We start from the raw sequence: 43,441 nt of genomic DNA on the forward strand, positions 1-43,441 counted from the left end.
CGGCAGGGCTGGCTGTGAGGCTGCGCGGCTGAGCGTGAGCTTCTGCAACAAAGATCTGCGAGATGGAGGGCTAGGTTGGCACGTATCGGACTACGAAACATAAGCGTACTGGCAGGAGCTGCAATGCTGTGCGCCTGCAGCACGCTCACGCGCGAACCCGCTGCCGAGCCGCCGATCTCGCGGGCGACTGTGGCTGACATCGATTCGAGCACGATCCGCTATCTGCCGTTCGAGGATGTCTCGGGTTTCCAACGGGACATTGCCGAGGCTTTCCGCACGGAAACGGAAGACAGCTACCACGTGGGCCCCAGTGGCGAGCGCATCTACAACTATCTCGCCGTGTCGGGCGGCGGTTCGGACGGAGCCTTCGGCGCTGGTCTGCTGAACGGCTGGACAGAAGCAGGCGGCCGTCCGAAGTTCAAGATCGTGACCGGTGTCAGCACCGGATCCCTGATCGCTCCCTTTGCCTTCCTCGGGCCAGATTATGACGACGAGCTGAAGGCGGCATACACCACGATCGATGCGAGCAGGATCTTCATTGCGCGTGGCCTGCTGCCGCTGCTCTGGTCGGAAGCCGTGGCTTCTACGGAACCGCTCCAGGACCTGATCGGCACATACGTCGACGAAAAGCTCCTGGATGCTATCGCAGCCGAACACGCGAAGGGTCGTCGGCTCTATGTCGCCTCCACCAACCTTGACGCGGAGCAGCCCGTCATATGGGACATGGGCGCCATCGCGGCCAGTGGCAAACCTGATCGTTTGGCGCTGTTCCGCCAGGCGCTCCTGGCTTCCGCATCGATCCCTTCGATCTTTCCTCCGGTACTGATCGATGTATCGGCCGACGGCAAGAAGCATCAGGAGATGCATGTCGATGGCGGCGTCTTCTTCCAGGCCTTTTTCATCGGCGCCGCGACCGACCTGCCGGCGAACATTCGCGCCGCTCATCCGGAGTTCCAGGGCAAAGTCCAGCAGAACCTCTATGTCATCCGGAACGGCTGGCTGACCCCCAGCTTCGAGCCGGTGGACCGCGCGCTCACCAGCATAACCATGCGGGCGATCCACTCGATGCTCAAGGTGTCCGGCATCAACGACCTCTGGCGTCTCTACCTCGGCGCAAAGGACGATGAGGTTGCCTTTCACTACGTAGCCATACCGGCCGCCTATGTGCCATCGACGACCGACCAATTCAACCAGGCTGAGATGAACCGGGAGTTCGATTTCGGACGCCAAATGGCGCTCGACGGGATCGAGTGGCAAGTGACGCCGCCGGGCTACACGGCGCCTCAAAGCCAGATCACGCAGCAATAAGCGCAGGTTCGACAGGAGCAGATCGATGAGGCTGCTGAAAGGGCAAGAGCTGCGTGAGCCTGCACGAGAAGGCATGGTATTTGTGCGCGGTGGAACCTTCTTGATGGGTTCAGATCGACACTACCCAGAAGAAGGGCCAGTGCATCGCGTCCATGTGGACGGCTTTCTTATCGACGAGACGCCCGTCACGAATGCACAGTTCTCGGAGTTCGTTTCGGCCACCGGGTATCGCACATTCGCGGAATCTCCGCCCAATCCAAGAGACTATCCAGGCATTCTGCCGGAGATGGTGTATGCGGGGTCACTGGTATTCCAGTCGCCGGATGGAAGTGTCGATCTTACCGACTGGGCTCAATGGTGGACATTTCTGAAGGGCGCGTGCTGGCGTCATCCATACGGTCCGAACAGCGACATCCATGGGTTGGACGAGCATCCCGTCGTACATGTTTGCTACCATGACGCGCTCGCCTATGCCCGGTGGAGCGGCAAGGATCTTCCGACAGAAGCAGAATGGGAGTTCGCAGCTAGAGGCGGACTCGATGAAGCAGAGTTTGCCTGGGGCTCGGATTTTACGCCGGCGGGCCGCCACATGGCCAACACCTGGCAGGGGAGCTTTCCGACGGTGAACGAGGCGCGAGACGGGTACGTACGCACCTCATCCGTCAAGGTCTTTCCACCGAACGGATACGCCATCTACGACATGATCGGGAACGTCTGGGAATGGACGTCCGACTGGTTCGCTCCGCGGCACGAGGCGAACGCACAGAAAGCCTGCTGTATCCCGAAAAACCCTCACGGCGGTCGCGAAACCGACAGCTATGACCCGTGCCAGCCCGAGATCAGGATTCCACGCAAGGTCTTAAAAGGCGGCTCGCACCTCTGCGCGCCCAACTACTGCCGCCGCTACCGTCCCGCAGCGAGGCACGCGGAGCCCGTGGATACCTCGACGTGTCATGTAGGATTCAGATGTGTTGTAAGGCCAGGAGGATCAGATGAAGTCGCTTAGGCATTTGAGGGCACGCTGGTTGGGAGCGAGCACGATGGTCCTGCTGTTGTGTGCTCCCGCAATCGCCCAAGAATCGCTGCCTTTTCCGCCGAAGTCCTCGGGGAGCAAGGCTGGTCCGACGATCGCAGAGTCGACCTATAATCCGTTGCCGGCGCAGTCGCACCTGCCGGCCGATGCCCCGAACATTCTCGTCATCATGCTCGACGATGTTGGTCCGGCGCTGCCGGACACTTTTGGCGGCGTGATCGAAACACCCACGTTGAGCCGTCTTGCGGAGGAAGGAGTCTCCTACAATCGCTTCCACAATGCCGCTATGTGCTCCCCCACGCGGGCGGCTTTGCTCACGGGGCGTAATCATCACCGCGTCGGGAACGGCCAGATCGCGGAACTTGCAAACGATTGGGACGGGTATACCGGCCGTATTCCGCGCACATCTGCGACCGTCGCAAAGGTTCTTGGCTATTACGGCTACGCGACCGCGGCATTCGGGAAATGGCACAACACCCCAGCGAATGAAACGACGGCTATCGGCCCCTACACCGACTGGCCGGCGGGGGAAGGAATCGGCTTCGACTACTTCTATGGCTTTCTTGCCGGTGAATCGTCGCAGTGGGAGCCGGCCGTCGTCGAGAACACGGTCCGCCTCGACCCTTCCCACGGAAGAGAAGGCTACCATTTTACCGAGGACATGACAGACAAGGCCGTCGCTTGGATGAAGCAGGTTCGCGCACTGACGCCGGATCGGCCATTCTTCATGTATTGGGCTCCCGGCGCATCCCATGGTCCGCATCACATCTTCAAGGAGTGGGCCGACAAGTACAAAGGCAAGTTCGATGATGGCTGGGATTCCATGCGCGAACGCATCTTCGCCCATCAGAAGGAACTCGGATGGATCCCGGAGAACACAGAACTGACGCCCCGTCCGGATACCCTGGCGGCATGGCAGGACATTCCGGAGGACGAGAAGCCGTTACAGCGGCGCCTCATGGAAGTGTTCGCAGGCTACACCGAACACGCGGATACGCAAGCAGGTCGTCTGCTGGACGCCCTTGATGAGCTTGGCATGCGCGACAATACGCTCATCTTCTATGTCTGGGGCGATAACGGATCCAGCGCGGAAGGCCAGAATGGCACGATCAGCGAGCTTCTGGCACAGAACGGCATCCGTACGGAGATCAAGGACCATATCCGTGCGATGAATGAGCTGGGAGGTCTGGACGTACTCGGCTCACCGAAAGCCGACAATATGTACCATGCCGGTTGGGCTTGGGCCGGTTCGACACCACATCGGTCCACAAAGCTGGTCGCAGCGCATTTCGGCGGGACGCGCACACCGCTCGTGGTCTCCTGGCCCAGCAAGATCAAGCCCGACACGACGCCGCGTTCCCAGTTTCATCATGTCAACGACATCGTGCCGACGATCTACGACGTCCTGGATATCCAGCCGCCAAAGCTCGTCGACGGCATAACCCAGGATCCTCTTGATGGCGTTAGCATGACCTACACCTTCGACTCCGCCCGCGCGCCGGGGCAGAAGACGGAGCAGTATTTCGAGATCATGGGTAGCCGCGCCCACTACAAGGATGAATGGATAGCGTCGGTATTTGGCCCCCGGATACCGTGGAAGGCAGGCCTCGATCCGGCGATCTTCAAATGGTCGCCGAACAATGACGTTTGGGAGCTGCACGATCTCAGCAAGGACTATTCTCAAGCCACCGACGTCGCGGTCGATCACCCTGATAAAGTTGAGGAGCTCAGGAAAGCCTTCGGCGTCAGCGCGGAAGCGAACAAGGTGTACCCTGTCGGTGGCGGGCTGTGGTCTGCCGTCCTCCATCCGGAGGATGCGCCATCGAATCCGGCGACAGAGTTCGAGTTCACGCAAGAGGTCGTCGGCGTTCCGGAGTTCACCGCGCCAAAAGTCGGAGCGCGGAGCAATCTGGTTACCATCGAGGCGGAACTGAAGTCGGACTCGGAAGGTGTGCTTTACGCCCTGGGCGCCTTTTCGGGAGGTGTCGCCTTGTGGGTGGATAAGGGTAGGCTGACCTACGAGTACAATCTGTTTGAGGTCGAACGGACGCGTCTTGAATCATCCGACCCGTTGCCCAGCGGCAAGGTCAAGATAGAGGTCGAGACACGCAAGGCCAACAACGATCACGCGGCGCCGCTTGACGTCGTCGTCCGCGTTGATGGCAAGGAAGTGGCGAAAGGTCGCGTGCCACGCTCGGCTCCGCTCACCTTTACCGCCAATGACGCTTTCGATGTGGGCAGAGACAGCTACTCGCCAGTCTCGCTCGCATATTTCGACCGAAAGCCGTTTGCGTTCAATGGCGAGATTCAACGCCTGAAAGTCCAGTATTTGAAGTGAGCGGCAGAAGCGGTGATCGCTATGCGTGGCCGATCCCACGCCGGCTCAGCACTACCAGGCGATCTTATTCCGGGAGGAATTGTATGATGTCGAAGACTTTTGGGCGGACGGCGCTTGCGGCAGTTGCCGTTGCGATCCTGTCCTTAGGCCTGATGCCGGGCATTGCCGCGGCAGAGGGCACGGTCATTTCGTTGCCAAGCGCAGATCAGGAGGAAATCGAAAAGCTCCTTGGCAAGGGCGTTGTCGGCGACGCGCAGCCGGCCATGCCGCTAGGCTCGCCTGAGAGCTATCTGCTGCCCAAGGGCTCTTCGATGAGCTACCAGGTCATCGAGAAGGACAAGAAGAGGGCGGAAGCCCATAAGCTGGAGGACACCACTGACGCATCTTTGGCGCCGGGCTGGCACTATTCGGTGGAGAAGGCGGGCGCTGCCTTCTTCCAGAAGTCGTCCGACGGCAGCCTGCATACGGTGGCCGAGCAGGATCTCGGCAATAAGGTGCTATCTCGCTTCGTGCCTGGCGAGCCGATGATCGTCCAGGGTCTAAAGCCTGGAGAGAGCCGCACGTCAACCCTGCAGGTCTCGGTCTACGATTTGTCCGATCTCAAAAAGGTGACGCATTCGGGATCGCTCGATGTGACCTACACATATATCGGCGCCTATCGCCGTGACCGTTCCAGCGGGCACCTACGACGCCGTGCTCATCCGCTGGACCTATGACGGTAAGATCGGCCCGGCGAGCATCAAGGATTCGCAATACCGGTTTCTTGCCCCGAACGCCGGCATGGTCGCCATGGCACAGATCCGCAGCATCTCCGCCATGCTGATCTATAACGACCACACGAAGCACGGAAAGGTCCTGCAACAGATCCACTGACATCGTTCGCAACGAGATTGCGCAGGGGTCGGAGTGCGAGGGAACATGATCATGGATGGCCGGCATTCCGCTGAGGCCAGCCAAGAAAAACCTTCCTGATTCCTGCGCCGAGATGCGTATCGAGCTCGACGACAGCTGCGTAGAGCACCAATGCGATCAGCAGCCAGATCTGAAGGACCCAGAAATGAGGCCAGGACACCTCTTCCAGGAAATGCTGCAGCGCCGCCGTCATGCCACCGTGCTTGGTCGCGAGCGGCATGAGCTCCTCGACTAGGCGGAACACGAGGCAGAGCAGCGCGTAAAGCGCGGCCTTCCACAAGACGCTGATCAGGAGCGGCTTGCTTTCGAGGCGGCCGACCCAGGGCAGCTTGTCCGCGATCAGAATCGCCTTCGCGACGATCAGTGCTCCGATGGTGGCCACCGACGCCGTCGCGACGGTGATGCCATAGGATTCCAGCATCAGGGCCTTCGTGAATGCGGCGAGGTGGAAGAGCAGCAGGAAGAAGGTGGTCGGCGCCAGCGCCTCCTTGAGTTCTTTGCCAATGAACCGGAAGACCTTCCGCATTGCCACAGCTCCCCCGTTTTGAAGCGCTTCGCCGCTTCGGCGAGAGCAAGCTTGGGACAACGGCATGCGGCATTCAATCCGCTTCTTCCGGCATGGCCGGGACGCCGATTGCCATACCACGTGTGGCCCTCTCGATAGATCTGGAAGAACTGGAGTCCCATCATCCGATCTCGATGGCCGCGTGAACATCAGTCGCCACGTATGTCGGCGCGCGGACAGCAATGAACAGATTGCTCCTGATAGTCTGGCTCGCCACGAGCGCGCTCCTGCTGCTCCTCGCCGTCGCGCTCGCCTACATGAGCCTGATGATGGGGGCGGCGCATTGGGATTGGTGGCTTTCGTTCGGCCTCGGCGCTGGTCTGCTCGCGATTGCCATCGGCTGCCTCTGGATGTGCCGGCGGGCTTGGCGGCTGCTCAAGACGCCGTGAAAGCTCCCATCGGCCGTTTGGCTTAGACTGCTTGGCCTGCGGCACCGCAACCGGCGTTCCACTGCAGATCGTAAAGGTCGATTAACGCAGCCTCAGCTATGGTCACGTGATGGACTCGCAATGGCGCATCGCGCGTGACACGTTTTTCGCCTTCAACCCGGACCGTGAGCTCAGTGACGTGCTCGCACGCGTCCGCTCGCCGAAGGTCGCGCAGGTGCTGCGGTACTGGAATCGTCTGCGCCAGGGCAGGCGTTTCCCGGAGCGCCCCGATATCGATCCGGCCGCGATCAAGGCGGCATTGACGCATGTAATGATCACCGGCATCGAGTATCGGCCGTTCCGGGTGCTCTATCGCCTGGTGGGCACCGAGATCGTGCATTGGGCGCGCGTCGACTTCACCAATCGGTACGCTGACGAGCTGATCTTCGATGACGAGGGCCGCGACTGGACGGACTACTACCGCGCCGTAATCGACGCGCGCAAACCGGCCTACGGGCTGACGGACTGGGTCGATGGGGACCGGACGCCGTTGTGGGCGGAATGCATCATTTGTCCGCTTTCGGAAGATGGCGAGGTGATCGATCGCTGCCTGGCGGTTGAGGATTACGAGCCGATGAGCGCCGCCGAGATCGAGACCTTGCCGCCGGTCGGCGAGCGGCGGGCGCAGCCGCTCAAGAAGGCGTCCGAATAGCGTTCACCGCTTCTGCCGCACTACCCAACCCACGATCATCGCGAAAATGGGGGCGGCAAAGCCGACGGCGTAGAGCAATGCAGCGCCGAGGTCCGGTCTTTCGGCTGCCTGCGGTGGTCCCGCATAGACGCCTGCGGCAATGGCCGCGATCAGGCCGACAATACCGAGCAGCAACAGGATGTTTCCGCTCCAGCGCCAGCGCCGGACAACGTCCTGATGCCCCGGCTCCGCACTGATCAAATCCTCCTCCGCGGCACGGCGGGTGGCATGGCGCAGAGACCACAGGCCGGTCACCAGCACCAGCGCGATGCCGATCACGACAACGGGGAGCGCGCTGACCATGGTCGGCATGCTCACGTTCTTGGTCCGCACAAACTCGCTGAGGATCGGCAGCATGCCGGTATCGTAGGCGGCGTGGAATCCCACTGCGACCAGGTAGCCGATGATCAAGACGTGCCAGTCCCGCCAGCCGCGCGCGGCGAAACGCATGAGAAACAGGCCGAAGATCATCGCGAGCAGGCTATGCGTGAAGGTCGCCAGGAAGCCGCGGCCGAACGCCATGAGCATGGCATGCTGGCCGAAGGCGGTCGCGTAGCCTTGGTTCTCGACGATCGCGAACCCGACCGCGACGAACAATGAGGTCTGGAACGCCTGCGCCGGCGTCACACGCCGCCAGAACGGCAACAGCGCGAGAATCGTGGCCAGCGACTTCGCCGCTTCCTCCGGCAAGCCGATGCGCCAGATGGCGAAGGGCAAAGCCGCGGCGACGGTCGTCAAGCGGTCGAAGCTCGCGAGGCCGGCCCCGACGAAGCGATGCAGGATCAAGGCCAGCAGGAACGTGCATATGATGCTGGTCAACAGCGAAGTCCCGACCAGCCTCCACGGTGCCGGCCGCGGGAAGAGATACTGGAACAACAGAATGAAAAGCGCGGCGCAGAACAGGACCGCCACGAGAGCAGGGATGGGGGCCAGGATCATGCGTGCGCGCGGTCCATCGATCGAGTCAGAGCCAGAGCATCGGTCATGCGCGGAGCGCGTCTGCGATGGCGGCGAATGCTGCCAGCAGCAGGTGGTCCGTCGCCTCGTCGAGCGGCAAAGGCTGCGAGGAGAGCTTGGCGATCACCATTTCCGCCACGGGATCAATGTAGATCCATTGGCCATGAATCCCGACAGCGCAATGGGCGCCGCTGGGGTTGCCGATCATGTACCACTGCGTGCGATAGCGGCCTTGGGGCAGGAACCTCGCCGCCGTTTCCGTCGCGAGCCAGGCGCCCTGATCGCCGTTCTGCAGGATATCCTCGATCCACCGGCGCGGCACGATCTGCTGATCGCCGACCCGGCCGAAATTCCGCACCATCTCGCCAAAGCGCGCGAGGTCGCGCAATGCCACGCAGATACCACCGGCCGAGCGTGCGGCGCCCAGCCGGTCGACGGTCACGTGCGCATCGGCCTCGGTGCCGAGCCGGCTCCAGAGCAGCTCGGTCAAAAGCCGCGCATAGGGCAGGCCGCCGGCGCGCTCCAGGATCCAACCCAGCAGGTCGGAATTCGGCGATACATAGTGGAACTTGGCGCCGTGGGGATTGGCGTCGCGCCGCAACGTGACCAGAAAGGTGCGCAGATCCATGGCCAGCGCCGGGTTGTCCAGAGGGTTCCAGCCGGTCGCCGCGCGATAGCGCGCGAAGTCGCCGGTCAGATCGAGATAGTCCTCCGCGAATGCGATGCCGACGGTCATGTCGAGCACATGGCGCACTGTGCAATCGCCGTAAGCAGACCCGAGCGCTTCCGGGATGTAGCGCGCGGCCGGCGCATCGGGGTCGAGCTGCCCGCGTTCCACCAGGATGCCGGCAAGAATGCCGGTGATGGACTTGCTGACCGAGAAGACGATATGCGGATCGCTTGGCGTAAGGCCGTTGCCGTACCACTCGAAAGCGATGCGGCCCTTGTGCAGGACGAGGAAGCCATCGGTTGCAGTCTCCGGTAGCAGGCTTGCAGTCGTCCGCTGCGCACCGTCCGGTCCCGTGAACGCGAGCGCACCGATGTCGCGTGGGGCCTTCGGTAGAACGGAGACGCGCGCCGGGTCGTGTGCGATGCGCATGACCGGGAGGACCTCCGGCACATGATGGAAGGCCCACCTGTTCCATGGCGCCTGACGCCAGTTGGCAAGCGTGACGCCCGCGCCTTGTGTGCTGTCGTTCAAGATCTCTGCACTCCCAGTCTTTCCCGCTTCACCCCGACGCCGACATAGTGATGCAACAGCCGCGGATCGTCGCGCAGAACATCCGGTGCCACGCTCTCGCAGCTGCGTCCATTCTCGATGAACAGGATGCGGTCGGCGACAGTCAGCGCCGCTTCCACGCGCTGCTCCACCAGGATAGTTGCGACGCCTTCTGCCTTCAGCCGTCTGACGGTGTTGAGGATGGTGGTGATCGCGCTCGGCATCAAACCCTCGGTCGGCTCGTCCAGTAGCAGCGCCTTGGGCTCCAGGCAAAGCGCACGCGCGGTTGCCAGCATCTGTTGCTCGCCGCCGCTTAGGGTACCAGCGCGCTGGCGCATGCGCTCGCGGAGCACCGGAAACAAGATCAGCACGCGCTCCAACGTGGCGGCGCCACGATCACGCGCCATCAGGCCGATCTGGAGGTTCTCCTCGACCGTCAGCTCGGAGAACAAGCGCCGCCCTTGCGGGCAATACCCGATGCCTTGCCTCGGCACGGCGTGGGCGGGTAGGGCTGAGAGTTCGGCGTCGTCCAGCGTCAGGCGCCCGGATCGGGCCCGCACCAAGCCCATGATCGCCTTGAGCAGCGTGGTCTTGCCAGCGCCGTTGCGGCCGAGCAGGCACAGAACTTCGCCCCCCTTTAGCTCCAATGCGAAGTCGCGCAGCACCTGCACATTGCCATAGAAGCAGTTGAGCCCTTCGACCCGCAGCATCACGCCCCCAGATAGGCTTGCTGAACGGCCGCATTGGCGGTGATCTCGGCCGGCGTGCCTTCCGCCAGGATCGCGCCATTGCTCATGACCGTGATGCGCTCGGCCAGCTCCATCACGACATCCATGTTGTGCTCGATGAGGAGAATGGTCGCATCCGCCGCGATCTCGCGCACCAGGCTGCAGAAATCGGTGATCTCCGCCTCGGACAAGCCCTGGGTCGGCTCGTCCAGCACCAGCAGCTTGGGCTTCAGCGCCAGGCTCATCGCGACCTCCAGCAGGCGCTGGTGGCCATACGGCAGGTTGGCGGCCGGTGTGTCGCTGCGCTCGTGCAGATGCACGCGCGCGAGCGCATCCGTGACGGATGACGCGAGTGCTGACGAATCGACGGTATGCCACGGCGCCTTGCCTAGGGTTAACGCACGCTGGGCCGCCAGGGCCACATTCTCGAAGCAGGAGAGATTACGGAATACGCTGGTGATCTGGAAGGTGTAGACGATGCCGCGCGCGACCCGCTCCCATGGCGGCAGATGCGTGATCTCTGTGCCGTCGAACAGGATCGTGCCATCGCTCGGGGCCAGGCGGCCGCAGATCATGCTGACGAGCGTGGTCTTGCCAGCGCCATTGGGCCCGATGACGGCGCGGATTTCGCCCGCTTCTAGCCGGAAGTCGACTGTGTCGACCGCCGTTAATCCGCCGAAGCGCCGGCTCAATGCCTTGGTCTCGAGGAAACTCATGGCAGCCATCTCAGGCGCTTCTCGCGCAGGGTGCCGAGAATGCCCTTTGGGAAGAACAGGGTCAGCAGCACGAGCGCGGCGCCCACCACGATGCGATAGCTCTGGGTCACCTCGCTGGTCCATTCGACCAGGTAGAACATCAGCAAGGCCCCGATGATGGGACCAAGCACGGTTCCTGCGCCGCCCAGCAGCACCCACAGCAGGGCGAAGATCGAATACTCGATGGAGGCGAAGGTTGCGCCGACATAGCCGAACATCAGTGCGTAGGAGGCTCCCGCCGCACCCGACAGCAGGCCGGAGAGGGCGAGCGCCAGCAGCTTGTAGCGGAAGGTGTGGTAACCCAGCATCTTCACCCGCTCCTCGTTCTCACGGATCGCGACCAGGACGCGGCCGACGCGCGAGCGGATCAGGATGTAGCAGAGCACGAGTGCGCCGGTGAACAAGGCGAGCGCGAGATTATAGCGGAAGGTTGGGTTGGTCAGGCTGAGACCGCCGATCTGGCGAGCGGCACCGCTCAGCACGAGGCCTTCATCGCCACGCGTCACCTGGTTGAAATAGAGAATGAGCAGGAAGCAGGCCTGCGCGAACATCATGGTCACGATCATGAAGGACACACCCGTGGTGCGCAGGGCGACCAGCCCGACGGCGGTCGCGAAGGCAAGGGCGGCTGCGGCACCCAGAATGAAGGCGCTGATCGGATCGATATTGAAGTAATGCACCGTAAGTCCGGCGGCATAGAGGCCGGCAGCGAAGAACATCGCGTGGCCAAGGCTGAGCAGACCAGTATAGCCGATCAGGATGTTGTAGCCGATGCCATAGGTGGCCAGCACCATGATGCTGGTGAAGTTGGTGTGATGATAGGGCGGCAGCACGAATTGCAGCAGGAAGAGCAGTGCGAGCGCGCCGCCATGGAATGCGAGCGAGCGATGACGGTCCATCAGCGCGCCTTTCCGCCGAACAGGCCTTCCGGCCGGAAGATCAACACAAGGGCGACCAGCAAGGTCGCCAGGATCTTCGACAGATTGGGCGAGAAAAATACCGAGATCACGCCGTCGCTGATGCCGATCACGAACGCGGCGATGATGGCGCCGCGCAGGCTGCCCAGCCCGCCGATGATGACGACGATGAAGGAGAGCAGCAGCGGATCAAGGCCCATCAGGTAATAGGCCTGCTTGATCGGCACGATCAGCACGCCAGCGATGGCGGCGAGCATGGCACCGAGCGCGAACACGGCCGCATAGACCCGGTCGACAGGAATACCGAAGGCCTGTGCCGTCTCGCTGTCGAACTGGGTTGCGCGCATCACGAGACCGAGCTTGGTCTTGGCGATGCCGTACCAGGTCGCCAGCAGCAGCAATGCAGCAATGCCGGCGACCACCAGCTTGTAGCCGGAATAGCCGAACCAGGGGAGCTGGACGCGGAAGTTGATCGGCGCCTCGACCGAGCGTGCATCGGGTCCGTAGAAGATGAGCACGAGCTGCTGGATGATGTAGAGCAGGCCGATGGTCGCGACGATGGTTGCCTCGGGCTGATAATTGAATCGTCGCAGGATCGCACGGTCGATCACCAGCGCCGCACCGCCGACGACGATCGGGCTCGCGATGACTGCGACCAGGAAGCCAAGCGCCGGATTGCCGACCAGGTGCGCGAAGGCCCAGGCGAACACCGCTCCCAGCATGAAGAACTCGCCGTGCGCCACGTTCACGATGCGCATGACGCCGAACACCAGTGTCAGGCCCAACGCCGTCAACGCCAGCACGAACGCGGCCACGGTGCCTTCCATCAGGGCGAGGAGGAGGTGAGGGCCGAGGCTCATAGAATTCGCATCGATGGAGTTAGCATCACACTCTCCCTCCCCCAAGCTGGGGGAGGGTCGGGGCGGGGGTTAGTCTATCGTGCGAAGATTGAGTCGAGCTGAAGCGCCGGCGCCCCCACCCTAACCCTCCCCCGGCTCGGGGGAGGGAATTCCACCGCGAATCCAGCATTGCGCTCTTACAGCGCCATCTTCGTGTAGTCGGTCTCGGGCTCGTAGGTGCCGTCGGCGATCTCGGTCTTGTGCACCACCTCCAGCTTGCCGCCCGCGACCTTCGAGATGAACTGGTGGCCGAAGCACTGATGGATCTGGCCGACGAAGGTCTTGTCGCCCTGCGGGTGCTCGTTGCCTTCCTTCCAGCCTTTCATGGCCTCGGTCGCCTCAACCAGCTTCTTCTTGTCGGCGGCGGTGGCGGATTGATAGCCGCTCGCCTCGACCGCTTCCTTGATGATGTAGAGCGTCTCCCAGCAGCCGAACATGTGGGAGTAGGTGGCGACATCCTTTGAATCCTCAAGGCTCGCGCCGTTGTTGTCGACGCCGACGGCGGCGCGATAGAACTTGTCCGCCTCGCTCTGGTTGGCCTGGGCATAGCGCGGGTAGGCCTCCCAGAAATAGGTGCCGTCGAGGAACTCGAGGCCCGGACTCGCGATATCGACCGCTTCGAGCGAGTCGATGAAGCCGAAGATCTGTGGCCGGTTGGAACCGTAGAACTCGCCCATCTCCTTGACGAAGGTCAGCACGCCGGGTCCTACCATGACGTGGTAGAGCACTTCGGTATCGCTCGGAATCTGCGGGAAATACTTGGTGTAGGAGGTTTCCGTCGCCGGGATCGGCAGGAGCTTCAGAACCTGGCCGCCCTGCTTCTCGATCGCCGCGCTGAAATAGTCGCGATGGTCATAGCCGAAGGCATAGTCCGGGAAGATCATCGTGATCTTCTTGCCGAGATTGCCGGCAATCCACGGGGCCATGGAGCTGACCTGCGCCTTTACGTCGGTAATGCCGGGCTGGAACGTGTAGCGATTGAGTGCGCCGGAAGCGACGTGATGGCCCTCGCTCACCACATAGTACGGCATCTTGAGCTCGCCGGCCCGCGGCGCCGAGCCCATCACCACGTGCGAGAACAACGTGCCGAACGTGATGTCGACCTTGTGCTGGGAGGCGAACTTCTCGACCACTTCCGAGCCGCGCTTGGGATCCGTGCCGTCATCCTCGGTGATCAGCTGGATCGGTCGCCCTGCAATGCCGCCCGCATCGTTGATGAGCTTCACCGCGGCGTTGGTGGTGCGCTCATACCAGCGGCCGTAGGCGGCGCCGATACCGGTCCGATGCGCCTGGAATCCGATCTTAAGGGGCTCGGCTGCGCTGACCTGGATATAGCGCACGAAGCCTGGTGCAAGGCCAAGTGCGGCGCTGCCACCCGCCACCGCGCCAAGGCCTTTCAGAGCGGCGCGGCGCGAGATCAAGCTCTTCTGATTATTGGATTTTGGAGTCTTGGAACGAGTCATCGCAAACCTCCCCCAGTTAAGTGGAATCCCTGTTTAGGCGGTGCCGCGCCAGCCGGCGACTTCTAGATCGTTCGTATACGAACTTTATCACGGGGCGGCCAAAACTCAACCGGCTGCCGGCGTCGAGAGCAGCCACAAGCCGAACAACGTGTAGGCTACCATCAGTACGGCCAGCGGCGCTTGGCTCAGCAGTGTCGTCATGCGGTCGGCTCCCGCTCGCAACGTCACGAGATGCGCGACCAGCACGGCGATGATGTGACCGATCACGATGCCGGCCGCCTGCAGGTTCCAGATCAGCGTGACGCCGGCGCGGTGCGACAGGAATGAGGTCGTGATGCGGTGCATCCGCTCTTCCGAATTGAACCAGCCAAGTGCAAACGGATCGGTCAGCGCGATCGCGGCGTATTGGCCGTTCACCAGGAATGCAGTCAGGTAATGCGCGAACTGGTAGCCGACAGAGATCGGCAGGATTGAAGCGGCGAGGGCGCCGGCCCTCGGCCAGAACGGATCGCGGCTACCCGCGAGCGCACGTCCGATCCAGATGCACGCGAGGAACGCCGCGCCGAGCACGCCCCAGAGGGCGACAAGACCGATGCTGTTGACACTCATCACGGCGCTGCGGCCCGGGAACTCCAGCGGATTGATACCATTGAGGCCGAGCCACCAGAAGGTCTTGCTGAGCCCATCGAACGACACCGCCGCGAGGGTGAGGAGCACGAACAGGACGCCGCTCGGTGGCAGGGGCGCGAGGTCGACAAGCGCGCGTCCGGGAATAAGCAACTTGAACTGTCGTAGCGCGGTTGCGGCAGGCTCGGATTGCAGCGGCGCAATGCGTGCGATCAGGGAAAAGAACACCGAGAAAGTCTCGGCCCGGCTCAGCCACGCCTCCTCGCCGAACAGCGCCATGCCGATCCACGTGGCGATGGTGTAGAGGATGATCGCTTGCGCCAGGACAGCGGGATCATTCGGGGCGAGATGGACCAGCTCGAACCAGGCAAACGCGAGCAACCCGATGATTGCCGGCCAATAGCCGAGGTGATAGGGCAGCGGCGCCTTTCGCAGTCCGAGCAGTCGGAATGGCCCGGCCCACGGATTGAGATAGCGCCAGAGGTTACCGAACAGGGCATGGGCGATCGTCAGGCCGATCCACCAGATCGTCCACACCGTGAGCGGCAACGGGTTGTCCAGCGGATCCCGGCTGCCGACATAGCCGGCGGTCAGCAGCACCACGAGAATGGCGAAGGACGCGAGACTAGCGCCGGTTTCATTCGGGACACGGAGGCGCCCCAATGTCCATCGCGCATCCGACCAACGCTTCAGCCGCTCGGCCGGCAGGGCAAGCAGGATCATGAAAGAGCCCGCCACAGCCAGCGCACCGCCGAGCAGGTAATAACCCGTCGGCAACAGCAGGATGAAAGCACGCTCGGTCGTGTGGGCGAAGGCTGGAGTTGTCGAGGCGGCGACGAAACCGAGCGCGCAGGGGGCGCTCCATCTCGCGCTCCCCCGAGCGTCGCCCCTCATAAAGATCTACCGCCCGCCCGACACGTTGAACAAGGTCGCCGTCACATAGCTTGCCTTGTCCGACAGCAACCACAGCACCGCCTCCGCCACTTCTGCGGCGGAGCCGCCGCGGCCTATGGGGATGTTGGCAGCGAGCTTCGTGATGCGGTTCTCGATGCCGGTGTCGTCCTGCATGTCGGTGTCGATGAGGCCGGGCCGCAAGCCGTTCACGCGGATGCCGTCGCCCGCAACCTCCTTCCCAAGGCCCGTGGTCAACACGTCGATTCCACCCTTGGCCGCGGCATAGGGCACGAAGCCGCCGATGCCGTGGAGCTCCGATGCCATGGAGGAGATGGTGACGATCGCGCCTCCTTTGCCGCCGCGCGACTTGCCCATGCGCCGCACCGCTTCCCGCAAGCAGACGAGATGCGCGGCCAGGTCCACCTCGATGACGCGCTTGATCTCCTCGACGGCAATGTCGGCGAGTGGCGAGGCCTTGTGAATGATACCAGCATTGCTGACGAAGGCATCGATGTAGCCGAGCTCCCTCGCCGCCTGGTCGAACAGCGAGGCGACCTGAGCTGGGTCGGCCACTTCCGACTTGATCGCGACCGCTTTGCGGCCAAGACCGTGGATTTCCGCGAGGACTGTCTTGGCGGCATCGGCCCGGCCGGCATAGCTGAAAGCCACCTCATAGCCTTCACGGGCGGCCAGCCGGCACACCGCCGCGCCGATGCCGCGCGATCCGCCGGTCACCAGAAGGGTCTTGGCCATGTCGTCCTCGTCCTTTCCCGATTGTGCCGACCACGGCTAACATTGCCCCGGCCTTCCGGCAAGCTTCTACCAGGATCAGGAAACGCGCATGTCTCTCCCGCCCTATGCCACCATCGTCCAGGACCTGCCGTCGACCGTGCCATTCGTCGGCCCCGAGGCGCAGGAGCGCAAACGTGGTCGCTTGTTCCGCGCGCGCATCGGCGCCAACGAAAGCGTGTTTGGCCCGTCGCCCCATGCGATCGAGGCCATGCGCCAAGAGGCGGCCGAAGCCTGGAAATATTGCGACCCGGAGAACCACGACCTGAAGCACGCGCTTGCCGTGAAGCATGGCGTGAAGCCGGAGAACATCGTGGTGGGCGAGGGGATCGACGGACTGTTCGGCTATGTCGTGCGCCTGTTCGTGGACCCGGGCGTGACCGTCGCCACCTCGCTCGGCGCCTATCCCACCTTCAACTTCCACGTCGCCGGGTATGGCGGTCGGCTGGTGACGACGCCTTATGTGAACGACCGCGAAGATCCGGACTCATTGCTGGCGCTGGCGACCAGGGAGCAAGCGCGCTTGGTGTTCCTCGCCAATCCGGACAATCCCATGGGCTCCTGGTGGGATGGCGCGACCGTGCAGGCGATGATCAAGCGGCTACCCGCAGACTGCCTGCTCTGCCTGGACGAGGCCTATTGCGAGTTTGCGCCGGACGGCACCACGCCGCTGATCGATGTCTCGAACCCGCAAGTGATCCGTTTCCGCACCTTTTCGAAAGCGTATGGCATGGCCGGGGCGCGCATCGGCTACGCGATCGGCGAGGAGAGCGTGATCAAGAGCTTCGACAAAATCCGCAACCACTTCGGTGTCAACCGCGTCGCCCAAGCGGGCGCGCTGGCCGCGCTCGCCGACGACGCTCACCTCAAATGGGTGCTGGAGCAGGTCGCAGCGTCACGTGACCGCATCGCCGCGATCGCCCGCGCCAGCGGCCTGACATCGCTGCCCTCCGCCACCAACTTTGTGACCATGGATTGCGGCCGCGACGGTGCCCATGCCCGCCGCATCCTGGCGGAGCTTATCAACCGGGATGTCTTCGTCCGCATGCCCGGAGTCCCGCCGCTCGACCGCTGCATCCGGGTGAGCGCCGGCACAAAGGCCGATGTGGAGGTGTTCGAAGAGATGCTGCCCGAAGCCCTGAAGGCGGCTCAGTAGAGCATGGCGAGGAACGGTCGGCCGGAGAGCGCTTCCACAAAGGTATAGCCGGTCCAGCCAACGAACAGTCCTGCGAAGCCGAGCACGGCGCGTCCGGCAAGATGCGGCTCCAGCAGTCGGCTGACGACGAAGCCGAAGGCTGGAATGAAATGCATCGCGTGCGTCGCGAAGAAATGCGCCACGCGCAGGTCGCCGCCGTCACGCGCCCAGCCCATCAAGGCCAAGCCTTCCGCGTCCGACTGATTGCCCCCGACGAAATGGCTGTCGGTGGTCGACATGTAGCCCGCGAATGCGACGGTCAGGATGAAGGTCGCGATGAGCCCAATGCCCACCGACAGCCGGAAAGCTGGATCAAGCCGACTTGCCCGGTCGCGCAGGATGATGATTCCGTAGACCAGCGTGGCCGAGGTCAGCAGGACTGCGAGTGCGCCCATAAGGCCATAGATGCCGATCATGGCCGACGAGCTGTCGTTAAAATGGGAGGCGACGCCGAAGGCCGCCGCGCCGGCGATCCAGATCATCTCGAGCGTGATGGCCAGGACGACGATGCCGGAGAACACGCGATGCCACCACGCGTCTGCGACGGCGCGCGGCAGCCAACCGGCGAACCAGGCGAGAGTCGCAAGATAGGCCGTCAGCGCGAGTTCGAACTTCAACGGCTTCATCCAGACGTTGATGCCCAGGAACGTGCGCTGCTCGATCGCCATCGCGAACAGGGTCGGAGCCATCAGGATGAGCAGGCACAAAGCCGCTCCGGCGAAGAGGGGATGGCGCGAAGAGAATTCCGCTATTAGTGGCCGTGCGCCATGTTGCGGCTGCGCAAAAAGAATATCCGTGGTCATTGTGATGCTCCGTGGATCACGTGCGCGTTGGACCGTATCATCCTCCGTGCCGCACGCAGGCCGGTGAAGGCCAGATAGCCCGCTGGTCCGAACAGGAACGTCAAGGCGAGGCAGGGAATGGCGAGCAGGAATGGAATGCGCTCCGCCCTGGCGGTCCGCACCTCCCAAGCACCGATCAGAAGATCGAAAGCGAGATAGTGTATCCACCCGGCCAGCACGATCTCCCGCTGGGTGAAGAGGAGCATGACGCTCGGCAGACTATCGAAGCCGCCCTCGGCGCCGGACCAGTGGGCCAGGATCAGGCCGGTATAGGCGATCGCCAGCAGCACGGGCACGACCAGCGTCGAGATGCGATCCGCCAGTTTCGGAATGAAAGGCGATGCCAGCAGCACCAGCCAGCCGGCCAGGGCGATCATGTTGCAGATCCGGAATATGACTTCGGGGCTCATGGCGGGCCGCTCAATCTTGACAGTGGCTAGATTATTCTTCGTCAGGATCTAGGCAGTGTCAAGATGAAATTTGACACTGTCTAGATTGCGCGATAGATCAACTGCATGACAGTCCATCGACCGAGTCGGCCGGTGCGCCGCGTGGGCTCCTACCATCACGGCGACCTCCGTGCCGTGCTACTGCAGGCAGGCGAGGCGGAGCTGGCCGCCCGCGGCATCGAAGGGTTCTCGCTGAGAGGCGTAGCGAAGCGGGCGGGCGTCAGCCATGCCGCGCCCGCGCATCATTTCCGTGACGTGAACGGGTTACTGACCGCCCTTGCGGCGGTGGGGTTCCGGCGCTTCGTCCAGAGCCAGGAAGCGCGACAGAAAAGGGCTGAAACGGATGCGCTATCCCAGCTGGTCGCGGCGGGCCTGGGTTACATTGATTTTGCCATGGCAAATCCAGCTTTGTTCCGCCTCATGTTCTCGTCGGATCGGCCGGATCGGGAATCGGAAGAGTTGCACGCGGCTGCCGCAGCCGCTCATCGCAAGCTGATCGAGGACGTTGCACGATTGCACGAGGCGCACTCCAGCCGGTCCGAGCCCGATCAGGCCGAGGTCATGCGGACCTGGGCCATCGCACACGGCTTCGCGGATCTCATGAATTCCAAGCGCCTCAAGCCGCTGCTGGCCATGCGCAAGGCGGATCGTGACGCCATGCTCGCCGACATGCTGCGGCGGAGCTTGGACTGAAGCTACGCCGGCAACAGCACCGCTGAATCCGGCTCCCAGCTCAGCCACACCGGCTTCCCGACGAGGTCACTGCCATCGAGACGGCGCTCGCCGTTCTGCAGGGCGACGGCCAGCGGCTTCTCGCACCCCTCGACGTCCACATAGAAATGGCTGCGGTCCCCGAAATAGGCGACGGCGCCCACTTTCCCGGCGAGCGAATTGACGCTCAAGCCCGGCCGCTCCCACGACATCTGCAGCTTCTCAGGCCGGATCGCGATCAGGACGGGTGTGCCCGGACGCGGTGCGCTACCATCTGTGCGCGCTTCGAAGGCGCCGTGTGTGCCCGCCGCAACGTTCGCCCGCCCGTGCGAGACCTCGCCGATAGTGCCGGGCAGGATGTTCATGGTTCCAATGAATTCCGCGACCTCCCTGCAGTTCGGCGCCTCGTAGAGTCGGGTCGAATGATCGATCTGCAGCACCTTGCCGCGCGACATGACGGCGATGCGGTCGGAGAGCGTCAGCGCCTCCTCCTGGTCGTGCGTGACGAATACGAACGTGATGCCCACGGTGCGCTGGATCTGCCGCAGCTCGATCTGCATCTCCTCGCGCAGCTTCTTGTCGAGCGCGCCCAGCGGCTCATCCAGCAACAGCACCTTGGGCTGGCAGACGAGGGCGCGGGCGAGGGCGACCCGCTGCCGCTGGCCGCCCGAAAGCTGGTCCGACCGGCGCTCGCCATAGCCCGGCATTTTGATGAGTTCCAGAGCCTGTTCGACGATGCGCGCCGTCTCCGCCTTGCCGAGCCTCCGTTTGCGCAGCCCATAGGCGATGTTCTCGCGGACGTTCAAGTGCGGGAAGATGGCGTAGCTCTGGAATACCATGTTGGTCGGCCGCGCATGCGGCGGCACGGTCGACATCGGCTGGCCGTCGATCGTCACTTCGCCTGACGTCGGCAGCTCGAAGCCGGCGAGAATGCGCAGCAACGTAGTCTTGCCGCAGCCCGACGGACCGAGCAGAGAAAAGAACTCGCCGCGCTTGATGTTGAAGGAGGTATCATCAACCGCTTTCACCGGTCCGAAGTGCTTGGAGACGCTCTGGATCGAGATAATGTTGTCGCCTTGCGTCATGGGTCAGAATGCTCCGGGCTTGTTGCTCTGCACGCCAAAACGGCGCAGCCATTCCGACACCAGCACGATCACGACCGACACCGCGAGAATGGAGCTGCCGAGCGCCAAAGTGGGTGGCAGGCGCTGCGGAAAGCGCAACTGGCTGTAGAGGAACACCGGAAGAGTCTGGTCGGTGCCGCTCAGGAAGAACGCCATCACGAACTCGTCGAATGAGATGGTGAAGCACATCAGCAGGCTGGCGATGATCCCAGGCAAGGCGATCGGGAAGGTCACGCGCCAGAAGGTCATCCAGGCGTTCTCGCCCAGGTCGTTCGATGCTTCCTCCAGGCCCTTGTCGAAACCCTCCAGCCGGGACATCAGCACCAGCATCGAGAATGGCACGCACACCAGCACGTGACCGGCTGCCACCGTCCACAGGGTCAATGGAATGTCGAACACCTGGCGCAGGATGACGAGCAGCGCGATCGCCAGGATCAGGCTCGGTACCACGAGCGGCAGCATGATGGTTCCCATCACCGGGCTCTTGCCAGGCATTGCATACCGTGTCGCACCCATGGCGGCGAGCAGTCCAAGCGCAGTGCTGACGATGGATACGCCGATGCCGACCATGAGGCTGTTCTTGAGCGCATTGATGAGCGATGCGTCGGCGGCCATGCCGCGATAGCCATTCAGAGTGAAGCCCTTCATCGGGAAAGTGGCCACGGTGCTGTCGTTGAAGGAGAACAGCGGGATGAGCAGCACCGGCACGTAGAGGAAAAGGACGAAGAAGATGGCATAGGCCGTCGCTGGATCGATCCTGAGGCGCACCATCAAGCGATGCTCCGCTGCATCTTGCGATAGCCGACGGCCCATAGGAACAGGCAAACGATCAACGTGACGGACAGCATCATCACGAGCGACAAGGCCGAGCCGAGCGGAATCTCGTTCATCTTCCCGAACAGGGACTGGATGGAGTTGCCGATCATGATGCCGGTGGGGCCGCCGACCAGCGTCGGCGTCACGTAATCGCCGACAGTCGGGATAAAGACCAGGAGCGAGGACGCGATCACGCCTGGTGCCGACAAGGGCAAGGTGACGCGGAAGAATCGCGTGATGGCGCGATCGCCCAGGTCGCTCGCCGCCTCCAGCAGCGATCGATCGATCTTCTCCAGCGAGACATAGATCGGCAGGATCGCGAAGGCGACCCACGCGTGTGCCAGCGTGATCACCACCGCGATCGGATTGTAGAGCAGGAACTCCAGGGGCTGGTCGATCAGGCCCAGCTTCATCAGGCCAGAATTGATGACGCCCCCGAATCCCAGCATCAGCTTCCAGGCGAAGACCCGCAACAGATAGCTGGTCCAGAACGGCAAGGTGATTGCCATCAGCCAGATCATCTTGTGCTGCTTGACCCGGAAGGCCAGGAAATAGGCCATCGGATAGGCAAGCAGGATGACGGCCACAGTCGCGGTGAAGGACATCAAGATCGATTTGAGCAGGAGGACAATGTAGACAGCGCGTTTGAACGGGAACGGGATGCCCAGCCAATAGGCGGTCTCATCATCCGGGCCTGCCGGCTCGATCAGGTGCCAGTAGTTGGCGAGGGTAGGCGTGCGATCGATCTCGAGGACGTGTTGAGTCCAGAAACTCATCACGACCAGCGCTACAATCGGCGCGACTAGCATCGCCAGCATCACGAGGATGGTGGGAGACATCAACAGATAGCCGCGCGCCCATTCGTGCCGGCGCAGCCACCGGTTCCACTGGTCACCTGATGCCGTCCATCCCAGCCTTTGGCCAGGCTCGGCAACTGCCATGTCCCACGCCCCCTGCTTGCGGCGCCGGCTCTGTCTCGGCCAGCGTCCAAATCCGGTTTGCAGTAGATACGCAGCCCTTTAACCCTGTCAACTTCATGAACGACAGTTCATGGCATTGACATCGCCCGCGATCTGGCACCCAATTCTCTCAACGCTCGATCCATACAAGCACAACATCGGACAGGGAGAGCAGCCATGAATCGGATCAAGTTCATCGACCGCATGTCTCAAGGCAAGGTGACGCGGCGCCAGATGATGGCAGGCGCCGGCGCCTTTGGCGTCGGCTTGACGTTCATGTCGCGCGCGGCCAAGGCGGACCCGCTCGTCTGCCTGGAGTGGGCCGGCTACGATACGCCCGATCACTTCGGTTCCTACGTGGCGAAGCACGGATCTCCGCCAAGCTTCTCGATCTTTGCCAACGAACAGGAAGCGGTGCAGAAGGTGCGTGCAGGATTCAATGCCGACATCATGCACCCGTGCACCTATTCGGTCGTGCGCTTCACCGAAGCGAAGCTGACCACGCCGATCGACACGTCGAAGCTCAGCAATTGGCCGGATGTCATTCCCGCGCTGCAGACCGCGGAAGGCGTGGTAGTCGATGGGAACGTTGTCATGGCGCCGGCGGATTGGGGGAACTCCAGCATCGCCTACCGCACCGATATGGTCGAAGGGGACGACGGCGAGTCCTGGGGCATTTTCTTCGGAGACAAATATTCCGGCAAGCTGGCGTTCACAGACAGCGAAGTGGCGGTCGAGATTGCTGGGCTGATGCTCGGCTATTCGCCGCAGAAGATCTGGGAAATGTCCGACGAGGAACTGGCCGCGACAAAGCCGCTGGTGCAGAAACTGGTGAAGAACAGCCGGTTCATTTGGAGCGATCCCACGGAGCTGAATCAGGCGCTCGCGTCAGGCGAGATCGTGGCGGGCTATGCTTGGAACGAGACCGTAAAGACCCTGGGGGCCGAAGGCGTGCCGGTGAAATACGCGGTTCCCAAGGAGGGCATCTTCACGTGGCTCTGTGGTCTTACGCTGCTGAATGTCGGCAAGGCCGATCGGGCCGCCGCCTACGATTTCATCGATGCCTGGATCTCGCCCGAGACCGGCAAATATCTCATCGAGAACACCGGCTATGGCCATAGCAACCGCAAAGCGTTCGAGATCGCAGGGCCGGAGCATGTGGCCGCGCTCGGCGTGACCGATCCGGTCAAGCACTTGGCGAACGGCATCTTCTTCCAGCCGGTCGAGGCCGAGCGCGAGGGGAAGTATGTGAAGCTGTGGGAAGAGTGCAAAGCCCTGTAGCAGACCTTCACTGCAATTCTATCGTGCGCCGTGTCTCCCAGAACGAACCAGGGGAGACACGGCCGTGCTGCGCTGGACTGAGACTTATCTCTCACACCTGTAGGTGTGGCATCCTGTCTTCGGTTATTTTTTGTTAACTGCGGCAATGCTTTATTGACCTTGTCCGCTGGCGGCTTCAAGGGAAGCGCGTGCCGGTGTAGATCGAGGCGTGCCGTGGCAGTTGACCTAACGCAAAATGAACGCAGACTGGGTCTGTGGCAGCGGTTCTGCGCGGTCGGAGTGCCGCTGTTCTCCTTGCGCGCTCGTCGGATGCCGGCGTCGGTGGCCGCGTCAAAGGCAGTGCCAATGGCTGCTGTTCCCGCGCTGCCCCACGCGCGCGGCGCAGTGAGCCAGGACGCGCTGGTCAATCTCATTATCGATCATGTCGATGCGGCGATCACGGTCTACGATGCCGCTGGCAACCTCATTCGCGTCAACAAATGCGCCGAGCGCTTCAGCGGTTTCTCCTACGCGGAGATGTGCGACCCCGCAACGTGGCGTCATATTATCCCTGGCGATGATCATCGCCGTGTGATGGCGATCCTCGGCCGGCGGCGGCTCGAGGACTTCCCGATCATCAATGTCAATCCCTGGCAGCACAAAGACGGCACGAAACGTCTGCTGCGCTGGTCGAACGTCGCGCTGCCCGATGTGGAAGGCAACGTCGCGCTCATCGTGTGCATCGGTTTCGATATCACCGAGCAGCACCACTTCGAAATGACGCTGACCAAGGCGAAGAACGAAGCGGAGCAGGCGAACCGCGCCAAGTCCGAGTTTCTCGCCAACATGAGTCATGAGCTGCGCACACCGCTGAACGCCATCCTCGGCTTTTCGCAAGTGATCCGCGACCGGCACTTCGGCGACGATGAGGCGCGCTACAGCGAATACGCCGCCAACATCTACGATAGCGGCGAGATGCTGCTGGCCATCATCAGCGACATCCTCGAAATGTCGAAGCTGGAAGCCGGCAAGCTGACTCTGACGGAAGAGATCGTGGAACTGGCGCAGGTGGTGGAGAGCTGCCGCACCATGGTGGCTGGCCGTGCACAGGACGGCGGCATCAGGCTGACCGCCACGCTGCCGGCGGGGCCCATCAAGCTGAAAGCCGATCAGCGCGCGTTGAAGCAGATTCTGCTCAACCTCCTTTCCAACGCCATCAAGTTCACTCACGCCGGCGGCACCGTCTCGGTGACGGTCAGGGGAGCAGAGAGCGGGGGCATCCAGTTGATCGTCACCGACACCGGTATCGGCATCCATTCCTCCGCCGTATCGAAGCTGTTCCAGCCTTTTTTCCAAATCGATCACACCGCCACCCGAGCGAAAGGTGGAACCGGGCTCGGCCTTGCGATCAGCAAGCACCTGGCCGAGCTCCATGACGGCACGATTGGGATCGACTCCACGCCCGGAATCGGCACTACTGTCACAGTGACCTTACCCGCGTCGCGCAGGATCAACCGGGACAGTGCCGCATGAGCCGCAGTATCACCTCCATTGCCACTACGCCTTTCAAGCCGTACGATCTCGAGGGACCGGTGCAGCCGGAAATGTCCTGGCTGCCCATCAGCTTCCGCAAGGAGACCGGCGTCGGCAGCTATGTCATGCGGATGCAACCGGGCGCGCAGACCATGGCGCACGACCATCCCGGTTACGAAGAGTTTCTGGTCCTGGAAGGCGAACTGATCGATTCCGACGGGACCGTCTTCAGGAAAGGCGACTTCGTCTCCTTCGCCCCCGGCTCGCACCACTCGTCGCGTACCGAAACCGGCTGCCTCCTCGCCGTGTTCGAGTGGCGTCCCAAAAGCTGAAAGACAAACCCCTCCTCGAAGCGAGGAGGGGCGTCTCGATATCAAGCTGGATTCTACGCTGCTTCCTTGATTTCCTCTGCCGCCCGGTGGCCAGAGTGCTTGCGCTCGGTCACCGGCTTTCCGGCCTCAGCCCTTGGCTGCGCTGATTCCGTTATGTCGCCGGCGGCCTGGCGGCAGCTTTCGAGAACGCGATTGCCTTGCTCCACGTACTGCTCGACCGCGCATTGCACCCAGCGCTGCTGCAGCGCGACGGCGTCATTGAAGCTGCGGCATTCGGACCATTCGCGCATGGTCGTGATGTTGGCGTCCAGCCGGCGCTGCACGAAGCCGGTAAATTCATCGCGCATCGCGGAGAACAGCCTGCCGAAGCTCTCGCCCGAGCGGCCAAATTGCTGGCTCCAGGCGTCGGCCAAATGAGCTTGGAGATCGGCAGCGCCGCGCGTTGCCTTTTCGGATTTCCGCATTACTACCTCCCAATAAGAAACCACTCCGGTCGTTGCCGGTCGGTCGTATTGCGGCAGTGCCCGCCCTCGGGGGATGCCGCTTTACCTGGCAGCGTTTGCGCGTCGTTGCGCGCTTCAGTCCGCGGTGGCGATTACGAAATATTTCGCGGCCAATGGCGCGAAGCGTCGAATATGTTGCTCGCTTCGTGGTGCGGAACGAGACCATGCTAGCCGAACCATATTGGATCGTGCGAGTCCAAACTGTATCGGCGTCGCGTGAATCTGTGATGACGATCGGCACGCGCGCCAAACGATTGGCTCGCCAGATCCGTGAATCGATTTTCACGAACCGTTTGTTCCGGATCGTCCGAGAGCGTGCAAAAAAGATTCCGCCTTGGCCCGGTGACCGTGGCTTCGTTATGGTGAGCGACCATAAAATCTGACCTGCGCAAGTCCGTGCCGAAAACAGAGCGTTCCAACACACCCCGCAAACCACGCAACACCTTGAAAGTCGCCCGTAAAGCCGTTCGTGACATCCGGCGCGAGCAGTTGATCGAGGCTGCCATTCGCGCCATCAGCCAGCACGGCATCGGCGAAACCACCATTGCCGACGTGGTGAAAGAGGCAGGCATGGCCAACGGCGCAGTCAACCAATATTTCGCCAGCAAGGACGTGCTGCTGCTGGAAGCCTTGCGGGCGGTGACCGGGGAGTTCCGCGAGATCTGGCATCAGGCGCGGGACAAGGCAGGCGAGGATCCGGCCGCCGTGCTGGAAGCGGTCGCCATGGCGCAGTTTCACACGAAGGTGTGCCGGCACGAGCGCATCTCGGTCTGGGTCGCCTATTGGAGCGAGACGCGTTTCCGCCCCAAATACATGGAAGTCTGTACCGAGAGCGACGCCGAATACGGGGAAGCGCTGATGATGGCCTGCCGAGGCTTGGCCCAGTCAGGGCGCTACAAGGCGCTCGATTCGGAAAAGGCGGGGCAATTCCTGCTGGCCGCCGGCGACGGGCTGTGGGTCAACATCATGCTCGGCCTCATCACCCGCGAGCGCGCCGTCGACCTGATGCGTGCGCACCTGAAAAGTGTTTTTCCGCGCCACTACTAGATCAGACAGCGATTCTAACAAAGGACAATTATCCCTTTTGAAATAAACTGTTAATGCTTCGACTTCAGCCGGTTACAACGCAATCTTAACCACTCCCGTTCAGGATTCCCCACGCCTTTCCGACCTCGCCTGGCGAAAGGGATGAACTGGTCATTCCTACATGAAAGAGTGCGCTTCGATTCCTGGTCCCTGCCATACTGGATGGCTGTGGGGCTGGGCGCGCTCGGCTATTACGCGCTCGCCAGGCTTGGCCTCCAGTTCTACAGCCCCGAACTTGGCGTTTCTCCAGTCTGGCCGGCGTCGGGCCTCGCCGTCGCGCTGATCCGCTTCTTCGGCCCGCGCCTGTGGCCGGCGGTTTTCATCGGCGCGCTTTCAGCGAGCATTTTCGGTGAAAGCCAGATCGTTGCGATCATCAGCGCGACCGGCAGTACGCTGGAGGGTCTGGTCGGCGGCCTGATCGTGCACCGCCTGGTGGGGCGATACGGCGACAACTTCATTGTCGCGCGCGTCCTCGGCATCGTGCTCGCCGCTTTGTGGGCGACATTGGTCGGTACGGCACTCGGCGTCGGCGCCGCGTTCTTCTTTGGCGGACTATCGGTCGATCGACTGGCCAGCGCCTGGTTCACCTGGTGGGTCGGCGATGCGCTCGGCATCCTGATCATCACGCCCGCCTTGGTCGCATTGCGGGCCCGCCACGCAAGCCAGCTCGGGCTGCGGGCGACGCTGCTGCGCCTGGCTGTGCTGGCGCTCGCGATAACGTTCGTTCTGGTGCTCAGTCGTGCTGGCGGCGATGCCTCGGTCGCGATCTTCCTCGCCTTTCCGGCGGTGATCCTGGCTGGCCACTGGTTCGGTCTGCGCGGGGCGGCTTGGAGCCTCCTCGCCATCGCGGTTCCGTTGACTGCCATCACCGTAACCGGCGTCGGCGCCTTCGTCGAAGAGAACCTGAACGACGCCATGCTCAACATGCAGGCGTTCCTCGCGGTCCTGGCACTGGTCTCCCTGTTGTTCGCCGACTTGAAGCCACTGAAGCTCCAGCTTCCGGTGGTGGTGCTGATGGTGGGAGTCGCGGTGGCGGCTGGCGCCTTTGTCGTGGAGCGGCGAGAGCTGAACCACCTGGACGATGTTCGGTTCGAACAATTGATCCAGACCGCGTCGGACCGCGTGCGCGAGCGCATGACCATCTACACCAACGCCTTGCGCGCCGGCGCCAGCATGTATCAGGCGAGCGAGCGCGTGACGCGCAACGAGTGGCGCGAGTTCTCTGCTTCCATGTCGTTGATGGAGCACTACCCGGGGGTGATGGGGCTGGGCCTCGTTGTGCCGGTTCAACCGGATCATCTGCAGGAGTTCCTGATCTGGGAGCGTTTCGACAGTGCGCCGAACCTGGAGCTGAAATCCTATCCCGACGTCGTCAATACGCGCGCGCCGCAAGATGAGCACTTCATCGTTCTTTATCTCGAGCCCGCAGCGCAGAACGCCGGCATGATTGGCGTCGACGTCTCATCAGAACCAGCGCGCCGCGCCGCCGCCATCAACGCGCGCGATAGCGGACTCCCTGCCATCACGACGCAGCTCCAGTTGCTGCAGGATCCGCTCCGCCGCCCGGGTTTTCTCTACTTCTTGCCGGTCTACAAGGGGGTGGGGCCGATCACGACGGTTGAAGAGCGGCGGGCGCGGTTCCGCGGCTGGGTCTTCGCTCCGTTCATGACCGCCGACTTCTTCCGCTCCGCGCTCGGCGGACTGTCGGACCAAATCTATGCCGAGATTTTCGAAGGCGCGTCCGTCGATCCTGATCGTTTCCTGCTGTCGACCATTTCCGGCGGTGCCTACCATGCGGCAGGCGCGGGCTGGCGCAAAGTGACGACGCTGCCACTGGTTGACCAGCCTTTCACGATGCGCTGGCATGTCGGCCCGCACTTCCCCGCGGAGAGCCGCAGAGTGCCTGTTCTCGTCAGCTGCACGATCGTGTTGCTGGCGACGCTGCTCGCCGCGCTGATCGCGAACCTGCAGTCGCTGCGCGAGCGCGCGACCGGTATCGCCGAACACATGACAAAGGCGTTGGCGGCCAGCAACGAGCGGCTGCATGCCGCCATCAGCGTCATGGAGGACGGCTTCGCTCTGTTCGATCCCGAGGACCGCGTCCTTGTCTATAACGATGGCTTCCTCGACGACGGCACGCGAAAAGTCCTGGGCAGCAACGTCACCGGGCGCAAGTTCGAGGAGATCGTGCGCGCCTTCGCCTATCACGGGGGAATCGCGACCAGGGAGCCCGGCTTCGACGCGGAAGCCTGGATCGCGCGCCGCATGGAGCTGCACCGCAACCCACCGGTCTCACCCCTGGAGGTTCAGTGGAACGGCGGCCGCTGGATGCGCATCAGCGAACGGCGCACGTCGGATGGCGGCTATGTCGGCATCTGGAGCGACGTGACCAAGATCAAGCTGGCGGAGCAGAGGCTGACCACGGCCATCAGCGCGATGGATAGCGGCTTTGCTCTGTTCGATGCCGAGGATCGCCTGGTCCTGTGCAACCAGGGCTTCCTGCACCGCGACATGCAGGTGGGACTCGGCGATCCGGTCGGCCGCACGTTCGAAGAGATCATGCAGGTGCTGGCGGATTCGGAGCATGCGCCGAAGGAGTCGGCGGGCGACCGTGAAGGATGGCTGCGCCGTCGCATCGAGCGGCACCGCAATCCGCCCGAGGCGCCGTTCGAGACCGAACTGCAAGGCGGGCAGTGGATGCGCGTCACGGAGCGTCGTACGCCGGACGGCGGCTGCGTCTGCATCTTGACCGATGTCACCGACATCAGGCAGGCGGAGGCGCGGCTGCGCGAAGCTATCGAGAGCATCAACGAAGGCTTCGCCCTGTTCGATTCCGAAATGCGGTATGTCGTCGTCAACAGCCGCCTGCGGCAGCTCTATCCGATCTCCGGTCATCTAGCCGAGCCGGGCGCCAAGCTGGAGGACATGCTGCGCTACGGCGCCGAACACGGCGAATATCCCGGCGTCGAGGGCCCGGAGGCGGTGGACGCCTTCGTCAGGCTCTGGATGTCGTGCTTTGCGAGCGGCCAAGCCTTCGTCGGCGAAAGCGAACTGGCAGGCGATCGCTGCTTGATGGTCAGCCATCACCCAACCGGCAGCGGCGGCTACGTGAGCATCCGCGCCGACATGACCGCGCAGAAGCAGCGCGAGACCGAGCTGCAGGAGGCCAAGGACGACCTCGAAGCCCGGTCAGGCGAACTGATGGTTCTGGCCAAGCAACTGGAAGAGGCGCGGCACGCGGCCGATGTGGCCAATATCACCAAGTCCCAGTTCCTCGCCAACATGGCGCACGAGCTGCGCACGCCGCTCAACGCCATCAATGGCTTCTCGGAGCTGATCCTCAACGAGGCGTTTGGTCCGCTGCAGCCGACGAAGTACCGCGAATATATCGAGTTCATCAACCAGGGCGGCGGGCACCTCCTGTCGCTGATCAATGACCTGCTCGATCTCTCGAAGATCGAGGCCGGCAAGATGGAGTTGCACATCGAAGCGGTGCCGACCGAGCAGGTGGTCTATCAGGCGGCGGAATCGGTGCGCAAGATGGCCGACGATCGCAGCGTGGCGCTCCGCTCCGACGTCGCCAATGATTGCCCGATCCTGCACGCCGATCCCCGCGCCATCCGCCAGATCCTGCTCAACCTACTCTCCAACGCGCTCAAGTTCACCCCGGCGGAGGGATCGGTGACGATCGAGGTCACGCGCAACGGTGGCGACGGCATCCACATCTCGATCGCCGACACCGGCATCGGCATGACCGAGGCGGAGGCCGCCAAGGCCTTCGAGCTCTACGGCCAGATCGAGTCCGACCTCACCAAGAAAACCAAGGGCACGGGCCTCGGCCTGCCGCTGGTAAAGTCGCTGGCGGAGCTGCATGGCGGGTCGCTGTCGCTGGTGAGCGAAAAGGGCAGGGGCACGATTGTCACGGTCTTCCTGCCCTGGCACGCAGACCTGCCGATCGGATTGAACTAGCCGAGCGCGGAGGGCGACTGACCAGGAGGGTGCCATGCCAGATGGGATGTTTTGCCTGGAACGGCACCAGGTTAGATGGCAGTCTTGTGGTAGTTAACTGCCGCTAGGGCCATTTGGGCGGCAACATGTTAAGGGAGGAGGGGGTCATGCTCGGGCGCATCGCCAATTTGCTCAAGGCGTTTCTCAACATGTTCATCGGAAGCGTCGAGCGGCAGAACCCTGAGGCGCTACTGGAGCTCGAAAAGGAGAACCTCCGCAAGCAGATCAGCAGCTTCAATCAGGGCCTCGCCTCGCACGCCGCGCTGGCCGAACGCCTCATGGGTCAGGTCCGAAAGCTTGAAAGCGACCAGAACGACCTCAAGGCCAAGACTTCCGCCTTGCTCAAGTCCGGCAACCGGACCGCGGCCGCGCAATACGCACTGCGCCTGCAAACAGTGGAACGCGAACTCGCGGAGAACAGAACTCAGCTCGAGCAGGCCGAACGGACCTACAATGACATGATCAAGGCGAGGGACGTGGCGATTTCGACGGCGCGGGCAAAGATCGAGAACCTGCGCGGCGCCATCGCCGACATGCGCATGAAGTCCGCGATGGCCGAAATGCATGAGATGGCTGCCGGCATGATTGGCGAGATCGGAGGCAGCGGGGACACGCTCAATCGCCTGCACGAGATGGTGGAGGAGGAACGGCAGAAGGCCGCCGGCCGGGCGCGCGTGGCCAAGGACTCCATCGATATGACGGAGATCAATCTCAAGGAAGCGGAGATGAATGCCCTCGCCGATCAGGCGCTGGCGGACTTCGCCGCTCGCGAAGGCTTGGCGCTCGAATCGGCGCAGCCGAGCCAAGCCGCGCCCCGCATGATGGGAAGTGCCGGTGAGACCAGAGCGGCGGAGGGGACAGCGGAGAAGAGCTAGATGCCGCTACCGTCGGAGGCGCCTGGCTGGGCCGCCGAAATCGCGCTCGCGTATGAGAGCACCGCGCAGGGCCAGTTCATTCTGTCCGGCAACGTTCACGACCGGGTCCCGCTGAACGGTGCCCTGGTCAATCTCGTCAGGTTCATCGAGACCGAGCTGCTCTCGGGATTCCAGGTCATTTTCACCTTTGACCTGGGCAACGGCTTGCGTGTCGTCCGCGGCGCGGAGCTCCTTGGAGAGTGGAGCGGGGCTCGTTCGCTCGAGCAGGGCGTGCGCCAGCCATTGGCGGCGATCGAACTGGTCAGCTCATATCTGCGCTATGTCGCCAACCTGCGGGCGCTGCGCCGGGGCGAGCCGCCGCACGTGGCTTGCCTCCTGCGCGGAGCCGACGAGATCGTGCCGGCGACAGGAGGGTGGAATTACGAGTTCGGCGGAATTGCCAGCCTGCTGCGGGACTGGGCCAGCGAAGCGCCGTTCTGCGATCTGCCCTTCGTAAGCCTGCTCATCGCCGACAATCTGAACGACCTGCACCCCTCCGTCGCGCTCAATCCACGAGCCGCCAAGATCAAGGTGCCGCTGCCGTCAGTCGAGACCTTGACGACCGCCCTGACCTTGTTGAAGCGTGACCACCCGGAGGCTTTTGGAGCCGCAGGTGGCGACGATGCCAGGATCGCCGCGGCTTTGACCGGCGTGGCCGTGGTTGCCGTCGAGGCGATGTGCAAGCAGCGGGCGCACCAGCGTCGCCCGATCCAGCCAGCCGATCTCGTCGGCATCAAGAAGGAGCTGGTCGAACGCGAGAGCAGCGGGCTCATCGAGTTCATCGAATCGAAACGTACGCTTGCCGACTATGAAGGGCAAGAGCCGCTCAAGGCGTGGTTGCGACAGGATGCTGCGCTCTGGCACGCCGGCGACATCAAGGCGTTGCCAAAGGGCTACCTCATCTGCGGGCCGGTCGGCACCGGCAAGACCTACCTCGTCGAATGCCTGGCGGGCGAGGTCGGTGTGCCGGTCGTGAAGCTGAAGAACTTCCGCGACCGTTGGGTAGGGTCCAGCGAAGGCAATCTGGAAAAGATCATTGGTCTTGTCCGCGCGCTCGGCCGCTGCATGGTGTTCATCGACGAAGCGGACCAGGCGCTCGGCCGGCGCAACACGGATTCGAGCGATAGCGGGCTATCGGGCCGTCTCTATGCCATGATCGCGCAGGAGATGGGGGATTCCACTACCCGCGGGCGCGTTATCTGGATTCTGGCCTCTTCCCGCCCGGACCTGATAGAGGTCGATCTCAAGCGCCCCGGCCGGGTCGATGTGAAGATCCCGCTGTTCCCGACAACAAAGCCTGATGAGAGCGCCCGGCTGCTCCGCGCGCTCTGCCGGCGCGTGGGGTTGGACGCCAGCGAAGAGCAGCTGCTGCGACTTGGCGACAAGCTGCCACTGCTCCTGACGCCGGGTGCTGCCGAAGCGATCGCTGCGAAGGCCTATCGGATCGCACGCACGCAGTCGCTCGAGCCGACCGCGGCCATCGAGGCCTGCGTCACGGACTATCAGCCGCCGGTGCCGGAGGACGTGCTACGCTTCCAGATGCAACTCGCCGTCAGGGAAGCGACAGAGCTTGCGTTTGTGCCTGAGCCCTTGCGCAAGCTTGCCGATGGAGCATCTGGTGCGTTGGGGTAGATATCTTTGGCGGGCGTTCAACGCGCGCCCGTGGGGCATGCCCATTCCACCGCTCTGGTTCGGACTGGCGGCCGCTGCGTTGCTTGGCTACTTCATTGATCCCGCCTTCTACATGATCGGCGGCGGCGCGACATTGGTCATGACTGGGCTGATCGCAGGCAATCGGCGCTTCCAACAGGCGGTCGACGCAATGAACCAGCCGGCTCGTCCGAACGACGAAGCAGCAATGCGAAACCGCCTCGACGAGGATGGCAAGGAGCGTCAGGCGAAGCTTGAGCGGCAGTGCGCCGAACTCCAGCGCGTGCTCGAATCAGCGAACGCAGGGGAGGAACACATTCGCGGCGTGTGGCAGCTGGCGGACCTGCACCTGCGCTTGATGGCAGCGCGGTCGGCGGCGGAAGCGGTCGTCGCCAGCAGCGACAGCGGTTCCGGGGCGCCGCTGCCGTCGCAGGTCAAAGAGCTTCGGCAGAGACTGTCGCAGCCGAACATTGACAAGGATTTGCGCAAAGCACTTGAGGATCAGGCCAGCATCGCCGAGCAACGTCTGGCCATCCAAGCTGAGGCGCGGAGACGACTGGACGTGCTGGACGCGGAGCTCGATCGTATCAGGGAGCAGCTTGCCTTGATCCGCGACCAGGCGCTCATGACCTCCGATCCGACGGCCATCAGGCGCTCGGTGGACGCGCTCGCGACCTTCCTCAGCGAGTCTGGACGTTGGCTCAAGGACCAGCAGGAAATCTTCGGAGAGCTCGACATCATCACGCCGGATCCGTTTGGATCCGGGCAAAGTGGATCACCAAGCCGGCAGCGTGCCGGCAAGCGTGCAGGGGAATTGCAATGACCATGGAAAGGCGTAGCGGCCGGTCACCGATCGGCATCATCATCACGGTGCTGTTGGGCTTGGGGGTGGTCGGGCTCGGCGCTTGGCTCTATTTCGAGCAGGGTGGGATGTTGCCGTCTCCATCGCGGTCGCAGTCACAGTCACAAACGGATGTCGCGCCGGTGGCGCAGCAGGAAGGAGAGGCGCCAGCGCCCATCGAGCCTGCACCCGGCAGTCCAACGCTCGAGCTTCCGGCGGCCTATGTGCCCAAGAACGATGTGGTTGAGATCGATATCAGCGAATATGCCGGCTATAGCGGCCTCATTGTGGCCAATGGCGGCCTTGAGCCCAATCCCGACTCATTCTTCGCGAAGCAGTACGGGTTCCAGGTCAAGATCTCCATCTCGGAGGAGGAGACCTGGGGCAAGTTGAACAACGGCCGCTTCGCCGCCGCGGCGACCACGACGGATGTGCTTGCGGTGCTGGGGCGCCAGTTCGACGTCGCCGTGCCGCTTCAGTTCGGATTCTCGCGCGGCGCCGACATGATCGTCGTCGATCAGGGCATTGCCAACATCAACGCTCTCGCGGGCAAGACTCTGGCCGGATCCCAGTTCAATGAAAGCGAGTTCTTCCTCCGGTATTTGGCACAGGAGGCCGGCCTTGCAGTCAAGCTGCTGCGCGATCTCGATGCGCGTCCCGGACCGCGAGAGATCGGGCTGGTGTTCTACGAGGATGCCTTCGTCGCCTGCGATGCATACGCGTTTGAGCTGGCAAGCGCGAAGCCGCGCCTCAACGGCTGCGTCGGCTGGACACCGCGAACGGACGAGGTGATCGAAGGCTCCGGCGGCAAGGCGAAGATGCTGGTCTCCAACCGGAATCTACTGATCGTGGCGGATATCCTGACGGTCAACAAAGCGTTCGCTCAGGCCAATCCGAAGATGGTGCAGGGTATCGCCCACGGTGTTCTGGAAGGCAATCGCCTGCTGCGCGATGGGACGGATCAGCATATCGGTGTGGTCGCCAAAGCCTTCGGTTGGAGCGAGGCGGACACACGCGACGAGCTTTCGCGAGTCCATCTGTCGAACCTGCCCGAGAACCTGGCATTCTTCGACGGCACCATCGATGCGGCGGGATCTTTCTCCGGCATCTATCAGGCTTCTGTGCTGGCCTACGGAAGCCGCATCCGCAATCCGATCGATGGCGAGCGCTTTATCGATCTCGCCCATCTAAAGGCGTTGCAGGCCGAAGGCAGGTTCACCGATCAGGTAGTGGCGATCGCTCCCATCCGCAATACGGCGCGCCAGCAGCTCGAAGGCGACCCGCTGCTGAGTAAGGATATCCGGTTCTTCTTTGAGCCGAATTCGGCGGAGCTCGATCGCCAGGCAAAGCAGAATCTGGAGTATCTGGACACGATCAAGTCATTCCTGCAGGTCAGTCCGGGATCTATGGTCCTGCTGCGCGGTCACGTCGATAATGCGCGCATCGAAGAGTTTCGCAGGCAGGGCGGGGAACAGTTGGTCAAGACCATGGCCCTGCAGGCGATGGAACTGTCGAAAGAGCGTGCCGAAGCGGTCCGCGCGGCCCTGCTGGAGAAGCACAAGGATATCGATCGGACACGGATTGAGATCGTTGGCCGCGGCTGGGAGGAGCCTGCCGGCTCCGACAGCGACCTCAACCGGCGCGTCGAGGTGCAATGGTTCACGCTCGAGTGACCGAGAAAGAACGCGCAACCGACGGCGTATCGTGGAGGGACGCGTCTACGCGCTGGGCACGCTCACGGGCATGCCGGACTGGCCGCTTTCGACAATCGCATTGATCAGCATGTGAACCTTGAGCGCCTCTTCGCCCGTCACGGTGGGAGCCGTGCCGCCATCCAGCGCATCCAGGAAATCGGTGATCAGCGCGCGGTGATAATCGTGGGGAAATGCCATGGGGTCCGCCCCGGTCCCGCCCGCCATGCTGTCCGAGGCTACCTCGACCTTGCGACCGTCGATAAACGCGACGTGCAGCGACGTTCCTGAAATGGCGGCGTGTCCCAGCTCGCCCATGATGTCGATGCGTTCGGGATAACCGGGGAAAGCGGCTGTCGTGGCTTCGATGGTGCCCAAAGCACCATTGCGATACCGCACAGCGGCAGCCACGAGATCCTCGGTTTCCATCCTGTGAATCGGCGTGGTGGTGACGTACGACATGACGTCGGCAGCCTGCCCGACCAGCGACACCAGAAGATCCAGCGTATGGATGCCCTGGGTCAGCAAGACGCCACCGCCGTCCCGTGCCTTCGTGCCGCGGCCGGGTTCGTCATAGTAGGACTGCGGGCGCCAGAGCCGGATGCTGGCCGAGGCACCGAGAATTTGCCCCAACTCACCTGCCTTCAGCAGGCCCGCCATCTTTTGCGCCACCGGGCGGAACCGGTGCTGCAGGACGACTCCGAGCGTCACGCCGCAGGTGCGGCAGACGCGGACGACCTCCAGAGCGCGCTCGGTCGATATCTCGAGCGGCTTTTCCAGAAGGATGTGCTTGCCGGCCTCCGCGGCGCGCCGGACAAGCTCGAGATGCGTGTTGGGCGGCGTCAGGATCAGGACCGCATCGACGCCGCTGTCCGATAGAACCGCCTCAAGGCTGTCGGCGAGCGGAAAGCCAAAGCGGTCGGCGAACGCGCGCCGCCGCTCCGCGCTCGGGCTGAAGGCACGGGCAACCTGCACGCGATCCTTGAGATCGAGCAGGCTCCTGGCATGCGGGGCCACCGCCATGCCGAGGCCGACGATGCCGATGCGGCGCAGTGACATGCTCATTCCTCTTCCGCGTCTTCGCTTTCCTGCGGCGGGGGGCGCCAGCGCAAGTCCCGCTATTGGAACAGGCTGGGCAGCCAAAGCGACAGGGCTGGCACGTAGGTGACGAGCGCAAGCACGATCAGAAGGGGAACGTAGAAAATGATCATGCTTTTCGACAATGCCTCCATCGACACCTTACCAACCGCGCATCCGACCGCCAGCGTCGAACCGACCGGCGGCGTCAACAGCCCGACCCCGAGATTGAGAATCATGATGATGCCGAAATGAACCGGATCAACCCCGAACTTCGTCACGATCGGCAGAAATATCGGGGTGGCGATCAGCAGCATCGGCGCCATATCCATGAAGGTGCCGAAGAAGAGCAGCAGGATGTTGATAAGGAGCAGCAGCGCGACCTTGCTCTCCACCATCCCGAGAAAGAAGTCGGCGGCCAGGCGCGGCACCTGCAGAATTGCCATCATGTAGCCGAAGGCGGACGAGAAGCCGATCAGGATCATGACGATGCCGACCGTGCGAACCACGCGGCCGACCAGCAGATGCAGCTCGCTCCACTTGTAGTCGCGATAGACGAACATCGTGATGATAAAGGCATAGACGCATGCCACCGCTGCGGCTTCGGTGGGCGTGAAGACGCCGCCGATGATTCCACCCAGGATGATGAAAATCGTGAGCAGGCCCCAGAACGAGTCGATCGCGATCTTGATGGCTTCGCGCCAGCCGATCAGCTCGCCCTTCGGATAGTTGTCCCGCCGCGCAATCAGAAGGCACAGCGCCATCAACGCGATCCCGATCAGGAAACCGGGTATGGCGCCGGCCAGAAAGAGCGCGCCGATCGGCACGAAGCCGCCGGCCGCCAGGGAATAGATCACCGCGTTGTGCGAGGGCGGGATCAACAGCGGCTGCAGCGATCCGGCGCAGGTCACGTTGACGGCGAACAAGCGCGGGTAGCCGTTCTTGATCATCTGCGGGATCATCACGGTGCCGATCGAGGCGGTGTCCGCAACGGAAGAGCCCGAGAGCGCGCCGAAGAAGGCCGAGGCAAGGATGTTGACCAGCGCCAGCCCGCCGCGGATGAAGCCGACGAAGATTTTCGCCAGGTTGACCAGACGTTCCGCCATTCCTCCTTCGCCCATGATGGCGCCGGCAAGAATGAAAAAGGGAATCGCCAGCAGCCCGAAATTGTCGGCGCCATCGGAGATCTTCAGCATCACGGCTTCCAGCGGAATGCCGCTCCACCAGGCGGCGGCGATCGCGGCGAGGCCGAGGGAATAGGCGACCGGCACGCCCAGGAAGGCGAAGACAACAAAGCTGCCGAGCAGGATGACGAGAGTCATGCCTGACGCTCGTCGATTGGCGCTGCGCTGCGGAGTTCCGCCATCGGCTCGGTAAAGCGCGGCCCGCGCAACAGCTGCTCGATCACGAAGAGAACGATGATGCCGCCCCCGAGCGGGATCGGCAGATAGGACACGCCGGTCGAGACCACCGGGAACTCGGCGATCACCTGATGCCACGTCGTCTGCACCAGCCTGACACCATAGATCAGGACGAAGAGATTGGCGCTGCCCATCAGGATCTCCGCGATCCAGGCGAGTACGCGCGCCGCCGGACCGTGTACGATGCGCGGCAGAATGTTGACGGTGATGTGCAGTTTCTCGCGATAGCACAGCGCCGCAGCGGTGAAGGCGAACCAGATCATCAGGAGCACCGCCATCGGCTCCGGCCAGGAAGCGGCGGACTGAAGAACGTAACGCGTGAACACGCTCCAGGGGATGATGAGCGTGATCGCCACCAAGCAGATTGCGGCGATCAGCATGCAGATGCGGTGCAGCACATCCATCAGCCGAAAGTACGTCGCCCTCATGCGGCCTCTCCCAAATCTCGAGAAAAAGGGTCGGCGCGTCCTGCCCAGGCCAGGCCGCGTCGACCCTCGATCGGTCGTCCCTACTGGACGGCTTGGATCTGCTTCACGAGTTCGGCGTATTTGGAGCCGTATTTATCCCACACGGGCTTCATCGCTTCCTGGAACCGCTTCTTTTCCGCAGGCGATATCTCGGTGATCGTGACGTTATTCTTCTTCATGTTCTCGAGCGCCTTCTGCTCCTGCTCGGCCCACAGCTTGCGCTCCTCGAGCTGAGCCTCCTTGGCGAACTTCCGGATCAGCGCCTGGTCGTCGGGCGACAGCGTCTCCCAGACCTTCTTCGAGATGACGAGGATCTCGGGAATGATCAGATGCTGGGTCGTCGAGTAGTATGGGGCGTAGTTGTAGTGCTGGCCGGTGGAGTAGCTGGGATAATTGTTCTCCGCCCCGTCGACCACGCCGGTCTGCAAGGCATTGACCAGCTGGTCGTACCCCATCGCCACGCCGTTGGCGCCCATCGCGTTTGCCATATCCACGAACATCGGGTTGCCCATGGTCCGGATCTTGAGGCCCTGCATGTCCTCGAGCGTGGCGACCGGACGCTTGCTGTTGTAGACGCTCCTGGCGCCCGCATCCATCCAGGCCAAGCCGATCAGACCGGCGGTGGGATGATCATCGATTTCCTTGAGTAGCTTCTGCCCGATCTCGCCGTCGATGGCCTTGTGCATGTGGTCGATATCGCGGAAGACGAACGGCAGATTGAAGACGTTGAGGTTGTCCACGATCGGGCCCATCACACCGACGCTCACGCGCGTCAGCGCCAGGGCGCCGAGCTGCGCCATCTCCAGCGTCTCCTTCTCGCCACCGAGCTGCATCGACGGATAGACCTGGATGGAGAGCCGGCCATTCGTGGCCGCTTCGAGCTTCTTGCCCATGCTCTGCACGGCGGCCACCGTAGGGTAACCCTCCGGGTGCACGTCAGACGATTTCAGAACGATCTTGTCCTGCGCCACAGCAGCCTGCGCCCACAGCAAGGACAGAGCCGCTGCCGTCATGAAAATCCGTCTGTTGAAAGCCATGATGTTCCTCCCGCTTGGTTTGTCCGGTCAGAGCCGGCGTTTGTCCCGCGTCTCGTGCGCGGCGTTGAGCGTATTGTCTGGTCATCATACAACTGGTGCCTAGTGTGTTCAATCCTCCAAAAGCGAATCCGTCCGTTTTCCAATAACCGGCGTCACTTCAATCAGCTACAACTCATCTGGCGCCGTGCCAGCGGTCCATGCTGCCCGCGCAGTGGGGTCTATTCTCGATCGCGTCGCGACGAATGCGGGTCAGTTGTCATACAGGTGGAAGGGTGGTAAGAGTTGAGGCAGGGCTTGGTCTCCAAGCTCCATTCTTGGAGGGAATTCAGTGAGCCTGTTGCCCCAACGCGAAACATTGACCTCGCAATTGGTCAAGGCGCTGACGGAGCGCATCCGCGCTGGCGAACTGAAGCCCGGTGATCGCCTGCCGACCGAGCAGGACCTGATCGAGGAATTCAAGGTCAGCCGCACGGTGGTGCGCGAGGCGATCTCCAGTCTAAGAGCCGCCGGCCTGGTGGCGACCCAGCAGGGCGTCGGCGCTTTCGTGCTGCAAGCCGAACCCTCGCCGCCGTTTCGCATCGACAATGCCAATCTCAATCTGCTGAAGGACGTGATCGCGGTTCTGGAATTGCGCATCGGCATCGAAACCGATGCTGCGGCGCTGGCGGCGCAGCGCCGGACCGACACACATCTCGCGGCGATGCGCGATGCGCTCGACCGCATGGCTGCCGCGATCGACGCTTCGGAGGATGCCGTGGCGCCCGACTTCGATTTTCACCGCACCATTGCAGAGGCGACCGGCAATCGGCACTTCACGCATCTCTTCACCTATCTCGGTTCTCTGCTGATCCCGCGCGCGCGGGTGCAGACCTTCCGCTATTTCGCAGCGGATCGGCAGGAATACCTGCGCCGCGTCAATCGCGAGCATGAAGACATTTATCAGGCGATCAAGCGCCAGGACGCCGATGCCGCACGCTCCGCCATGCGGCTGCATTTGAGCAATTCGCGAGAGCGGCTGCGCCTCGCCATGACCGACAGGGATAGCGCATGAGTCAAGGAAGCGTAATGGATCCCAATGAACTGAAAGCGGCCCTGAGCAGCGGCCTCATGTCCTTTCCCGTCACCGACTTCGATGCCGCAGGTGATTTCAACCCGGCCGGCTATCGCGCGCGCCTGGAATGGCTTATGCCGTATGGCGCCACCGCCTTGTTTGCTGCGGGCGGCACGGGCGAATTCTTCTCGCTGGCCACGGACGAGTACTCATCGGTCATCGGAACCGCGGTCGAGACCTGCAAAGGCAAAGTGCCGATCATCGCCGGCACCGGCTGCGGCACGCGCCAGGCGATCGCTTACGCCAAGGAAGCGGAGCGCCTCGGTGCCGCAGGGCTGCTGGTGCTGCCGCACTACCTCGTCGAAGCGGATGTGGAAGGCATCTCCCGCCATGTCGCGGCGATCTGCAAGTCGGTGAAGATCGGCGTCATCGTCTATAATCGCGGCGTGTGCCGCCTGGGTCCCGACGTGCTCGAAAGCCTGGCCGCGCAGTGCCCCAACTTGGTCGGCTTCAAGGACGGTATCGGCGATCTGGAATTGATGGTTGCGGTGCGCCGCCGCATGGGTGATCGCTTCGCCTATCTGGGCGGCCTGCCGACGGCGGAGTTCTTCGCGGCCCCCTACAAGGCGATGGGCGTTCCGGTCTATTCTTCCGCGGTCTTCAACTTCATTCCGAAGACGGCCGTGCAGTTCTATCGCGCCATCGCATCAGACGACGCCGGGACCGCCAACCGGCTGCTGGACGAGTTCTTCATGCCCTATTCCAGGATCCGCAACCGTCGTGCCGGCTATGCGGTTAGCATCGTCAAGGCCGGCGTCGACTTGGTCGGCCATTCCGCCGGGCCGGTGCGCACGCCGCTCCTGGATTGCACGGCGGAGGAGCGGGCGGCCCTCAAGGCGCTGATCGAGAAGCTCGGCTCGCAATAACGGAGGAGCGCATGCAACGCGTTCTGCTCACGGGGGCGAGCGGCGGGGTCGGTTCACGGCTGCGCAAGCTATTGCCGCCGATCTATCCGCAGCTGCGCCTCAGTGATCTCAATGCGCCGAAGGATCTCCGCGCGGAGGAGGAGTTCGTCGCTGCCGACCTCGCCGATATCCGACAGGTGGAGCGCGCGGTCGAGGGGATGGAGGGCATCATCCACATGGGCGGCCATTCGGTCGAAGGCCCGTGGGAAACCATCCTGCAATCCAACATCCACGGCACCTACAATCTGTTCGAGGCGGCGCGGCGCAAGGGCTTGAAACGCGTGGTGTTCGCCTCGAGCAATCATGTGGTCGGCTTCTATCCGCGCACGCAGCGGCTCACCACCGACGTGACGGCGCTGCCTGACACGCGCTACGGCGTCAGCAAGGCGTGCGGCGAGGCGATTGGCGCACTCTATGCCTACAAATACGGGCTCCAGGTGCTGTGCCTCAGGATCGGCAATGTCGATGAGGCGCCACGGGACGTGCGCCGCCTGTCGATCTGGCTCAAGCCTGAGGACCTGGTGCAGCTGATCCGCATCGGGCTTGAGCATCCCGACCTGCGCTACGAGATCTTCTACGGCGCGTCGGACAACACGCGCGGCTGGTGGGACAATTCCGTTGCCTATCGCTACGGGTACAAACCGAGCGGTGATGCAGAAACCATGGTTGGCGTTGCCCTTGAAGGGCAGGCCAAGCTCGCGCCGGATCCAGTCGGCGATTTCTACCAAGGCGGCGGCTTCGCGTCGCAGGAGTTTGAAGGGACGTTGGAGCGGACGCGCGATGGCAAGTGAGTTGACGCGACGCCGCAACTTTCTCCGTCGGACGTGGTCCGACCATCCGCGAGTTTCGTTGGGCGACGACGTGCTGTTTCAGGCAAACTCGTGATGGTGTGGACGGCCCCCGCGCGGCATCGATGTGCCAGAATGAGGTCGTTGCAGATCTCATTGAAGGGAGCCGTCCATGGATAAGCTTATCCGCATTGGCAT

General features: G+C 62.8%; 43 protein-coding genes (1 of these 43 running past the window's edge). 23 read left to right on the forward strand and 20 right to left on the reverse strand.

Features of this window, described 5'->3' with window-relative positions:
* The 6 genes from DTX69_RS13365 to DTX69_RS13390 form a co-directional block, all read left to right on the forward strand.
* Positions 1 to 18: the 3' portion of a DUF4410 domain-containing protein gene (locus tag DTX69_RS13365; protein WP_119302028.1), read on the forward strand. Its footprint begins 690 nt before the window's first position; only the last 18 of its 708 coding nucleotides appear in the window; its start codon lies beyond the left edge, outside the window; the stop codon is at positions 16 to 18.
* Positions 19 to 123: 105 nt separating this feature from the next.
* Positions 124 to 1,308, forward strand: a complete 1,185-nt coding sequence (locus DTX69_RS13370; RefSeq protein ID WP_119302029.1) for a patatin-like phospholipase family protein — start codon at positions 124 to 126, stop codon at positions 1,306 to 1,308.
* 25 nt (positions 1,309 to 1,333) lie between these two features.
* Positions 1,334 to 2,314 (forward strand): formylglycine-generating enzyme family protein, encoded by a 981-nt coding sequence (locus tag DTX69_RS13375; protein WP_284735745.1) that lies wholly within the window; start codon positions 1,334 to 1,336, stop codon positions 2,312 to 2,314.
* A gap of 34 nt (positions 2,315 to 2,348) precedes the next feature.
* Positions 2,349 to 4,679 carry an arylsulfatase gene (locus DTX69_RS13380; RefSeq protein WP_284735746.1) on the forward strand — a complete coding sequence of 777 codons (2,331 nt, stop codon included), beginning with the start codon at positions 2,349 to 2,351 and terminating at the stop codon, positions 4,677 to 4,679.
* 83 nt (positions 4,680 to 4,762) lie between these two features.
* A complete protein-coding gene (locus DTX69_RS13385; protein WP_119302030.1) occupies positions 4,763 to 5,395 on the forward strand; it encodes a hypothetical protein in 633 nt (210 codons plus the stop codon).
* Positions 5,343 to 5,552, forward strand: a complete 210-nt coding sequence (locus DTX69_RS13390) for a hypothetical protein (protein WP_162917135.1) — start codon at positions 5,343 to 5,345, stop codon at positions 5,550 to 5,552. Before DTX69_RS13385 ends, DTX69_RS13390 begins: the two co-directional genes overlap by 53 nt.
* Before the next feature lie 49 nt (positions 5,553 to 5,601).
* Here DTX69_RS13390 and DTX69_RS13395 read toward each other — a convergent pair whose 3' ends face one another.
* A complete protein-coding gene (locus DTX69_RS13395; protein WP_119302032.1) occupies positions 5,602 to 6,117 on the reverse strand; it encodes a hypothetical protein in 516 nt (171 codons plus the stop codon).
* Positions 6,118 to 6,338: 221 nt separating this feature from the next.
* Between DTX69_RS13395 and DTX69_RS13400 the strand changes: the two genes are divergently transcribed.
* Together DTX69_RS13400 and DTX69_RS13405 are read left to right on the forward strand one after the other, a co-directional pair.
* Positions 6,339 to 6,545 (forward strand): hypothetical protein, encoded by a 207-nt coding sequence (locus DTX69_RS13400; protein ID WP_119302033.1) that lies wholly within the window; start codon positions 6,339 to 6,341, stop codon positions 6,543 to 6,545.
* A 109-nt stretch (positions 6,546 to 6,654) separates the two neighbouring features.
* Positions 6,655 to 7,236, forward strand: coding sequence for a PAS domain-containing protein (locus DTX69_RS13405; protein ID WP_119302034.1), 582 nt, complete (start codon positions 6,655 to 6,657; stop codon positions 7,234 to 7,236).
* 3 nt (positions 7,237 to 7,239) lie between these two features.
* Here the strand turns inward: DTX69_RS13405 and DTX69_RS13410 are convergent, their stop codons facing one another.
* The 9 genes from DTX69_RS13410 to DTX69_RS13450 all read right to left on the reverse strand — a co-directional run bounded on the left by DTX69_RS13410 (position 7,240) and on the right by DTX69_RS13450 (position 16,487).
* Entirely contained in the window at positions 7,240 to 8,214 is a 975-nt protein-coding gene (locus DTX69_RS13410; RefSeq protein WP_119302035.1) for a PrsW family glutamic-type intramembrane protease, read from the reverse strand.
* A gap of 43 nt (positions 8,215 to 8,257) precedes the next feature.
* Positions 8,258 to 9,433: a serine hydrolase domain-containing protein gene (locus tag DTX69_RS13415; protein ID WP_284735747.1), complete on the reverse strand. Its 1,176-nt coding sequence runs from the start codon at positions 9,431 to 9,433 to the stop codon at positions 8,258 to 8,260.
* Complete coding sequence (locus DTX69_RS13420) at positions 9,430 to 10,161, reverse strand: ABC transporter ATP-binding protein (protein ID WP_119302036.1); 732 nt, start codon at positions 10,159 to 10,161, stop codon at positions 9,430 to 9,432. The genes DTX69_RS13415 and DTX69_RS13420 overlap by 4 nt, the downstream gene beginning before the upstream one ends.
* Positions 10,161 to 10,895 (reverse strand): ABC transporter ATP-binding protein, encoded by a 735-nt coding sequence (locus DTX69_RS13425; RefSeq protein ID WP_284735748.1) that lies wholly within the window; start codon positions 10,893 to 10,895, stop codon positions 10,161 to 10,163. Before DTX69_RS13425 ends, DTX69_RS13420 begins: the two co-directional genes overlap by 1 nt.
* A complete protein-coding gene (locus tag DTX69_RS13430) occupies positions 10,892 to 11,833 on the reverse strand; it encodes a branched-chain amino acid ABC transporter permease (RefSeq protein ID WP_119302038.1) in 942 nt (313 codons plus the stop codon). The genes DTX69_RS13425 and DTX69_RS13430 overlap by 4 nt, the downstream gene beginning before the upstream one ends.
* A complete protein-coding gene (locus tag DTX69_RS13435) occupies positions 11,833 to 12,711 on the reverse strand; it encodes a branched-chain amino acid ABC transporter permease (RefSeq protein WP_119302039.1) in 879 nt (292 codons plus the stop codon). The genes DTX69_RS13430 and DTX69_RS13435 overlap by 1 nt, the downstream gene beginning before the upstream one ends.
* Before the next feature lie 176 nt (positions 12,712 to 12,887).
* Positions 12,888 to 14,213 carry an ABC transporter substrate-binding protein gene (locus DTX69_RS13440; RefSeq protein WP_119302040.1) on the reverse strand — a complete coding sequence of 442 codons (1,326 nt, stop codon included), beginning with the start codon at positions 14,211 to 14,213 and terminating at the stop codon, positions 12,888 to 12,890.
* A gap of 105 nt (positions 14,214 to 14,318) precedes the next feature.
* Positions 14,319 to 15,734: a hypothetical protein gene (locus DTX69_RS13445; protein WP_119302041.1), complete on the reverse strand. Its 1,416-nt coding sequence runs from the start codon at positions 15,732 to 15,734 to the stop codon at positions 14,319 to 14,321.
* 6 nt (positions 15,735 to 15,740) lie between these two features.
* Positions 15,741 to 16,487 (reverse strand): SDR family oxidoreductase, encoded by a 747-nt coding sequence (locus tag DTX69_RS13450; RefSeq protein ID WP_119302042.1) that lies wholly within the window; start codon positions 16,485 to 16,487, stop codon positions 15,741 to 15,743.
* Between the two features lie 88 nt (positions 16,488 to 16,575).
* Between DTX69_RS13450 and DTX69_RS13455 the strand changes: the two genes are divergently transcribed.
* Entirely contained in the window at positions 16,576 to 17,679 is a 1,104-nt protein-coding gene (locus DTX69_RS13455; protein WP_119302043.1) for a pyridoxal phosphate-dependent aminotransferase, read from the forward strand.
* On the opposite strand, the gene DTX69_RS13460 is transcribed toward DTX69_RS13455, so the two are convergent.
* Together DTX69_RS13460 and DTX69_RS13465 are read right to left on the reverse strand one after the other, a co-directional pair.
* Entirely contained in the window at positions 17,673 to 18,521 is an 849-nt protein-coding gene (locus DTX69_RS13460; protein ID WP_162917136.1) for a hypothetical protein, read from the reverse strand. The two genes, DTX69_RS13455 and DTX69_RS13460, sit on opposite strands and share 7 nt — an antisense overlap.
* Positions 18,518 to 18,970, reverse strand: coding sequence for an ABA4-like family protein (locus DTX69_RS13465; RefSeq protein ID WP_119302045.1), 453 nt, complete (start codon positions 18,968 to 18,970; stop codon positions 18,518 to 18,520). The genes DTX69_RS13460 and DTX69_RS13465 overlap by 4 nt, the downstream gene beginning before the upstream one ends.
* Before the next feature lie 105 nt (positions 18,971 to 19,075).
* Between DTX69_RS13465 and DTX69_RS13470 the strand changes: the two genes are divergently transcribed.
* Positions 19,076 to 19,702: a TetR/AcrR family transcriptional regulator gene (locus DTX69_RS13470; RefSeq protein WP_119302046.1), complete on the forward strand. Its 627-nt coding sequence runs from the start codon at positions 19,076 to 19,078 to the stop codon at positions 19,700 to 19,702.
* 2 nt (positions 19,703 to 19,704) lie between these two features.
* On the opposite strand, the gene DTX69_RS13475 is transcribed toward DTX69_RS13470, so the two are convergent.
* Genes DTX69_RS13475 through DTX69_RS13485 form a run of 3 tightly spaced genes read right to left on the reverse strand, consistent with a single transcriptional unit; the run spans position 19,705 to position 22,601 of the window.
* Positions 19,705 to 20,805 (reverse strand): ABC transporter ATP-binding protein, encoded by a 1,101-nt coding sequence (locus tag DTX69_RS13475; RefSeq protein WP_119302047.1) that lies wholly within the window; start codon positions 20,803 to 20,805, stop codon positions 19,705 to 19,707.
* Positions 20,806 to 20,808: 3 nt separating this feature from the next.
* On the reverse strand, positions 20,809 to 21,615 hold the full coding sequence (locus tag DTX69_RS13480) for an ABC transporter permease (RefSeq protein WP_119302048.1): 807 nt from the start codon (positions 21,613 to 21,615) through the stop codon (positions 20,809 to 20,811).
* Positions 21,615 to 22,601 (reverse strand): ABC transporter permease, encoded by a 987-nt coding sequence (locus tag DTX69_RS13485; protein ID WP_119302049.1) that lies wholly within the window; start codon positions 22,599 to 22,601, stop codon positions 21,615 to 21,617. The genes DTX69_RS13480 and DTX69_RS13485 overlap by 1 nt, the downstream gene beginning before the upstream one ends.
* Before the next feature lie 195 nt (positions 22,602 to 22,796).
* Here DTX69_RS13485 and DTX69_RS13490 point away from each other — a divergent pair, with 195 nt between their 5' ends.
* The 3 genes from DTX69_RS13490 to DTX69_RS13500 all read left to right on the forward strand — a co-directional run bounded on the left by DTX69_RS13490 (position 22,797) and on the right by DTX69_RS13500 (position 25,744).
* On the forward strand, positions 22,797 to 23,900 hold the full coding sequence (locus tag DTX69_RS13490; RefSeq protein WP_119302050.1) for an ABC transporter substrate-binding protein: 1,104 nt from the start codon (positions 22,797 to 22,799) through the stop codon (positions 23,898 to 23,900).
* A gap of 345 nt (positions 23,901 to 24,245) precedes the next feature.
* Entirely contained in the window at positions 24,246 to 25,412 is a 1,167-nt protein-coding gene (locus DTX69_RS13495) for a PAS domain-containing sensor histidine kinase (RefSeq protein WP_162917137.1), read from the forward strand.
* The gene (locus DTX69_RS13500; protein WP_284735749.1) at positions 25,409 to 25,744 is read left to right on the forward strand and encodes a cupin domain-containing protein; all 336 of its coding nucleotides are present in this window, start codon (positions 25,409 to 25,411) and stop codon (positions 25,742 to 25,744) included. The genes DTX69_RS13495 and DTX69_RS13500 overlap by 4 nt, the downstream gene beginning before the upstream one ends.
* 53 nt (positions 25,745 to 25,797) lie before the next feature.
* On the opposite strand, the gene DTX69_RS13505 is transcribed toward DTX69_RS13500, so the two are convergent.
* Positions 25,798 to 26,208 carry a phasin family protein gene (locus DTX69_RS13505; RefSeq protein ID WP_119302052.1) on the reverse strand — a complete coding sequence of 137 codons (411 nt, stop codon included), beginning with the start codon at positions 26,206 to 26,208 and terminating at the stop codon, positions 25,798 to 25,800.
* Positions 26,209 to 26,474: 266 nt separating this feature from the next.
* Between DTX69_RS13505 and DTX69_RS30130 the strand changes: the two genes are divergently transcribed.
* From DTX69_RS30130 to DTX69_RS13540, 7 genes are all read left to right on the forward strand, one after another.
* Complete coding sequence (locus tag DTX69_RS30130; protein WP_162917138.1) at positions 26,475 to 26,630, forward strand: hypothetical protein; 156 nt, start codon at positions 26,475 to 26,477, stop codon at positions 26,628 to 26,630.
* A 61-nt stretch (positions 26,631 to 26,691) separates the two neighbouring features.
* Positions 26,692 to 27,294, forward strand: a complete 603-nt coding sequence (locus DTX69_RS13515) for a TetR/AcrR family transcriptional regulator (RefSeq protein WP_162917139.1) — start codon at positions 26,692 to 26,694, stop codon at positions 27,292 to 27,294.
* Positions 27,295 to 27,435: 141 nt separating this feature from the next.
* Positions 27,436 to 31,302 (forward strand): PAS-domain containing protein, encoded by a 3,867-nt coding sequence (locus tag DTX69_RS13520; RefSeq protein ID WP_119302055.1) that lies wholly within the window; start codon positions 27,436 to 27,438, stop codon positions 31,300 to 31,302.
* A gap of 146 nt (positions 31,303 to 31,448) precedes the next feature.
* The gene (locus DTX69_RS13525) at positions 31,449 to 32,216 is read left to right on the forward strand and encodes a PspA/IM30 family protein (protein ID WP_162917140.1); all 768 of its coding nucleotides are present in this window, start codon (positions 31,449 to 31,451) and stop codon (positions 32,214 to 32,216) included.
* The gene (locus DTX69_RS13530; RefSeq protein ID WP_119302057.1) at positions 32,217 to 33,887 is read left to right on the forward strand and encodes an AAA family ATPase; all 1,671 of its coding nucleotides are present in this window, start codon (positions 32,217 to 32,219) and stop codon (positions 33,885 to 33,887) included.
* A complete protein-coding gene (locus DTX69_RS13535) occupies positions 33,862 to 34,728 on the forward strand; it encodes an AAA family ATPase (protein WP_162917141.1) in 867 nt (288 codons plus the stop codon). Before DTX69_RS13530 ends, DTX69_RS13535 begins: the two co-directional genes overlap by 26 nt.
* Complete coding sequence (locus DTX69_RS13540) at positions 34,725 to 36,419, forward strand: phosphate ABC transporter substrate-binding/OmpA family protein (RefSeq protein ID WP_119302059.1); 1,695 nt, start codon at positions 34,725 to 34,727, stop codon at positions 36,417 to 36,419. Before DTX69_RS13535 ends, DTX69_RS13540 begins: the two co-directional genes overlap by 4 nt.
* 45 nt (positions 36,420 to 36,464) lie before the next feature.
* Here DTX69_RS13540 and DTX69_RS13545 read toward each other — a convergent pair whose 3' ends face one another.
* The 4 genes from DTX69_RS13545 to DTX69_RS13560 form a co-directional block, all read right to left on the reverse strand.
* Positions 36,465 to 37,496, reverse strand: coding sequence for a Gfo/Idh/MocA family protein (locus tag DTX69_RS13545; RefSeq protein ID WP_119302060.1), 1,032 nt, complete (start codon positions 37,494 to 37,496; stop codon positions 36,465 to 36,467).
* 59 nt (positions 37,497 to 37,555) lie between these two features.
* Positions 37,556 to 38,836 carry a TRAP transporter large permease gene (locus tag DTX69_RS13550; protein WP_119302061.1) on the reverse strand — a complete coding sequence of 427 codons (1,281 nt, stop codon included), beginning with the start codon at positions 38,834 to 38,836 and terminating at the stop codon, positions 37,556 to 37,558.
* Complete coding sequence (locus tag DTX69_RS13555; protein WP_119302062.1) at positions 38,833 to 39,363, reverse strand: TRAP transporter small permease; 531 nt, start codon at positions 39,361 to 39,363, stop codon at positions 38,833 to 38,835. The genes DTX69_RS13550 and DTX69_RS13555 overlap by 4 nt, the downstream gene beginning before the upstream one ends.
* An 80-nt stretch (positions 39,364 to 39,443) precedes the next feature.
* Complete coding sequence (locus tag DTX69_RS13560; RefSeq protein ID WP_284735750.1) at positions 39,444 to 40,439, reverse strand: TRAP transporter substrate-binding protein; 996 nt, start codon at positions 40,437 to 40,439, stop codon at positions 39,444 to 39,446.
* A gap of 328 nt (positions 40,440 to 40,767) precedes the next feature.
* Here DTX69_RS13560 and DTX69_RS13565 point away from each other — a divergent pair, with 328 nt between their 5' ends.
* From DTX69_RS13565 to DTX69_RS13575, 3 genes are read left to right on the forward strand one after another with little or no spacing between them, the layout of a single operon-like run.
* Entirely contained in the window at positions 40,768 to 41,490 is a 723-nt protein-coding gene (locus tag DTX69_RS13565) for a FadR/GntR family transcriptional regulator (RefSeq protein WP_119302063.1), read from the forward strand.
* The gene (kdgD, locus tag DTX69_RS13570) at positions 41,487 to 42,416 is read left to right on the forward strand and encodes a 5-dehydro-4-deoxyglucarate dehydratase (protein ID WP_284735751.1); all 930 of its coding nucleotides are present in this window, start codon (positions 41,487 to 41,489) and stop codon (positions 42,414 to 42,416) included. Before DTX69_RS13565 ends, kdgD begins: the two co-directional genes overlap by 4 nt.
* Before the next feature lie 11 nt (positions 42,417 to 42,427).
* Positions 42,428 to 43,246: an NAD-dependent epimerase/dehydratase family protein gene (locus DTX69_RS13575; protein WP_119302065.1), complete on the forward strand. Its 819-nt coding sequence runs from the start codon at positions 42,428 to 42,430 to the stop codon at positions 43,244 to 43,246.
* The last annotated feature ends 195 nt before the right edge of the window (positions 43,247 to 43,441 follow it).

The organism is Dongia deserti, assembly GCF_003574735.1.
GTDB classification, from domain to species: domain Bacteria; phylum Pseudomonadota; class Alphaproteobacteria; order Dongiales; family Dongiaceae; genus Dongia_A; species Dongia_A deserti.

What these genes read in the sequence shown, in the direction of transcription:
- DTX69_RS13485 (WP_119302049.1), bottom strand. Translation starts at nt 22,601, where the DNA reads ATGGCAGTTGCCGAGCCTGGCCAAAGGCTGGGATGGACGGCATCAGGT.
- kdgD (WP_284735751.1), top strand. Translation starts at nt 41,487, where the DNA reads ATGAGTCAAGGAAGCGTAATGGATCCCAATGAACTGAAAGCGGCCCTG.
- DTX69_RS13560 (WP_284735750.1), bottom strand. Translation starts at nt 40,439, where the DNA reads ATGGCTTTCAACAGACGGATTTTCATGACGGCAGCGGCTCTGTCCTTG.
- DTX69_RS13385 (WP_119302030.1), top strand. Translation starts at nt 4,763, where the DNA reads ATGATGTCGAAGACTTTTGGGCGGACGGCGCTTGCGGCAGTTGCCGTT.
- DTX69_RS13450 (WP_119302042.1), bottom strand. Translation starts at nt 16,487, where the DNA reads ATGGCCAAGACCCTTCTGGTGACCGGCGGATCGCGCGGCATCGGCGCG.
- DTX69_RS13375 (WP_284735745.1), top strand. Translation starts at nt 1,334, where the DNA reads ATGAGGCTGCTGAAAGGGCAAGAGCTGCGTGAGCCTGCACGAGAAGGC.
- DTX69_RS13460 (WP_162917136.1), bottom strand. Translation starts at nt 18,521, where the DNA reads ATGACCACGGATATTCTTTTTGCGCAGCCGCAACATGGCGCACGGCCA.
- DTX69_RS13445 (WP_119302041.1), bottom strand. Translation starts at nt 15,734, where the DNA reads ATGAGGGGCGACGCTCGGGGGAGCGCGAGATGGAGCGCCCCCTGCGCG.
- DTX69_RS13380 (WP_284735746.1), top strand. Translation starts at nt 2,349, where the DNA reads ATGGTCCTGCTGTTGTGTGCTCCCGCAATCGCCCAAGAATCGCTGCCT.
- DTX69_RS13455 (WP_119302043.1), top strand. Translation starts at nt 16,576, where the DNA reads ATGTCTCTCCCGCCCTATGCCACCATCGTCCAGGACCTGCCGTCGACC.
- DTX69_RS13435 (WP_119302039.1), bottom strand. Translation starts at nt 12,711, where the DNA reads ATGAGCCTCGGCCCTCACCTCCTCCTCGCCCTGATGGAAGGCACCGTG.
- DTX69_RS13465 (WP_119302045.1), bottom strand. Translation starts at nt 18,970, where the DNA reads ATGAGCCCCGAAGTCATATTCCGGATCTGCAACATGATCGCCCTGGCC.
- DTX69_RS13500 (WP_284735749.1), top strand. Translation starts at nt 25,409, where the DNA reads ATGAGCCGCAGTATCACCTCCATTGCCACTACGCCTTTCAAGCCGTAC.
- DTX69_RS13550 (WP_119302061.1), bottom strand. Translation starts at nt 38,836, where the DNA reads ATGACTCTCGTCATCCTGCTCGGCAGCTTTGTTGTCTTCGCCTTCCTG.
- DTX69_RS13395 (WP_119302032.1), bottom strand. Translation starts at nt 6,117, where the DNA reads ATGCGGAAGGTCTTCCGGTTCATTGGCAAAGAACTCAAGGAGGCGCTG.
- DTX69_RS13555 (WP_119302062.1), bottom strand. Translation starts at nt 39,363, where the DNA reads ATGAGGGCGACGTACTTTCGGCTGATGGATGTGCTGCACCGCATCTGC.
- DTX69_RS13540 (WP_119302059.1), top strand. Translation starts at nt 34,725, where the DNA reads ATGACCATGGAAAGGCGTAGCGGCCGGTCACCGATCGGCATCATCATC.
- DTX69_RS13425 (WP_284735748.1), bottom strand. Translation starts at nt 10,895, where the DNA reads ATGAGTTTCCTCGAGACCAAGGCATTGAGCCGGCGCTTCGGCGGATTA.
- DTX69_RS13505 (WP_119302052.1), bottom strand. Translation starts at nt 26,208, where the DNA reads ATGCGGAAATCCGAAAAGGCAACGCGCGGCGCTGCCGATCTCCAAGCT.
- DTX69_RS13370 (WP_119302029.1), top strand. Translation starts at nt 124, where the DNA reads ATGCTGTGCGCCTGCAGCACGCTCACGCGCGAACCCGCTGCCGAGCCG.
- DTX69_RS30130 (WP_162917138.1), top strand. Translation starts at nt 26,475, where the DNA reads ATGACGATCGGCACGCGCGCCAAACGATTGGCTCGCCAGATCCGTGAA.
- DTX69_RS13475 (WP_119302047.1), bottom strand. Translation starts at nt 20,805, where the DNA reads ATGACGCAAGGCGACAACATTATCTCGATCCAGAGCGTCTCCAAGCAC.
- DTX69_RS13405 (WP_119302034.1), top strand. Translation starts at nt 6,655, where the DNA reads ATGGACTCGCAATGGCGCATCGCGCGTGACACGTTTTTCGCCTTCAAC.
- DTX69_RS13520 (WP_119302055.1), top strand. Translation starts at nt 27,436, where the DNA reads ATGAACTGGTCATTCCTACATGAAAGAGTGCGCTTCGATTCCTGGTCC.
- DTX69_RS13410 (WP_119302035.1), bottom strand. Translation starts at nt 8,214, where the DNA reads ATGATCCTGGCCCCCATCCCTGCTCTCGTGGCGGTCCTGTTCTGCGCC.
- DTX69_RS13440 (WP_119302040.1), bottom strand. Translation starts at nt 14,213, where the DNA reads ATGACTCGTTCCAAGACTCCAAAATCCAATAATCAGAAGAGCTTGATC.
- DTX69_RS13525 (WP_162917140.1), top strand. Translation starts at nt 31,449, where the DNA reads ATGCTCGGGCGCATCGCCAATTTGCTCAAGGCGTTTCTCAACATGTTC.
- DTX69_RS13575 (WP_119302065.1), top strand. Translation starts at nt 42,428, where the DNA reads ATGCAACGCGTTCTGCTCACGGGGGCGAGCGGCGGGGTCGGTTCACGG.
- DTX69_RS13400 (WP_119302033.1), top strand. Translation starts at nt 6,339, where the DNA reads ATGAACAGATTGCTCCTGATAGTCTGGCTCGCCACGAGCGCGCTCCTG.
- DTX69_RS13545 (WP_119302060.1), bottom strand. Translation starts at nt 37,496, where the DNA reads ATGTCACTGCGCCGCATCGGCATCGTCGGCCTCGGCATGGCGGTGGCC.
- DTX69_RS13470 (WP_119302046.1), top strand. Translation starts at nt 19,076, where the DNA reads ATGACAGTCCATCGACCGAGTCGGCCGGTGCGCCGCGTGGGCTCCTAC.
- DTX69_RS13495 (WP_162917137.1), top strand. Translation starts at nt 24,246, where the DNA reads ATGGCTGCTGTTCCCGCGCTGCCCCACGCGCGCGGCGCAGTGAGCCAG.
- DTX69_RS13490 (WP_119302050.1), top strand. Translation starts at nt 22,797, where the DNA reads ATGAATCGGATCAAGTTCATCGACCGCATGTCTCAAGGCAAGGTGACG.
- DTX69_RS13535 (WP_162917141.1), top strand. Translation starts at nt 33,862, where the DNA reads ATGGAGCATCTGGTGCGTTGGGGTAGATATCTTTGGCGGGCGTTCAAC.
- DTX69_RS13420 (WP_119302036.1), bottom strand. Translation starts at nt 10,161, where the DNA reads ATGCTGCGGGTCGAAGGGCTCAACTGCTTCTATGGCAATGTGCAGGTG.
- DTX69_RS13480 (WP_119302048.1), bottom strand. Translation starts at nt 21,615, where the DNA reads ATGGTGCGCCTCAGGATCGATCCAGCGACGGCCTATGCCATCTTCTTC.
- DTX69_RS13530 (WP_119302057.1), top strand. Translation starts at nt 32,217, where the DNA reads ATGCCGCTACCGTCGGAGGCGCCTGGCTGGGCCGCCGAAATCGCGCTC.
- DTX69_RS13430 (WP_119302038.1), bottom strand. Translation starts at nt 11,833, where the DNA reads ATGGACCGTCATCGCTCGCTCGCATTCCATGGCGGCGCGCTCGCACTG.